Annotated in this window: 56 protein-coding genes and 1 tRNA gene (2 of these 57 cut by a window edge); 30 read left to right on the plus strand and 27 right to left on the minus strand. The window is 39.4% G+C overall.

Features of this window, described 5'->3' with window-relative positions:
- Both petA and mnmG read right to left on the minus strand, forming a co-directional pair.
- Window positions 1-166: the beginning of a ubiquinol-cytochrome c reductase iron-sulfur subunit gene (petA, locus tag CVT15_RS07870; protein ID WP_021091707.1), read on the minus strand. Its footprint begins 338 nt before the window's first position; 166 of the gene's 504 nt are visible here — the first part of the coding sequence; its start codon is at window positions 164-166; its stop codon lies beyond the left edge, outside the window.
- A gap of 174 nt (window positions 167-340) precedes the next feature.
- Window positions 341-2206 carry a tRNA uridine-5-carboxymethylaminomethyl(34) synthesis enzyme MnmG gene (gene mnmG / locus CVT15_RS07875; RefSeq protein ID WP_103576613.1) on the minus strand — a complete coding sequence of 622 codons (1866 nt, stop codon included), beginning with the start codon at window positions 2204-2206 and terminating at the stop codon, window positions 341-343.
- A gap of 168 nt (window positions 2207-2374) precedes the next feature.
- Here mnmG and CVT15_RS07880 point away from each other — a divergent pair, with 168 nt between their 5' ends.
- The 5 genes from CVT15_RS07880 (at window position 2375) to CVT15_RS07905 (ending at window position 9127) form a co-directional block, all read left to right on the plus strand.
- The gene (locus tag CVT15_RS07880) at window positions 2375-5827 is read left to right on the plus strand and encodes an acyl-[ACP]--phospholipid O-acyltransferase (RefSeq protein WP_107898026.1); all 3453 of its coding nucleotides are present in this window, start codon (window positions 2375-2377) and stop codon (window positions 5825-5827) included.
- Between the two features lie 356 nt (window positions 5828-6183).
- Window positions 6184-6936, plus strand: a complete 753-nt coding sequence (locus CVT15_RS07890) for an amino acid ABC transporter substrate-binding protein (RefSeq protein ID WP_103576606.1) — start codon at window positions 6184-6186, stop codon at window positions 6934-6936.
- Window positions 6937-6945: 9 nt separating this feature from the next.
- Entirely contained in the window at window positions 6946-7698 is a 753-nt protein-coding gene (locus CVT15_RS07895; protein ID WP_103576605.1) for an amino acid ABC transporter substrate-binding protein, read from the plus strand.
- 23 nt (window positions 7699-7721) lie between these two features.
- A complete protein-coding gene (locus CVT15_RS07900; RefSeq protein ID WP_021089366.1) occupies window positions 7722-8390 on the plus strand; it encodes an amino acid ABC transporter permease in 669 nt (222 codons plus the stop codon).
- Window positions 8390-9127: an amino acid ABC transporter ATP-binding protein gene (locus CVT15_RS07905; protein WP_107898025.1), complete on the plus strand. Its 738-nt coding sequence runs from the start codon at window positions 8390-8392 to the stop codon at window positions 9125-9127. The genes CVT15_RS07900 and CVT15_RS07905 overlap by 1 nt, the downstream gene beginning before the upstream one ends.
- Before the next feature lie 33 nt (window positions 9128-9160).
- Here the strand turns inward: CVT15_RS07905 and fldA are convergent, their stop codons facing one another.
- From fldA to CVT15_RS07925, 4 genes are all read right to left on the minus strand, one after another.
- Entirely contained in the window at window positions 9161-9652 is a 492-nt protein-coding gene (fldA, locus tag CVT15_RS07910) for a flavodoxin FldA (RefSeq protein ID WP_103576603.1), read from the minus strand.
- Between the two features lie 11 nt (window positions 9653-9663).
- Window positions 9664-10377 carry a UDP-N-acetylmuramate--alanine ligase gene (locus CVT15_RS07915; RefSeq protein ID WP_103576602.1) on the minus strand — a complete coding sequence of 238 codons (714 nt, stop codon included), beginning with the start codon at window positions 10375-10377 and terminating at the stop codon, window positions 9664-9666.
- A 3-nt stretch (window positions 10378-10380) separates the two neighbouring features.
- A complete protein-coding gene (locus CVT15_RS07920; protein ID WP_002939277.1) occupies window positions 10381-10692 on the minus strand; it encodes a DUF2325 domain-containing protein in 312 nt (103 codons plus the stop codon).
- A gap of 132 nt (window positions 10693-10824) precedes the next feature.
- Window positions 10825-11988: a sugar transporter gene (locus CVT15_RS07925; protein WP_103576601.1), complete on the minus strand. Its 1164-nt coding sequence runs from the start codon at window positions 11986-11988 to the stop codon at window positions 10825-10827.
- A gap of 169 nt (window positions 11989-12157) precedes the next feature.
- Here CVT15_RS07925 and nifJ point away from each other — a divergent pair, with 169 nt between their 5' ends.
- The 6 genes from nifJ (at window position 12158) to CVT15_RS07955 (ending at window position 20644) form a co-directional block, all read left to right on the plus strand.
- Window positions 12158-15745 carry a pyruvate:ferredoxin (flavodoxin) oxidoreductase gene (nifJ, locus tag CVT15_RS07930; RefSeq protein WP_103576600.1) on the plus strand — a complete coding sequence of 1196 codons (3588 nt, stop codon included), beginning with the start codon at window positions 12158-12160 and terminating at the stop codon, window positions 15743-15745.
- A gap of 134 nt (window positions 15746-15879) precedes the next feature.
- Entirely contained in the window at window positions 15880-16386 is a 507-nt protein-coding gene (locus tag CVT15_RS07935) for a DNA-deoxyinosine glycosylase (protein WP_103576599.1), read from the plus strand.
- Window positions 16387-16483: 97 nt separating this feature from the next.
- On the plus strand, window positions 16484-17329 hold the full coding sequence (locus CVT15_RS07940; protein ID WP_103576598.1) for a hypothetical protein: 846 nt from the start codon (window positions 16484-16486) through the stop codon (window positions 17327-17329).
- A 60-nt stretch (window positions 17330-17389) separates the two neighbouring features.
- Entirely contained in the window at window positions 17390-17899 is a 510-nt protein-coding gene (locus CVT15_RS07945; RefSeq protein ID WP_107898024.1) for a hypothetical protein, read from the plus strand.
- 41 nt (window positions 17900-17940) lie between these two features.
- Window positions 17941-19101, plus strand: coding sequence for a toxin-antitoxin system YwqK family antitoxin (locus tag CVT15_RS07950; RefSeq protein ID WP_103576264.1), 1161 nt, complete (start codon window positions 17941-17943; stop codon window positions 19099-19101).
- Between the two features lie 832 nt (window positions 19102-19933).
- A complete protein-coding gene (locus CVT15_RS07955) occupies window positions 19934-20644 on the plus strand; it encodes an aspartate/glutamate racemase family protein (RefSeq protein ID WP_103576266.1) in 711 nt (236 codons plus the stop codon).
- Between the two features lie 58 nt (window positions 20645-20702).
- Here the strand turns inward: CVT15_RS07955 and CVT15_RS07960 are convergent, their stop codons facing one another.
- Window positions 20703-21062 carry an HAD family hydrolase gene (locus CVT15_RS07960; protein WP_343219214.1) on the minus strand — a complete coding sequence of 120 codons (360 nt, stop codon included), beginning with the start codon at window positions 21060-21062 and terminating at the stop codon, window positions 20703-20705.
- A gap of 282 nt (window positions 21063-21344) precedes the next feature.
- Here CVT15_RS07960 and CVT15_RS07965 point away from each other — a divergent pair, with 282 nt between their 5' ends.
- Window positions 21345-22202, plus strand: coding sequence for a M3 family metallopeptidase (locus CVT15_RS07965; protein WP_107898022.1), 858 nt, complete (start codon window positions 21345-21347; stop codon window positions 22200-22202).
- A 9-nt stretch (window positions 22203-22211) separates the two neighbouring features.
- Here CVT15_RS07965 and CVT15_RS07970 read toward each other — a convergent pair whose 3' ends face one another.
- The 9 genes from CVT15_RS07970 to CVT15_RS08010 form a co-directional block, all read right to left on the minus strand.
- On the minus strand, window positions 22212-22634 hold the full coding sequence (locus CVT15_RS07970; protein WP_107898021.1) for a Sua5 YciO YrdC YwlC family protein: 423 nt from the start codon (window positions 22632-22634) through the stop codon (window positions 22212-22214).
- Complete coding sequence (locus tag CVT15_RS07975) at window positions 22631-23518, minus strand: DMT family transporter (RefSeq protein WP_103576269.1); 888 nt, start codon at window positions 23516-23518, stop codon at window positions 22631-22633. Before CVT15_RS07975 ends, CVT15_RS07970 begins: the two co-directional genes overlap by 4 nt.
- Window positions 23519-23523: 5 nt before the next feature.
- Window positions 23524-24201: a DUF799 domain-containing protein gene (locus tag CVT15_RS07980; protein ID WP_103576270.1), complete on the minus strand. Its 678-nt coding sequence runs from the start codon at window positions 24199-24201 to the stop codon at window positions 23524-23526.
- Window positions 24191-24595, minus strand: coding sequence for a DUF4810 domain-containing protein (locus CVT15_RS07985; protein ID WP_103576271.1), 405 nt, complete (start codon window positions 24593-24595; stop codon window positions 24191-24193). The genes CVT15_RS07980 and CVT15_RS07985 overlap by 11 nt, the downstream gene beginning before the upstream one ends.
- Window positions 24580-25248, minus strand: coding sequence for a CsgG/HfaB family protein (locus CVT15_RS07990; RefSeq protein ID WP_103576272.1), 669 nt, complete (start codon window positions 25246-25248; stop codon window positions 24580-24582). The genes CVT15_RS07985 and CVT15_RS07990 overlap by 16 nt, the downstream gene beginning before the upstream one ends.
- 47 nt (window positions 25249-25295) lie before the next feature.
- Window positions 25296-26654, minus strand: coding sequence for an MATE family efflux transporter (locus CVT15_RS07995; protein WP_103576273.1), 1359 nt, complete (start codon window positions 26652-26654; stop codon window positions 25296-25298).
- A 77-nt stretch (window positions 26655-26731) separates the two neighbouring features.
- Window positions 26732-28063, minus strand: a complete 1332-nt coding sequence (locus CVT15_RS08000) for an acetyl-CoA carboxylase biotin carboxylase subunit (protein ID WP_087586064.1) — start codon at window positions 28061-28063, stop codon at window positions 26732-26734.
- A complete protein-coding gene (gene accB / locus CVT15_RS08005; RefSeq protein WP_103576274.1) occupies window positions 28063-28509 on the minus strand; it encodes an acetyl-CoA carboxylase biotin carboxyl carrier protein in 447 nt (148 codons plus the stop codon). Before accB ends, CVT15_RS08000 begins: the two co-directional genes overlap by 1 nt.
- A gap of 110 nt (window positions 28510-28619) precedes the next feature.
- Complete coding sequence (locus tag CVT15_RS08010) at window positions 28620-29462, minus strand: DUF3737 family protein (RefSeq protein WP_103576275.1); 843 nt, start codon at window positions 29460-29462, stop codon at window positions 28620-28622.
- 124 nt (window positions 29463-29586) lie between these two features.
- Between CVT15_RS08010 and dcd the strand changes: the two genes are divergently transcribed.
- From dcd to CVT15_RS08050, 8 genes are all read left to right on the plus strand, one after another.
- The gene (gene dcd / locus CVT15_RS08015; protein ID WP_087586061.1) at window positions 29587-30147 is read left to right on the plus strand and encodes a dCTP deaminase; all 561 of its coding nucleotides are present in this window, start codon (window positions 29587-29589) and stop codon (window positions 30145-30147) included.
- A gap of 216 nt (window positions 30148-30363) precedes the next feature.
- On the plus strand, window positions 30364-31359 hold the full coding sequence (gene pseB / locus CVT15_RS08020; RefSeq protein WP_103576276.1) for a UDP-N-acetylglucosamine 4,6-dehydratase (inverting): 996 nt from the start codon (window positions 30364-30366) through the stop codon (window positions 31357-31359).
- Window positions 31356-32468 (plus strand): UDP-4-amino-4,6-dideoxy-N-acetyl-beta-L-altrosamine transaminase, encoded by a 1113-nt coding sequence (pseC, locus tag CVT15_RS08025; protein WP_103576277.1) that lies wholly within the window; start codon window positions 31356-31358, stop codon window positions 32466-32468. Before pseB ends, pseC begins: the two co-directional genes overlap by 4 nt.
- Before the next feature lie 3 nt (window positions 32469-32471).
- A complete protein-coding gene (gene pseF, locus CVT15_RS08030; RefSeq protein WP_103576278.1) occupies window positions 32472-33152 on the plus strand; it encodes a pseudaminic acid cytidylyltransferase in 681 nt (226 codons plus the stop codon).
- Entirely contained in the window at window positions 33153-34025 is an 873-nt protein-coding gene (gene pseG / locus CVT15_RS08035) for a UDP-2,4-diacetamido-2,4,6-trideoxy-beta-L-altropyranose hydrolase (RefSeq protein WP_103576279.1), read from the plus strand.
- Window positions 34010-34468 carry a UDP-4-amino-4,6-dideoxy-N-acetyl-beta-L-altrosamine N-acetyltransferase gene (gene pseH, locus CVT15_RS08040; protein WP_103576280.1) on the plus strand — a complete coding sequence of 153 codons (459 nt, stop codon included), beginning with the start codon at window positions 34010-34012 and terminating at the stop codon, window positions 34466-34468. Before pseG ends, pseH begins: the two co-directional genes overlap by 16 nt.
- Before the next feature lie 3 nt (window positions 34469-34471).
- Entirely contained in the window at window positions 34472-35503 is a 1032-nt protein-coding gene (gene pseI, locus CVT15_RS08045) for a pseudaminic acid synthase (RefSeq protein ID WP_103576281.1), read from the plus strand.
- The gene (locus CVT15_RS08050) at window positions 35500-37521 is read left to right on the plus strand and encodes a motility associated factor glycosyltransferase family protein (protein ID WP_107898020.1); all 2022 of its coding nucleotides are present in this window, start codon (window positions 35500-35502) and stop codon (window positions 37519-37521) included. The genes pseI and CVT15_RS08050 overlap by 4 nt, the downstream gene beginning before the upstream one ends.
- Before the next feature lie 315 nt (window positions 37522-37836).
- Here the strand turns inward: CVT15_RS08050 and CVT15_RS08055 are convergent, their stop codons facing one another.
- A complete protein-coding gene (locus CVT15_RS08055; RefSeq protein ID WP_087586057.1) occupies window positions 37837-39342 on the minus strand; it encodes a flagellin B in 1506 nt (501 codons plus the stop codon).
- Window positions 39343-39529: 187 nt separating this feature from the next.
- On the opposite strand from CVT15_RS08055, the gene topA reads away from it, so the two are divergent.
- The 3 genes from topA (at window position 39530) to crcB (ending at window position 42972) form a co-directional block, all read left to right on the plus strand.
- The gene (topA, locus tag CVT15_RS08060) at window positions 39530-41647 is read left to right on the plus strand and encodes a type I DNA topoisomerase (RefSeq protein ID WP_196088119.1); all 2118 of its coding nucleotides are present in this window, start codon (window positions 39530-39532) and stop codon (window positions 41645-41647) included.
- A gap of 132 nt (window positions 41648-41779) precedes the next feature.
- Window positions 41780-42619, plus strand: coding sequence for a biotin synthase (locus CVT15_RS08065; RefSeq protein WP_103577497.1), 840 nt, complete (start codon window positions 41780-41782; stop codon window positions 42617-42619).
- The gene (gene crcB, locus CVT15_RS08070; RefSeq protein ID WP_103577498.1) at window positions 42619-42972 is read left to right on the plus strand and encodes a fluoride efflux transporter CrcB; all 354 of its coding nucleotides are present in this window, start codon (window positions 42619-42621) and stop codon (window positions 42970-42972) included. The genes CVT15_RS08065 and crcB overlap by 1 nt, the downstream gene beginning before the upstream one ends.
- A gap of 405 nt (window positions 42973-43377) precedes the next feature.
- Here the strand turns inward: crcB and CVT15_RS08075 are convergent, their stop codons facing one another.
- On the minus strand, window positions 43378-43860 hold the full coding sequence (locus CVT15_RS08075; protein ID WP_103577499.1) for a hypothetical protein: 483 nt from the start codon (window positions 43858-43860) through the stop codon (window positions 43378-43380).
- A 117-nt stretch (window positions 43861-43977) separates the two neighbouring features.
- Between CVT15_RS08075 and CVT15_RS08080 the strand changes: the two genes are divergently transcribed.
- Genes CVT15_RS08080 through CVT15_RS08090 form a run of 3 tightly spaced genes read left to right on the plus strand, consistent with a single transcriptional unit; the run spans window position 43978 to window position 47224 of the window.
- Window positions 43978-45141, plus strand: a complete 1164-nt coding sequence (locus tag CVT15_RS08080) for a cation:proton antiporter (protein ID WP_103577500.1) — start codon at window positions 43978-43980, stop codon at window positions 45139-45141.
- A gap of 2 nt (window positions 45142-45143) precedes the next feature.
- Complete coding sequence (locus tag CVT15_RS08085; RefSeq protein ID WP_084109619.1) at window positions 45144-46421, plus strand: citrate synthase; 1278 nt, start codon at window positions 45144-45146, stop codon at window positions 46419-46421.
- Window positions 46418-47224 carry a 3'(2'),5'-bisphosphate nucleotidase CysQ family protein gene (locus CVT15_RS08090; protein WP_103577501.1) on the plus strand — a complete coding sequence of 269 codons (807 nt, stop codon included), beginning with the start codon at window positions 46418-46420 and terminating at the stop codon, window positions 47222-47224. The genes CVT15_RS08085 and CVT15_RS08090 overlap by 4 nt, the downstream gene beginning before the upstream one ends.
- A 4-nt stretch (window positions 47225-47228) precedes the next feature.
- On the opposite strand, the gene CVT15_RS08095 is transcribed toward CVT15_RS08090, so the two are convergent.
- The 7 genes from CVT15_RS08095 to CVT15_RS08125 are packed head-to-tail and all read right to left on the minus strand — an operon-like array spanning window position 47229 to window position 52798.
- Window positions 47229-48785, minus strand: coding sequence for a class I SAM-dependent methyltransferase (locus tag CVT15_RS08095; protein ID WP_103577502.1), 1557 nt, complete (start codon window positions 48783-48785; stop codon window positions 47229-47231).
- A gap of 8 nt (window positions 48786-48793) precedes the next feature.
- A complete protein-coding gene (locus tag CVT15_RS08100; protein WP_103577503.1) occupies window positions 48794-49291 on the minus strand; it encodes a redoxin family protein in 498 nt (165 codons plus the stop codon).
- Between the two features lie 48 nt (window positions 49292-49339).
- On the minus strand, window positions 49340-50017 hold the full coding sequence (gene modB / locus CVT15_RS08105; RefSeq protein ID WP_103577504.1) for a molybdate ABC transporter permease subunit: 678 nt from the start codon (window positions 50015-50017) through the stop codon (window positions 49340-49342).
- Entirely contained in the window at window positions 50014-50871 is an 858-nt protein-coding gene (locus tag CVT15_RS08110; RefSeq protein WP_103577505.1) for a sulfate/molybdate ABC transporter ATP-binding protein, read from the minus strand. The genes modB and CVT15_RS08110 overlap by 4 nt, the downstream gene beginning before the upstream one ends.
- Window positions 50868-51263, minus strand: a complete 396-nt coding sequence (locus tag CVT15_RS08115; RefSeq protein WP_103577506.1) for a TOBE domain-containing protein — start codon at window positions 51261-51263, stop codon at window positions 50868-50870. The genes CVT15_RS08110 and CVT15_RS08115 overlap by 4 nt, the downstream gene beginning before the upstream one ends.
- The gene (gene modA, locus CVT15_RS08120; RefSeq protein ID WP_103577507.1) at window positions 51260-52015 is read right to left on the minus strand and encodes a molybdate ABC transporter substrate-binding protein; all 756 of its coding nucleotides are present in this window, start codon (window positions 52013-52015) and stop codon (window positions 51260-51262) included. Before modA ends, CVT15_RS08115 begins: the two co-directional genes overlap by 4 nt.
- Window positions 52016-52798, minus strand: coding sequence for a TOBE domain-containing protein (locus tag CVT15_RS08125; RefSeq protein ID WP_107898018.1), 783 nt, complete (start codon window positions 52796-52798; stop codon window positions 52016-52018).
- Window positions 52799-52963: 165 nt separating this feature from the next.
- Here CVT15_RS08125 and CVT15_RS08130 point away from each other — a divergent pair, with 165 nt between their 5' ends.
- Genes CVT15_RS08130 through CVT15_RS08140 form a run of 3 tightly spaced genes read left to right on the plus strand, consistent with a single transcriptional unit; the run spans window position 52964 to window position 56723 of the window.
- Entirely contained in the window at window positions 52964-53674 is a 711-nt protein-coding gene (locus CVT15_RS08130) for an MlaA family lipoprotein (RefSeq protein WP_107898017.1), read from the plus strand.
- A 2-nt stretch (window positions 53675-53676) separates the two neighbouring features.
- Complete coding sequence (locus CVT15_RS08135) at window positions 53677-54279, plus strand: ABC transporter substrate-binding protein (protein ID WP_103577435.1); 603 nt, start codon at window positions 53677-53679, stop codon at window positions 54277-54279.
- Window positions 54279-56723 (plus strand): efflux RND transporter permease subunit, encoded by a 2445-nt coding sequence (locus CVT15_RS08140; protein ID WP_103577434.1) that lies wholly within the window; start codon window positions 54279-54281, stop codon window positions 56721-56723. Before CVT15_RS08135 ends, CVT15_RS08140 begins: the two co-directional genes overlap by 1 nt.
- Window positions 56724-56730: 7 nt before the next feature.
- Here the strand turns inward: CVT15_RS08140 and CVT15_RS08145 are convergent, their stop codons facing one another.
- Entirely contained in the window at window positions 56731-57306 is a 576-nt protein-coding gene (locus CVT15_RS08145; protein WP_180998561.1) for a BON domain-containing protein, read from the minus strand.
- Window positions 57307-57381: 75 nt separating this feature from the next.
- Here CVT15_RS08145 and CVT15_RS08150 point away from each other — a divergent pair.
- Window positions 57382-57479: transfer RNA gene (locus CVT15_RS08150), tRNA-Sec, on the plus strand.
- A gap of 29 nt (window positions 57480-57508) precedes the next feature.
- On the opposite strand, the gene CVT15_RS08155 is transcribed toward CVT15_RS08150, so the two are convergent.
- Window positions 57509-57671 carry the end of a site-specific integrase gene (locus CVT15_RS08155; protein WP_107898016.1) on the minus strand. It continues 1073 nt past the right edge of the window, so the window shows 163 of its 1236 coding nt (coding positions 1074-1236); its start codon lies beyond the right edge, outside the window — the gene reads right to left on this strand; the stop codon is at window positions 57509-57511.

Below are 57671 nucleotides of genomic sequence, written 5' to 3' on the forward strand. Positions count from 1 at the left end.
CATCTTTGATCGGACTTAGATCAACTGTTGTGAAACCAGCAGCTTTTACACTTGGAAGCGGATCCCAAGTCTTTTTAACAGCCACTAGTGACATAGCGCCGCCGACAGCTGCCACAGCACCAAACGCAAGGCCGATAAAGCTACGTCTTTCTTGCTTTACTGACATTAAATTCCTTTCTATAAATAAATTCTTAACGATTATACTCTCAAAAAATTAAAAAAGTATAATTTCTAAATATAATCTGCAAAAATAATGTTAATTTTAGCTTAAACGTAAATCTTGATTTTAAGATAAAAATTTTAAGCTTTATGACTTTTTGAACTAAATCTGAAATCAAAATCAGCCAAGCCTTTTCTCATTCATCTTTATATAAATATGTAAGATATCAATCGCAGCTGGCGTGATACCTGAGATTTCACTCGCAGCAAAGAGCGTAGGCGGTGCAAATTTCTCAAGCTTTTCGACCACTTCATTACTAAGGCCACTAACACTTCTAAAGTCAAAATTTTCAGGAATTTTTACATCCATCATATCTTTCATTTTTTCTATTTGATTTTTTTGCTCATTTATGTAGTGCTGATACTTGCACTCGGTTAAAATTTGATCCACACTCGCATCATCTAAATTTGCAAATTTCTGATCAAGCTTTCTTAGTTTCTCAGCCGTAAAGCTCTTACGTGCGACAATCTTTTGAAGGCTCACATTTTGACTAATCGGCTCTTCATCAAGGCTAGCTAAAAGCTCTAAATTTTGCTTGCTCGGCGTAATTTGAGTATTGTTAAGGTAAGCAAGCCCATCTTTTAAATTTTGCCTGATAGCTTCAATTTCATTAAAAGTCTCGTCATCAATAAGTCCAATCTCATGGCCATATCCACCAAGCCTTAAAATGGCATTTTCCTCACGCAAAAGCAAGCGATACTCCGCCCTACTCGTAAACATCCTATATGGCTCTTTTGTCCCTTTTGTCACAAGGTCATCTATCAAAACGCCGATATACGCCTCATCACGGCGCAAGATGAGCGGTTCTTTGTTATCAAGAGAAAGCGCAGCATTTATACCGGCCATTAACCCCTGAGCACCGGCCTCCTCGTATCCAGTCGTGCCGTTTATCTGCCCAGCCAAGTATAGCCCTTTTACCTTTTTAGTCTCTAGGCTATGTTTTAGCTGTGTTGGCTCGACGTAGTCGTACTCGATAGCGTATCCATGCCTTACGATTTTTGCGTTTTCAAAGCCTTTTACAGAGCGTAGCATCTGCACTTGCACCTCATAAGGCAAGCTAGTCGAAAAGCCGTTTATATAGTACTCTGTAGCTTCAAGTGTTTGAGGCTCGATGAAAAGATGGTGTCTGTCGCGGTCGCCAAAGCGGTTTATCTTATCCTCGATACTTGGGCAATATCTTGGCCCAATGCCCTCAATCTGTCCTGTAAAAAGTGGCGCTTTGTCGAAATTTGAGCGAATTATTTCATGCGTGGTTTCGTTTGTATAGGCGATGTAGCATGGCAGCTGCGTTGGTGAGAAATTTTTAGTTCTAAAGCTAAATGCAACTGGCTTTGCGTCGCCATCTTGCTTCTCTAAAATTTCAAAATTTATCGTTTTCGCGTCGATCCTTGGGCATGTCCCAGTCTTTAGCCTGCCTAAATTTAGCCCAAGCTCTCTTAGACTGCCGCTAAGATCTTTTGCACTTAGCTCGCCCACGCGGCCAGCTTCTAGTTTATTAAATCCAACGTGAATTAGCCCGTTTAAAAATGTACCAGTGGTGATTATCACCTTTTTTGCATTATAGATGTTATTTAGATGGGTTTTAACGCCGGTTACCTCACCATTTTCGCTTAAAATTTCAGTGGCGATCTCTTGAGAAATTTCTAAATTTGGAGTGTTTAAAAGCAAATTTCTCATATAAACGCGGTATCTATCCATATCTATCTGAGCACGGCTACCACGCACTGCTGGGCCTTTACTCTCATTTAGCACACGAAACTGGATACCAACAGCATCAGTTGTAAGTCCCATTTGGCCACCAAGCGCGTCGATCTCTTTTACAAGATGCCCTTTTGCAAGGCCTCCGATGGCTGGATTACAGCTTGCAGCGCCTATTTGCTCGGCTAAGATCGTGATCAGTAAAGTTTGTTTGCCCATTCTAGCAGCCGCAAGACTTGCCTCAATGCCAGCATGTCCGCCGCCAACGACGATTATTTCATAGTTCATGATAAAATTTTCCTATTTTTTGATTGCGTGATTTTATCCAAAAGCATATAAAATTTAAATTTTTTAAAAATTTTTATTGTCAAATTTAATATAGAGTTTTTTATTAATAATATTTTAAATATTTTGCTGTTAGATTTACAAAATTTTTAAAATCACAAAGGTCCTTCTATGATGAGTTTATTAAAAGTTGCTGGCTTTTTGCCCTACCTTGCGATCGCATTTTTAAATGCAAGTGTCGATCTAGCACACAAAATAACCATACAAAATGTTCTTTTAAAAACATACGATGGCGACATACTTTTTATCCTAACAGCCGTCATAAACGCAATGATCTTGCTTCCATTTATATTTTTATTTTCGCCCTCAAGCTTTATAAACGACAAATTCGCAAAAATAAAGGTCATAAGAATTTGTGCTTTTTTTGGCGTTATTATCAGCGTCGCGGTGCTTTTTAGCTATCTTGCAGGTGCTTTTGGCGTAGCCTTTGCTTTAACGCTCATACTAGCCGCTCAAAGTGCTATATACTCACCAGCAAAATACGGCATCATCAAAGCCCTGGTCGGTCCTGAGCGCCTTGGCACAGCAAATGGCATCATCCAAGCGCTCACCATCGTTGCGATACTTTTTAGCTCATTTTTATTTTCATTTATATTTGAAAATTTATACATCCAAGGCGAAAACTCAGAAGAGATCTTAAAAAGCGTCTATCCTATTGGCATCTTTTTAGTCGTATTTAGCGCACTTGAAGCATATTTTGCTTATAAATTACCTTGCATCGATGAAAAAGATGAAACAAACGAAAATTTTAATATTAAAAAATATATTCGCCTTAGCTATTTAAGAGAAAATTTAAAAGAAGTAAGGTCAGATAAAAATATCTGGCTAAGTATCGCTGGCCTTAGCATATTTTGGGGAATTTCCCAGATCATAATCGCAGCTTTCCCAGCTCATTACAAAGCCGTTTTTAACGACGACAGCTCGCTAGCGGTGCAAGCAATTCTAGCAGCAAGCGCCATAGGTATAGCATTTGGCTCATACGTGGCTGGCTCTATGTCAAAGCTACATATCGAGCTTGGTATCGTGCCGATGGGTGCTATTGGTATATTTTTCTCGCTTTTATTTTTCGCATTTGGCTCAAGCATCGGCGTAGTGAGCCTTAGCTCATTTGCGTTTGGCTTTTTTGGTGGAATTTTTATAGTGCCACTAAATGCGATGATCCAGTACTTTGCCCCGCAAAAGACCACCGGCAAGATAATGGCGGCAAACAACTTCTTACAAAACGTCTCAATGCTGCTATTTTTAGCTATTGGCATAGGTTTAGTATATTTTAAAATTTCAACCACTGGGCTCTTTGTCTTTACAGCGCTTGTTTGCTTGATCGGTAGTTTTTACGCCATTTTGCAGCTTCCACATCTTTTTACAAGGCTACTTTTGTTGCCATTTTTAAAGACAAAGTACCGCTTTTTTGTAGAGGGCCTGCAAAATTTACCACAAAGTGGCGGTGCGCTACTTCTTGGCAACCACATCAGCTGGATCGACTGGCTCGTGCTTCAAGCTGCAAGCCCAAGGGGCATAAGATTTGTCATGTATAGAACGATCTATAACAAATGGTATCTAAAGCAAATTTTTAAATTTTTCAAAGTGATCCCAATAGGCGCAGGAGCTAGCAAAGAGTCGATCGAGCTTGTGCGTGAGTGCTTAAAAAATGGCGAAGTGGTCGCACTTTTCCCAGAAGGGCACATCAGCTACAACGGTCAGATAAATGAGTTTCAAAAGGGCTTTGAGCTTATCATCAGAGATCTAGAAGAAATTTGCATTGTGCCATTTTATCTTCGTGGCCTTTGGGGATCTAGCTTTTCAAGGGCTAGTAAATTTTACAAAGACCTCACTTCTAAAAACGGCAGACGCGACATCATCGTCGCCTTTGGCAAGCCGATAACCACATTTATAAACGCTGCAAAGATGAAGCAAAAGGTGCTTGAGCTTAGCTTTTCATCGTGGGAGAGCTTTATCTCAAGGCAAAAACCACTAACGAGCGAATGGCTAAATAACGCAAAAGAGGATAAATTTAAAGAGTGCGTGAGCGACAGCACTGGACTAAATTTAAGCAACTTGAAATTTATAACAGCTGTTTTAGTCTTTATCAAAATTTTCAAACGCGAGCTAAAAGATGAGAAAAATATAGGCATTTTATTACCTAGCTCAAGCATCGCAGCGATAGTAAATATGGCGCTTCTAGCCATGGGCAAAGTGAGCGTAAATTTAAACTACACACTTAATGAAACCTCGCTAAATCACGCCCTAAAAAAGGCAAATATAAACACAGTCATAACATCTAGCAAATTTCTTGAAAAGCTCGCACTTAAAGGCTTTGATCTAAAAGATGCGATGAGTGACAAGGCTAAATTTGCCGAAGATCTATCAGCTAGCGTCTCAAAAAAAGAGAAATTTTTAGCGCTTTTAACGGCATTTTTTGCTCCAGCTTGGCTTATTAAGCTTTGCTATTTTAGGCCAGTGAGCTTAGAAGATACGGCTACTATTTTATTTAGTAGCGGCAGCGAAGGCGAGCCAAAAGGTATCGAGCTAAGCCATAAAAATTTACTTGCAAACATCAAGCAAATAAGCGAACTTCTAAATTTCAAAAAAGATGACGTGATCTTAAACTCACTCCCAGTATTTCACTCATTTGGCCTAACAGTCACCACGCTCATGCCACTTTGCGAGGGAGTAAAAATGGTAAGCGTGCCTGACCCAACAGACGGAGCGACTATCGGCAAAATGGCGGCAAGACACAGCGCTAGCATCATCTTTGGCACCTCGACCTTCTTTAGGCTCTACACCAGAAACAAAAAGCTTCATCCGCTGATGTTTCAAAGTGCCAGAATGGTCGTAGCTGGGGCTGAAAAGCTAAAACCTGAGATAAAAGATGAGTTTAGACTCAAATTTGGCATAGAAATTTATGAAGGATATGGCGCGACCGAAACGGCACCAGTAGCTGCTGTAAATATGCCAAATATCCTAGAAAAAGAGAGCCTAAAAGAGCTTACATTTAATAGACCTGGAAGCGTTGGCATGCCTCTGCCTGGCACTATCATAAAAATAATCGACCCTGAGACTCTTGAAGAGCTAGAAACTGGTGAGGACGGACTCATAGTGATCGGCGGATCGCAGGTGATGAAGGGCTATCTAAACGACGAAGCTAAAACAAGCGAGGTAATCACGCACATTGATGGCGTAAGATACTATAAAACTGGCGACAAAGGCCACATAGATGAAAACGGCTTTGTATTTATCGTCGATAGGTATTCAAGATTTGCCAAGATAGGCGGCGAGATGATAAGCCTTGGAAGTGTCGAAGAAGAGCTTGCAAAGGTGCTTGGAAACGACGTCGTCTTTAGCAGCGCAAACGTACCAGATAGCAAAAAGGGTGAGGCGATCGCGCTTTTAGTAAAAAGTGGCACAGAGCCTGAGAATATCGAGCAAATTTTAAAAGAGAGCAGCCTAGCTCCTATAATGATGCCAAGCTATATATTCATCGTTGATGATATCCCAACGCTTGCAAGCGGCAAGGTTGATTTTAAGGGCGTAAAAGCTCTAGCGGTCTCACTTTTAGCGGAGTGAGGCACCGCCCTCTTTCTTTGTAACAAAATACTACCCAGGTTGCAGTTGCGACTGATATTTGCATAAATCTTAAAAATTTTTTGCAAAGAGTTTTATATAAAAATTTCTATTGCTTTTTAAATTTGGTGCAATTCGTGCGATTGTTTGCTAAATTCTGCCTTTACAAAATTTTACTGGCAGATCATAAAAGATGATGCTATACAAATAGTGAACAAATGGGCTATAACGTAGAAAAAGGTAACAAAGTGCTGCTAATTAAGATAAATTTTGCCCTAAATGAGCTTAGCAAGGAAGGAGCTTTAAGCGAAATTTCGCTTAAATACTTCGGCAAAGATATTTCTAAATAAGGAGAATTAATGAATTTTAAGCCCATTTTTGGCTTGATCGCAGGTGCTTTTTTAGCTTTAAATTTAAATGCTTCAACTATTAAAAAAGGCGAACTTACCGTCGCAACTGAAGGCACTTACTCACCTTACTCATTTTACGATGAAAAGGGCGAGCTAGTAGGATATGACGTAGATATTGCAAGAGCCGTAGCGCAAAAGCTAAATTTAAAAGTTGAGTTTCTAACAGCTCCTTGGGATGCGATGCTTGCGGCTTTTGATGCTGGTAAGGCCGATGTTGTATTTAATCAAGTAAGTATAAACGAAGATAGAAAGAAAAAGTATGGTATGAGCGTACCTTACACTATGCCATATCCGGTAATTGTCGTGCATAAAGATAATAACGACATCAAAAGTTTTGCTGATCTAAAAGGCAAAAAGAGCGTGCACTCTGCGACTAGCAACTGGGCAGCGATAGCCGAGAAAAACGGTGCAACAGTGGTTGTGGCTGATGGCTTTAGCAAAGGCGTGGAGCTTATCATTTCAAAAAGAGCTGATGATACAATAAACGATAACGTTACATTTTTTGACTACATCAAACAACGCCCAAATGCGCCGCTAAAAATCGCATACACAAGCAACGAGCCGATGCCAACAGCTGCAATCGTTAAAAAAGGCAACACTGAACTATTAGAGGCGATAAACAAAGCACTTGACGAGCTAAAAGCCGAGGGCAAGATAAGTGAAATTTCGATGAAATATTTTGGAAAAGATATTTCAAAATAAAGGATTAAAATGAAATTTACAAATTTATTAAAAGTAGTAGCCGTGCTTGCAATGGCTCTAAATTTGCAAGCAAAAACTATAAAAGATGGCGTGCTAACAGTAGCAACAGAAGGCACTTACGCGCCTTTTACATTTTATAATGACAAAAATGAGTTAGTGGGATACGACGTAGATATCGCAAGAGCAGTAGCGCAAAAGCTAAATTTAAAAGTTGAGTTTCTAACAGCTCCATGGGACGCGATGCTAGCAGCATTTGACGCTGGTAAAGCAGACGTTGTGTTTAACCAAGTAAGTATAACTGATGAGAGAAAGAAAAAATATGCTTTTTCAGTGCCTTATACTGTGACATTTGGCGCTATCATCACTAGAAAAGATAATAACGATATAAAAAGTTTTGCTGATCTAAAAGGCAAAAAAGATGCCGACTCAGCGACTAGCAACTGGGCGAAAGTCGCTGTAAAATACGGTGCTGAACACGTCGTAACAGATAGTTTTGCTAAAAGTATGGAGCTTCTTATATCAAGACGTGTAGATGCTGTTGTAAGAGACAACATCGTATTTTACGACTTCATAAAAGAGCGCCCAAACGCACCTGTGAAGATAGCTGCCTCGCTTGATGAGAAAGACTACACAGCAGCAGCTGTTAAAAAAGACAACGCCGAACTTGCAGAGCAAATTTCAAATGCACTAAACGAACTTTCAAAAGAGGGCAAACTAGAAGCCATCTCAAAAAGCTACTTTGGCAAAGACGTCTCAAAATAAATTTATAAACCAACAAGGCAAAAATGGAAAATTTAGATAGAGTGATCGAGCTTGTTTCAAGCTCGACACTACCAATGATCATTGCACTTTTAAAAGTGACGATCCCTCTTACTTTGCTCTCGTTTTCGCTAGGGCTTGTCATCGCCATTATCACAGCAGTAGCGAGGCTTTCAAATATAAAAATTTTAAAATTTATATTTGCCACCTATGTTTGGATATTTCGCGGCACGCCACTTCTTGTGCAGCTTTTTATCGTATTTTACGGGCTTCCTAGCATCGGTGTCACACTTGATACTTGGAGTGCGGCGACTATCGCATTTAGTCTAAACGTGGGCGCTTATGCGTCTGAGTCCGTAAGGGCTGCCATTCTTTCTGTGCCAAAAGGTCAGTGGGAGGCTGCAACATCGCTTGGCATGACGCACTATCAAATTTTAAAGCGTATCATCGCGCCTCAAGCAGTAAGGATATCGCTACCACCGCTTTCAAACACATTTATAGGCCTTGTTAAAGACACTTCACTAGCAGCTTCTATAACGATGGTTGATATGTTTATGGTCGCTCAAAGGATCGCAGCAAGAACCTTTGAGCCACTCATCCTCTACATCCTAGCAGCACTTATCTACCTGGTGGTTTGCACACTCTTAACCTATCTTCAATCAAGGCTTGAAAAAGCTGTCTCGAGGTATGTCTAATGGCTATAAATTTTAAAAATATAAGCAAATCTTACGGCGATCATTTGGTGCTAGATAACATAAGCACAAGCTTCAAAGAGGGGCAAACGACCGTGATCGTTGGCTCATCTGGTTGTGGCAAATCAACACTTCTTAGATGTATAAATTTACTTGAGATCCCACAAAGTGGCATTTTAGAGGTAGATGACAGAGCTGTAAATTTTAAAGAGAAGCTTAGCTCAAAAGAGCTTTTAGAAATTCGTAAAAAAACAGGCATGGTTTTTCAAAGCTTCAACCTCTTCCCGCACCTAACAGCGCTTCAAAATGTCACCGAAGCTCCGATCTATGTTCAAAAAAAGGATAAAAACGAAGCAATAAAAGAGGCAAAAGAGCTTTTAGCTAAAGTGGGGCTTAGCCACAAAGAAGATACCTATCCAAACAGGCTCTCAGGCGGACAAGCACAGCGTGTAGCCATCGCTAGAGCCCTGGCTGTAAATCCATACTTTTTACTACTTGATGAGCCTACAAGTGCGCTTGATCCAGAGCTTGAGGCTGAAGTTTTAAAAGTCATCTTATCTCTTGCAAAAGAGAAAAAGTCTATGATCATTGTCACTCATAATATGAATTTTGCTAGAAAGATAGCTGATAGAATTTTGTTTTTAGATAAAGGCGTGATCGCATTTGATGGCTTGGTAGATGAGTTTTTTAATAGCCAAAACGAAAGAATAAAAAGCTTCATCTCGGCTATGGATATATGAAAATTTTAGCTAGAAAATCTAGCTAAAACTACATTAAGCAAAGTGAGGTTTTATCTGCTCGATCCAAGCTGAAATTCTACCCTCAGTTTTGTCACTTTGATTGTCAGCGTCAAGCGCTAAACCTACAAATTTTCCATTTCTTGCAGCATCAGAGCCATCAAATGTATATCCATCGGTACCAACCTCACCAACTACTTTTGCACCAGCTTTTACGACCTCATCATAAAGCTTTGCCATGCCGTTACAGTATTCATCTGAGTAGCTCTCGCTATCGCCCATACCAAAAACAGCGACCGTCTTATCGCTTAAATTTAGCGCTTTAAAATCAAACGCATCCCAGTCATCTTGAAGATCACCACTACCCCAGGTCGATGTACCAAGGATTAGCTTATCAAAGCTATTTAGCTTCGCTGCATCTACGTCAGCAACATTTAAAAGCTCATTTTCAAGGCCTAGACCCTCACTTATAAGTTTTGCTGCATCTTCGGTATTTCCCATGCTGCTTCCATAAACTATACCTATCATTTTTATCCTTTTTAAAAAATTTTACTAATAATCGTATAAGGCACAAGCTTGATCAAACCTCTCGCATAACAGTGCCTAACCTCAACGTGTCGCCTAAATTCCTCATTTCTAGGAAAAACGATATAAACCATCTCACACTCGTGACCAAGCACACCGACAGCTCTATCTATATCGTCGTTTAAATTTCTCATATCATCAAAGCTCACTTTTTTAAAGCTTGGCATGACACTGAGTAAATTTTTACCATCTTTTTTGACCGAAATGACACCGCCATTTAGCACGACCTCTTTGTCTTGATGGCGGAGGCGTATTTTATCATAAACAAATTGACAAAACATCTGTGCCGCATCGATACAAAACTCAAATTTTCCACTTGCATAAAGCATTTTTATCATCTTTGCAGCCGCCATTTTCGGCTCTTTTGCTATAAATTTTATCTTTGAAAAGTTGCCTTTTAAATAAGCATTTATGATGATATTTGATGGAATACAAAAGCGATCTGCTGGCTTAAAATTTAGACATTTTCCGCGAAGTAGGAAATTTATCCTAGCTTCAAAAATTTCTTTGAAATTTAGAAATTTAGCGTAAGAAAGTGGTATTTTTAGCTCACTTTCTACGCCAGAATTATAAAGTGCAATAAAAATTTTTGTACGCGAAAGCCTATCAAGCTTTGCAAAAATATTTGGAGTTATTTCGCCAATATCTGATAAAAGCCCGAATCTCATTGATTATTCTTTGCATCCAAATTCCTTATCTAGCCCAAAGACCTTGCAGTACTCGCAAAATACGCAACTAACGCTTCTTTTTGCACAAACAATTGGAATATTTCTCTTTTTTGCTTGAGTTTTAATAGTCTTCATAGTGTTGTGGTTTAAAAAGCTAGTTAGCATCACCACACACTCGGTATCTTGAGGGATCGGCTTGCGATTTACGCGGTTTTCATTTCTAGCATCCCAGTGTTCTATCTTCTCGGCTCCCAAATCATGTAAAACTGCCTTGATAGGCGTTATCTCATCTGCACCGATAACTAAAACTGACATAATAAGCTCCTAAAATTTATTCATTTTCTGATAATGATTATAAGGAAGCTTAACTAAAATTTTTCTTAGTTATGATATTTATTATCACTTATATGTAGAAATTTGTAACGTTTTACTTAGATATTTAAACATCTAAACTCTTTTAATCTTAGATACCGCAAACAAAAATATGATAAGTCCGCTTGCGGCAAAAAAACTACCGACATTGCCGATATTTTGCTCGCCTAAATGAACTATCGTCTGACGCCCTATTAGCGCCCCTGCTCCGATGCCTATGTTATAAATAGCCGAAAATATCGCCATTGCAGCATCAGTAGCGTTTGAGGCAAGATTTAGCACTTTTATTTGAAAACTCATATTTACACCAGCTATGCCAAGCCCCCAAACAAAGGCCAAAACTAGCATTAAAACTTCATTTTTAGCAATAAAATTTAACAAAAGCAAGCAACATAAAATAAGCATTATAGAAATTGCAGAAAATGCATTTGGAATGAGCTTATAAAATTTAGAGAAAAGCAGGCTTGCGACTACACCAGCGACACCAAATATAAGCAAGAATATTGTGATAAATTTTCCATCAAAGCCACTGATATCTTTCGCAAATGGCTCAATGTAGCTATAGGTGCTAAAATGCGCACTTATGATAATTGCCGTTAGTAAAAATACGACCATCAAAAGGCCATTTCTTGCGAGCTCTGGCAAGCTTTTAAGTGAGCCTGAGTTTTTGCTTGGCAAAAGTGGCAAAATTTTATATAGCCAAACTCCAACACCAACAGCAAAAATTCCGATCAGTCCAAAGGTCACACGCCAGCCAAGTGCGTCACCTAAAATTCTTCCAAGTGGCAGACCAAGTATCATCGCTAGCGATGTACCAAGAGCTAGTAATCCAAGAGCTTGCGAGCTTTTATTTATCGGAGCTAGCCTAACAGCAAGTGAAGCAGTGATAGCCCAAAAAATGGCATGGGCAATAGCTATCATCAACCGAGCAATAATTAAAATTTTAAAATTCCAAGCAAAGACGCAAAGCGTATGAGCTACAACAAATACGATAAAAACCTTTAAAAGAAGAGATCTTCGTTCTAAATTTGCAGTTAAAAGCATAAGTGGCAAAGAGAGTATAGTGACGCTCCACGCATAAATCGTGATGATAAGGCCGGTATCGGCCGTGCTCATGTCAAAATCTTTCGCAATATCACTTAAAAGTGGCACTGGGACAAACTCAGTAGTGTTAAATATAAAAGCACAAAAAGCAAGAGCTATAACCCTTAAATAGGCTACCCTATGAACACTTATCAAATTTTATCCTTAATTTTTTTCATTACGGTAATGGAATTTTGCTTAAAGTTAGTAATTCAAAAGACAAAATTCTCAGAATTTATTAATGACATAGATTAATAGTAGATTTTGGAAACTAGCTCTATAATAAAAGATTTTTAAAAATCGTAAGAAAATTTAAGGCGGAAAAATGGCTAAAATAATGAAAACTATGGACGGAAACGAGGCTGCGGCGCACGCGGCTTACGCATTTACGGAGGTTGCGGGCATCTACCCGATTACCCCTAGCTCGCCGATGGCAGACTACACCGATATGTGGGCGGCTCAGGGCAAGAAAAATCTATTCGGTATGCCCGTTAAAGTCGTCGAAATGCAAAGCGAGGGCGGGGCTGCGGGCACCGTGCACGGCTCGCTGCAAGTAGGCGCTCTGACTACCACATACACGGCTTCGCAAGGCCTTTTGCTAAAAATCCCCAATATGTACAAAATCGCAGGCCAGCTACTGCCCGGCGTCATCCACGTGAGCGCGCGCTCTATCGCGGCCCAGGCGCTTTCTATCTTTGGCGATCATCAGGACATCTACGCCTGTCGCCAGACGGGATTTGCTATGCTGGCAAGCGGCTCCGTGCAGGAGGTCATGGATATCGCGGGCGTCGCGCATCTAGCGGCGATCAAGGGTCGCGTGCCGTTTTTGCACTTTTTCGACGGATTTCGCACGAGCCACGAGATACAAAAGATCGAGGTGCTTGACTACGCGCACTTTGATAGGCTTCTTGACCGCGAGGCTCTGCAAAAATTTAGAGACGAGGCGCTAAGCCCCGAAAACCCGAAAACTCGCGGTACGGCGCAAAACGACGACATCTATTTCCAGACGCGCGAGCTAGCTAACCGCTACTACGACGCGGTGCCTGATATCGTGGCCGAGTATCTAAAAGAAATTTCAAAAATCACGGGACGCGATTATAAACCGTTTAATTATTACGGCGATCCGCACGCTACGCGCGTCGTGGTCGCGATGGGCTCGGTCACGCAAACTCTAGAAGAGGTGGTTGATCACCTGCGCGCAAAGGGCGAAAAAGTGGGCGTGCTAAAGGTGCATCTATACCGTCCGTTTAGCCTAAAATACCTCTTTGACGTGATGCCTGAAACGGTAGAAAAGATCGCCGTGCTAGACCGCACGAAAGAGCCAGGAAGCCTCGGTGAGCCGCTATATCTGGACGTCAAGGCTGCGTTTTACGGACGCAAAAATCAGCCCGTTATCGTAGGTGGCCGCTACGGACTAAGCTCAAAAGACGTCGATCCTGCGCAAATGCTAGCCGTCTTTGAAAATTTAAATTTGAGTGAGCCTAAAAACGGCTTTACCGTCGGTATCGAGGATGACGTGACCTTCACCTCGCTAAAAGTCGGCGAGAAAATTTCGCTAAGCGACGCAAGCGTGAAAGAGTGCTTATTTTACGGTCTTGGCGCGGACGGTACCGTTGGGGCGAATAAAAACTCCATCAAAATTATCGGCGATAAAACCGATCTTTACGCGCAGGCGTATTTTGCCTACGACAGCAAAAAATCAGGCGGCTATACGCGATCGCACCTGCGTTTCGGTAAAAACCCGATCCGCTCGACCTATCTCGTCTCAAATCCGCACTTCGTCGCCTGCTCGGTCGCGGCATATCTTGAAATTTACGACGTCATAGACGGCATCCGCGAGGGCGGGACGTTCCTACTAAACTCGATCTGGGACGCCGAGCAGACGGTTGCTAAACTGCCGAATAAAGTAAAGAAAATTTTAGCCACTAAAAAGGTAAATTTCTACATCATCAACGCCACCAAGCTAGCTCGCGAGATCGGACTAAAAAACCGCACGAACACCATCATGCAGTCGGCGTTTTTCAAACTCGCAGACATCATCCCGTTTGCCGACGCGCAAAAATACATGAAAGAGTACGCGCACAAAGCCTATGCTAAAAAGGGCGAAGCGATCGTAGAGATGAACTACAAGGCTATAGATATGGGCGCGGACGGGCTGGTTAAGGTCGCGGTCGATCCTAGCTGGGCAAATTTGACGGATAACGCCGCTAACGAGGAAAAATACGTAGGCGATGAATTTATAGAAAAAATCGTTAAACCTATCAATGCCGCCAGGGGCGACAGCCTGCCTGTTTCGGCGTTTGTCGGGTACGAGGACGGACACTTTAAATCAGGCACCACAGCCTACGAAAAACGCGGCATCGGCGTGATGGTGCCAAAGTGGATCGAGGAAAACTGTATCCAGTGTAACCAATGCGCCTTCGTCTGCCCGCACGCGGTCATCAGACCGTTTCTAATCGATGAAAACGAGCTTGCCGCCGCTCCTCAAACCGTGCAAGATCACGTCCTAGACGCCAAAGGCAAAGAGGTAAAAGGTCTAAAATATAAAATCCAGGTTAGTCCGCTAGACTGCACCGGCTGCGAACTATGCGCTCAAAACTGCCCGAGCAAGGAAAAATCGCTCGTCATGGTACCGCTAGCCGAGGAGATGGACAAAAACGAGCAGGAAAATGCGGATTATCTATTTAAAAAGGTTACCTACAAAGACGACCTGATGAGCAAAGAAAGCGTCAAGGGCGTGGGCTTTGCGCAGCCGCTGTTTGAGTTTCACGGCGCATGCCCGGGTTGCGGCGAGACGCCTTATATAGGGCTTGTTACGAGACTGTTTGGCGACCGTATGATAGTGGCAAACGCGACTGGTTGCAGCTCGATCTACGGCGGTAGCGCGCCTTCGACGCCTTATACGACGAACAAAGAGGGCAAAGGCGTAGCGTGGGCGAACTCGCTGTTTGAGGACAACGCGGAGTTTGGCATGGGTATGAACGTCGCGGTCGAGACGCTGCGCCACCGTATCGAGGACGTGATGCTACGCACTAAAGACGCCGCGCCAAACGCCTTAGCCGCACTATACTCCGACTGGATCGCGCATAAAAACGACGGCGAGAAAACGACGCAAATCGCTAAAATTTTAACGCCGATTTTGGAGCAAAATTTAAGCGTAGAGGGCGTAAAAGAAATTTTAGAGCTAAAAAGATATCTCGTCAAAAAATCTCAGTGGATCATCGGCGGCGACGGCTGGGCGTACGATATCGGCTTTGGCGGGCTTGATCACGTGCTAGCTAGCGGAGAGAACGTAAACGTGCTCGTGCTCGACACCGAGGTCTACTCAAACACCGGCGGCCAGAGCTCAAAATCAAGCCGCGCGGGCTCTATAGCGCAGTTTACCGCTAGCGGCAAGCCGATGCAGAAAAAAGATCTAGGCTACATCGCGATGACCTACGGAAATATCTTCGTCGCGCAGATCAACTCAAACGCAAGCCAAGCAAACACGATAAAAGCCATCGCCGCAGCCGAGGCCTACGACGGTCCGAGCCTCGTGATCGCGTATTCGCCGTGTATCGCGCACGGTATAAAAGGCGGTATGGCACTCTCGGGCGATCAGGGCGAGCTAGCGACCAAATGCGGCTACTGGCCTACCTACGTCTACGATCCGCGCCTAATCAAAGAGGGCAAAAACCCGCTAAAAATGACCTCAAAAGAGCCCGACTGGTCGCTTTACGAGGAGTTTTTGCTAAACGAGGTTCGTTACAACTCGCTTAAGAAAACCAACCCTGAGCATGCGGACGAGCTGATGGCTAAAAACAAGGCCGACGCGCAAAGACGCTACCGCCAGCTAAAACGCCTAAGTTTGGCTGACTTTAGCGATGAGGTCGAGTCTAGCGTGAAAGCCCAGGCTAACGAAAGCGCCGAGTAGGGTGCAAATTTCTCTCGTCCAAATTTGACGGGCGAGGGAAAATATCTGTAAATTTACCCGCTCGTTTGGGCGGTTAAATTTGCTTTCAAATTTGAAAATTTTAAATTTAACGCGGCAAATTTAAAAGGCGCAAAATGAGCCAAACCCATCCTTTTAAACCGATTTTTGATAAAAACTCTAAAATTTTAATCCTCGGATCCTTCCCTTCCGTCGTTTCTCGTAAATTTGGCTTTTACTACGCAAATCCGCAAAATCGCTTTTGGCGGGTGCTTGCCAGGATTTTAAACGCTTCGGTGCCTACAAGCACGGACGAAAAGATAAATTTTCTGCTTGCCAGCCGCATCGCCATCTACGACGCTGCGACATCGTGCGAGATAAAGGGCTCGAGTGATGCTAAAATGACTGCCGTCGTGCCTGCAAATTTAGAGCCGATCTTTAGTGGCGCGCGCATCGTGCAAGTATTTTCAAACGGCGGTAAGGCGCACGAAATTTGCGAAAAACACCTAAAAACTCAAATTTTAAACGCAACTGGCAAACCGCCCGTCAAACTACCGTCCACAAGCCCAGCTAACACAAATTTTAGCTTTGAAAGGCTCGTGCAAGAGTGGACGGTCATAGCAGAAGTATTAAAAATGACTTAATTTTAGCAAATTTATTAAGTTTGTATAGTCCCAAAAGAGATGTATAATTAAAATGGCGCTAAAATTTTAAGTTTAACTATTATCACAAGGAAAATAAATGTCAAAAATCAGTAATTCTTTAAATAGTTTCGAGCAGTTAAAAGAAGCGGTTAATACATTAGATATTAAATCTATATCAGAAAACGAAACACAGGAATTTGCCAGAAATAAAGAAGCACTAATTTATATAGAGAATTACATAAATTTATTGGATGAAAATCTGCTTCCAAATAATTTTTTTAGAGAATTTCAATACTGTTTTACTGATTGGAATAGAAGTATAAGTCATCTAACCGATATTGTGGATAATGCTTTAATAATATTAGCCAGATATTCAACTATATACATTCCAAAAAATCAGGCAGAACCAATCATTATGGAGATGATTGCGGGATACAATGATGCCATAAAGACATCATTGGATGATTTAAAATTGGATGAGATAAAAAACAAAACGGCAGATGTTGAAAATTCTATACAAAAATTCAATATTGCTAACGATAAGTTTATCGAGGATAAAGAAAAAATTTATGGATACTTTAATGAGATAGAAAATTTTAGAACCAATTTGGTAGTTAAACAAGAAAATAAAGATATATCCATACGGCAAGAAATAGAAAATGCAAGAAATAAGATAACCCAGGATCTGGAAGCAACTAAAGAAAAAATTATCGAAAATTCGCAAAAATTAGAAGAAATAGGAAAATTTCATATAAAGATTTTCGGTGAACTAAATGATAATGTTCGCAGTGGAGGCTTGGAACAAAAACTTGAAAATATGTTTGAAAATTTAGATGAATATGAAAATACCATGAAACAACGCTTCTATGAATACGATAAAATCATTAAAGATTTAAACGAAAAAGCTACAAATGCAAGCTTATCATCTTCATATAAACAATAAGGAGATGCAATTAGCAAAACTATTAGAAGGTGGGATATTGGGTTTATTTTAAGCATAATTGTGATAGCCGCTGTTGCCACATGGACTTTTACTGGAGTAAATGAAATTTTAAATAAGGACATTGGTGCAGTAATTACAGAGCTAGCCAAAATAAAAAGTGAAGCAAATCAAACTTATAATGTATCGATAATGCCTAGTGATAAAATTTACATTATGATTTTTGGATTTTTTTCAAAAATAACTATGGCTCTACCTTTTATTTGGCTTGCCATCTTTTGCTCAAATAGACGCAAAGAAGCCATGAGACTAGAACAAGAATATGCTCATAAGGTTGCAGTTGCGAGCTCCTATGCTAGCTATAAAGAGCAAATATCTAATCTAAATGAAACTAATCCGGAATTACTAAAAGAATTAATGGCTTCTACAATTAATATTATTTCTAAAAACCCAAGTGATTTTTTAGATAAATCAAAAAGCTCCGATAAGTTAATTGATTATGATGATATTGTGGCTACAATAAAGAAGCTAAGAGAAGCATTGAGTGGTTTAATAAAAACTGATTCAAAGTAGATTACTCAATATTAAAGCAGTAAATTATAAGGATTAACGCTATGGTTTTTTTAAATACCAAAATCCTAAAATTTCTATTTTTGCTTCCGCTTCTAGCGATAGGTGCGCAAGCGCTGGAGCCAAAAGTCGTAATGAAGCCTGAAGCGAGCCTAAAAAACGGGCTTTACTACGTAAAAGGCAAGCCCTACGACGGCACGCTAAAGATGCTTCGCTACAGCGTCGAGGACCTATATGACGTAAATGCGATGGGCATGGTCTATCCGAGGCTAAAACCTCTGCCGCCCACACTTATACGCGAGATAGACGTGCAGGGCGGCACGGCGGTGCGATATCGAGACTATTTTGACGACAGAGACAAGCCCTCAAACGAATACCCCCTAAAAAACGGCGTCCGCGAGGGCACGGCGAAGCACTACCATGCAGATAGCGGCGCACTGATGGGCGAGAGCGAATACAAAAACGGTGTCCGCGACGGGCGTTACCGCCGCTACTACTTCGACGAGGGCGGCACGTTAAAGCAGGAGGGCACCTACAAGGCGGACAAGCGAGAGGGCATTTTCACGGACTATTACTCCAGCGGCGAGGTTAGCGCACGCAGCCCATACGTCGGCGGACTGCGAAACGGCGAGGACTTCGACTACTACAAAAGCGGCAAAATCCGCGGCGTGCGAACCTACAAAGAGGGCAAGCGAGAGGGCGCGGAGACGTGGTACTACGAAAGCGGCGCCGTGGAGGAGACGGGTGAATACAAAAATGACCGCAAAAACGGCGTTTGGAAGCGATTTTACGAAAACGGCAAAACGCGCGTGGTGGAAAATTACAAAGACGGCGAAAAGGACGGCGCCGCGCGCGAATACTACCCAAGCGGCAAGCTACGAGGCGAATACGAGTACAAAGACGGCCGCCAAACTGGCGCTGGGCTGGACTACTACGAGAGCGGAGCGCCGGCGGCGAAAGTAATGTTTAAAAACGGGCGCTATCACGGGCTATATGAGGAGTATCACGAAAACGGCAAGCTAAAAGCCAGAGTGATGTTTGAGGACGGGCTGGAAACCGGCGAGGCGCGCCACTACTATGCAAACGGCAAATTAGAGGCCGAGGGGGAGTTTGAGCGCGGCAGACTCATCCGCGCTAAAAAATACGACGAATCGGGTAAGCTAATCAGCGACAAGTTTGATAAAAACGGACTGCCGAGGGAGTAAATTCAGCTAAATTCGTGGGACTAATTCGAGCCTTTTAAATTTGGCTTTGAGGCCATGATTTTTGGTATTTATACCGCTCTTTGGCGGGAAATCCGGCGCGCAAAGCTCAAAAAGCGGCGAAGCGATAAAAAGCCGAGCAAAATCCGCGCGAAATTTTATAAATTTACCGCGCGAACGGCGCTTAAATTTCACGGCGCGAGATTAAAGCGCTAAAACGTAAAGCGGCGATGTCTGCGCGGCAAGAGGCGGGATCTAGGCGAAATTTTACGGCAAAACGCGGGTTTTGGCATTTGCGGGCGTAAAACGGAGACGGTTTTAGTATTAAGCTCGCATTTAAAAGACGCCGAAGCGACTCTGACAAAGTGCGCCAAAAACGTAGGCGCGAAACTTGCGGAAGCGAACGGGTAAAATTTGCAGGCGATTTGCCTTGCAAAAAGATAAAGCTTTGCCAAACCGAAAAAGGCCGTAAATTTAATCTGCCCGCGCGAAGTAATCAAAATGCCGCTTTAAGTCGGTAAAATTTACACGCCAAAAAGAAATTTTACTCGTAAATTCGGATCGCAAGCGCCGAATTTAAACTCTCTTCATTTAAGCTATCTTCCGAGCTGAGCGTTTAAATTCTCTTTGTAAATTCGGCCTCATCGGTTCGTTAAATTTGGCGCGTCTACTGCGTTAAATTTGCCCTTTTTCGGCGCAGGCTAAAAATTTACGCGCCTAATTTTAGCTCGTTATTTTAGGCAATTACCGTCAAATTTAACGCGGCAGGCGAAATTTAAATTTAGAGCAAATTTAATTTAAAACCGTAAAATCGCCAAAATTTAAGGAGAAAAAAATGAAAAAAATCGGCCTAATCGGCGGGATGAGTTTTGAGTCTACGGTAACGTATTACGAGCAAATAAATCGCAAAATAAACGAGCGTCTAGGCGGGCTAAGCAGCGCGGAGATACTGCTAAGCAGCGTAAATTTCGAGGAGATCGAGGCCTGCCAGCGCGAAAACAGATGGGAGGACGCGGGCGAAATTTTGGCGCGGCACGCGAGGATTTTACAAGGCGGCGGGGCTGATTTTATCTTCATCTGCACGAATACGATGCACAGGTGCTTTGACGCCGTGCAAAGCGCCGTTAGCGCGCCTGTGACGCATATCGCGGACGCCACGCTAAAAGCGCTAAAAAATGCAGGCGTCGCCAAGGTAGGGCTGCTCGGCACGGTTTATACGATGACGCAGGATTTTTACAAAAGTCGGCTAACAGAGGGCGGCGCGGAGGTGCTTTTGCCAAGTGCGGGCGATATGGCGGAAGTAAATCGCGTCATCTTTGAGGAGCTTTGCTACGGCAAAATCGCGCCTAGCTCAAAGGCGAATTTCTTGCGTATCATCGAGGATTTTAGGTCGCGCGGCGCGCAAGGAGCGATACTTGGCTGCACCGAGATAGGCATGCTGATATCGCAGGCAGATACGGATATGCGGCTTTTTGATACGACGCAGATACACATTGACGCGGCGGTAGAGGCGGCGTTGTCTATGCTTAATCAAAACGGTCGCTAGACGAAGGAAATGACTTAGCCGAGCGGTAAGCAAGGTTGTTTAATAAAATCCACTAATTTTAGTTGCTTGCTAAAAATTTTACCGCTTCATAAGCGTTTTGAAAGATTAAATCCGAATGCTCTTTTAGACTTTGCGCATCCGCGTATCCGCAAGTTAGGCCGATACCTTTGATGCCGGCGTTCTTTGCCGCCATTAGATCCATCTGCGTATCGCCTATCATAAATGCGTTTCGCTTATCTTTTCCAAGTTTTGCGAGAGCTAAATTTACGGGCTCCGCGTTAGGTTTTGGATTTAGCACGTCGTCGCGGCCTACCACCACTTTTATAAAATTTAAGACCCCTAAATTTTCAAGCAAGATCTCCGAAAATTTTGACGTTTTCGTAGCAACTACGCCTACGTCGGCAATACTAGACGCCAAACCTAAGGCGTCTTTTGCGAACGGCAAACTCGAAGCCGAGGGGGAGTTTGAGTGGGGCAGGCTCGTGCGTGCCAAAAAATACGACGAAGCGGGTAAGCTAATCAGCGATAATTCGGGTAAAAATGGACTTCCGAGGGAATAAATATTAAAATAAGTTGCTACTGACATCATTTGAATATTTACCAAACCAAATATTTGCATCTTTTATATTTTGAATATTTTAATTAGCTTTAAATCACACTACAATAGTCGCACTTAATATTAAAATTTTATATTTATCTTTTGCATCTTAGTCATAAAAGCAGCAATCTCATTTATAAAATCATCAAAAAAGCATTAAAACCACTGGGCGAAGATAGTTTTATAAAGCTTATGATAGACAAACACTGGATAGAAAGCGATGTACGAGAAAATAAAGCTGGCGGAGCATTTTTTGTGAGTTTGCCAAAATTTAAGCAACCAAGAATTTTTACCACCTACATGAATACTCTTTCACACTTAATCCAGCAAGCTCATGAGCTGGGACATGCTTGGCACTACTACTTGATACGTGATCTTCCGGTTTTAAGTGCAAACTTTCCAATGAGCTTAGCCGAGAGTGCGAGTACATTTAATGAAACTCTTTTACGAAATGAACTAAAAAAAGATGACTCACTTAGGGTAGAAATTTTATGGCAGGAGCTAAAAAGCGCTGCAAATTTTTTACTACATATAAGCGTTAGATACGAGTTTGAGACTGGTTTTATAAAGCTGCGACAAAAAGGTCAAGTCAGCAAAAAAGATGCAAATGATCTTTTAAAACAAGCTTGGGATAAATTTTATAAAGACAGCACGAGCAATGTTGAAGAATTTTTGCCATATTTTAAGCCACATTTTTATAAAACAGATAACTACATTTACAACTATCCTTATAGTGTCGGTTATCTGCTATCACAATTTTTTCTAAGTGAATTTAAAAAAGATGAAGCAAAATTTTACAAAATTTATAAACAATTTTTAATAGAGTGTGGCACAAAAAGCGTGGAAGAGCTAATGAAAAAACACTTTAAAAAAGATACGACAAAGTGCGAATTTTGGCTAATTGGCATAGATGAAGCGCTAAAAAATTTAGATGAGTTTAAAAAGGTAGTGACTGTATAAATTTACTAGTTATCTTAAACGTTTTATTTTTTTTCGAGAAATTTTATAAATTTTTGATGGAGTATCTTCAAAAAAATGATCGTCTACTATTTCATCAGCCACGCTCATAGCCCAAGCTTCATTAAAATTTTGTCCATTTTTATTTGCACTACTTGAATAAAGCCAGTCAAATTTAGCTAAAAATTTTTCGTGCTCGCACTCTTTTACGACTCTAATAGCCTTTAAATTTGGATACAAAAATGTGGCTTTTCTTGAATGGCGTATAAAATTTTTATACTTTTTTGGCACTCTAACAAGCTCATTTAAAACGCTAAATTTCGCTGTCGTGATAAGGCAAGGTTTATTCTCATCACGCATTTTGGCCTTATTTATCTCTTTATAATCTTTACTCAAAAAGCCAGCTGTCGTATCGGTTTGTGCTAGAAATATCATAATTTTTCTCTTTTTGATAGTAAAAATATACAAGAGATTATTAGAGCAAATCCTAAAAAATCCCAAAATACAAATTTTGTTCCAAGCCAAAAATAGCCAAAAAATGCTGCACTTAGTGGTTCTATGCAGGCTAATAAACTAGCTTTTGCTGCGCCTATTAGCTTAACACCTATCATATAAAAGCTAAATGCAAAAATGGTGCCAAGCATAATAACAGCAATAAATGCCAGCCATTGATTTATACCATTAAGCCCAGCAAAATCCCAAACTCTCATATAGCAAGCAAGCACTACCCCGCCCATAACCATGCCCCAGCCAAGCGTGAGAGTGACTGAATATTTCGTATTTAGCCTTGCTGGAGCTAGGTTATAAACGCAGACGCAAACGGCGCTAACTAAGCACCAAAATAGCGCTTTTGGCGAAATGACAAGAGATGAAATTTGCGCATGTGTGCTCAGGAAGAATACGCCAAGCATTGCTAAAAACAGAGCTAAAATTTCAAGTGGTCTTGGTGCTCGCTTCTCTTTTAGGCAGATGACGGCTAGGATGAGAACTGGCGCGGTGTATTGAATAACAGTCGCTACTGCGGCATTTGAAAGCTCAATGGAGTAAAAGTAGGCATACTGCGTCATCATAAGCCCAAGCAGGGCATAGACTAAAAACTCACCAAGAAGCTTTATATCTTTAATCGGAGCAAAAACGGTACTTGGTTCTTTAAAAGCATAAAAAATTACAATAACAATGCCAGCTAGCATCAGTCTATATGGCACCAAAAAATCAGAATTTATACCAAGTGAAAATAGATATTGCCCACAAACCCCACTAAATCCCCAAAGGATACCGCCAACTAAAGTAAGGAGTATCCCAAGACGATGAGTATTCATTAAATTTATCTATCTTTATGAAGCTGTGCATCTTTGCCGTAATACGGCGAATATGGTCCATAAAGTATGCAGTTATGGCAATCTCTTGAAAATAAATAAGCATCTGCCATCACTGCTAGATCGTATGATCTATCTGAGATGGTATTTGCCACCTGTGAGATGACAGCTGAGACTAACATACCAAGTAGGCTACTTTGGCCGCTGCTGCTATCTTCTGCTGCCATAGCGCTGCCTTGCCAAAGAGTAGCGCCGCTTTTTATATCAATAAGCTTTGCTTCAAGGACAACCTTTGTTGAGCTTGAGATGACTGCATAGCTCGTACCATAGTCTTTTATATTTATGTAAAGCACACTATCAGCATGGAAAATTTTATCAAGCTTATTTAGTGGCACGGCTGCGATCTCACTTGGCTCGGTTATACCATTTAGCTTAAAGGTATCATTTACAAGAGCCACTGGAAATACGTAGTATCCTGCCTCACTTAGTGGCGCGACTGCATTTGCCAAAACTGCTGCTGGACCTGAAATTTCTGTGCTATCGTTTGTTGGCATAAGCACTAAGATAGAGTGAGGTCTTTTTTGTAAAAATTCTGAGTAGTCGTATGGCTCAGGCTCTTTTATAGAGCAGCCCGTAAAAAATACTACCAAAAATGCAAAGGCTATAAATTTAAGGCTATTTTTCATTATTTGCCCCCTCTTTTTGCTCTACTTTTTTTGGAGTTAAATTTTTAGAGCCTTTGATAAAATTTATATACTCCCTTGACTCTGGGAAATTCTCTACTTCTTTGTCAAAATTTGCATTTGCAGCGCCTAGATTTCCGTTGTTTAAGTATAAAAGTCCAAGGTGTGCATATACGCCAGGAGCGATCTTATAGCCCTTTTGTGTTGATATCTGCACCAGATTTTCTAAGCGTGAAATTTGCTCGTTTGTATCACCCACTTCATTTAGATAGCTATATAGCGAGCTACTATATGATCCGTCCCAATAATAAAGTGATCTTGGGCCGTTTGAATGGCCGCAACCTGCTAAAAATAGTGCAAAAAGCGCAAGGCTGGTAAGTTTTATTTTACTTGCCATGCTCCACTTTCTATGCCATTTACTAGATTATTTACCGCTTCAATAATAGCTAGACTTAAAACCTTGCCATTTAGCGTAGAGTCGTATCCTGCTGTGCCACCAAAACCGATGATCTCTCTGTTTGAAAGGGTGTATTCGCCAGCACCGCTAACCGAATAGACAACCTCAGCTGTTTTGGTATCAACGATATTTAAATTTACCTTTGAATAGGCAGTTTGTTGCTTGCCTTTGCCAAGTATGCCAAATAGCTGATGATCACCCGTAGTTTTTCGTCCAAACTCGGTCACATCACCAGTTATCACGTATCTTGCGCCTTTTAGATTTTGAGCGGTTTTACTTAGCTCGCTCTCTTGTTTGATCACTTTCATATTTGATCTATCAAGCACCAAAAATCTACCGCTTTGCTGTAAATTTGAGATCAAAATACTTTGAGCTTGATTACCAAGCCTATCCTCGCCATCAGCAAATACACCATTTTGGTAAGCTGATTGATTATTAAATCGGCCTATCGAAACTGAAATTTTTTGACCATTGTAAACTGTGCCGTAGCTTGCTACTTTTGGAGTCTCAACAACCCTTGAACTCTCACTCGCACATCCAGCAAAAAGAGCTGCCGTAAGCAAAACTGCACCAAATTTAAATACATTTTTCATTTTTTATCCTTTGCGACAAAATCGCTTGTATATTACTAAATTTCTTTTTAAATAGCTTTAAATTTCATCCATGTGCCTTTTAGGTATCTAATCGTAAAAAGCACCGCCTTTACGGCCCAGTCAGCAAACATTGCAAACCAAGTACCTATCATGCCAAGATCAAATGTAAGTGCAAAAATATAGGCCAAGATGACTCTACAAGCAAACATACAAACTAAATTTACAATCATTGGATATTTAGCGTCCCCTGCTGCTCGAAAAACGGTTGGATATGTGTAGGCAAGTGGCCAGATAAGGCACATCGCGATACCGTGATACCAGACAATCTGCCTTGTTAAATTTATGGCTTCTTCTGAGAGATTATAAACCCTAAGCAGTGGCTCAAGAAGTAGTAAAATCACAGCTGTACTAAAAAGCTGCACGATATAGATACTTATCATCGACTTTCTTACGTAAAATTTAGCCTGAGCAAAGTTGTTTGCGCCGATGCATCTAGACACTACGACGCTTAGGCCTGTGCCTATCGCCATGCCAGGGAGTACTTGAAACATCACGATCGTCCCGCCCACGGCATTTGCAGCGATACTTGCTGTGCCAAAGAGCGAAACAAGGCTCAAAACGATGATGCGACCCACATAAAACATCGAATTTTCAAAGCCATAAGGCACACCGATATTTAAAATTTTCTTGATGATCTCGTAGTCAAATTTATAGATAAAGCTCTTTCTTATGTGAAGTTTTAGCCTTATATCAAGAAGTAAATAGACTATAACAAAGCAAGCAAGCATCTTGGCTATAAGCGTACTGATGGCAATACCTAAAATACCAGTATGAAATGTATAAATACTAATGGCAGTTAGAAGTACATTTAATAAATTTGCAGCCGCCATAATATACATAGGAAGCTTAGCGTTTGACATCGTGCGAAAGATCGCCGCAGCTGCTGCATAGACAGCCAAAAATGGCGCGGAAATGGCCGAGAAAACAAGATATTGGCTAGCATCATGCCTTACTTGCTCGCCAATATCGCCAAAGACATAATCTAGGATAATATCTTTTAAAACTATGATGACCGCTGTGATAAAAAGGGCAAAGATAAAACTAAACCATACGAGCTGATTTGCTGTGATTTTGGCGTTGCCACTTTGTTTATTACCAAGATACTGGCTAGCAACCACTGAGCCGCCAGTAGCGATAGCTGTAAAAATGCTAATAAATAGCGCCATGACAAATTCCACAAGACTAATCGCACTTACAGCGCTTTCACTAACACTTGCTGCCATTAGCGAGTTTGCAAGCCCTAGACTATACTCTAAAAACTGCTCAACCGCAATAGGGAAAAATAGCTTCGCAAGATCGGCATTTGAGAAAAATTTTGTATTTTGATCTTTGATTTTGTTTACCATGCTTCCCCTAAGATAAACTTAAAAAATTTTAATATTTAAGCCAAGATCTGCTTTTTGCAAATCCTGACTTAAAAATTTTAGTGTCTTGAAAGATAATTTGTATCGTAGTTATTGCTTAAAAAGTCTTTATTTTCCATCATGGCGATGTGAAAATCTTTTGTTGTTTTTATGCCATTTATTATGAGTTGATCAAGAGCTACTTTCATCTTATGGATCGCCCTATTTCTATCAGTATCCCAAACCACGAGTTTGCCGATCATGCTGTCGTAATACGGCGGTATAGAGTAGTCTTGATAGATATGACTATCCATTCTTACATTGCGGCCACCTGGGCAGACATATTTTGTAATCTTTCCAGGACACGGCGTAAATGTATTTGGATCTTCAGCTGTTATCCTGCACTCGATCGCATGGCCTTTTAGCTCGATGCTCTCTTGTGCTGGTAATGCCTCGCCTTCAGCCACTTTTATCATAAGCTCGATGATATCAAGTCCGCTTACCATTTCGCTCACTGTGTGCTCAACTTGAAGTCTTGTATTCATCTCAATGAAGTAAAAGTCTAAATTTTTATCAACCAAAAACTCAAACGTACCAGCTCCCTCGTAGCCGATAGCTTTTGCCGCTTTTATGGCAGTTTCATGTAGCCTCTCTCTTGTTTTTTCATCAAGCAAGATAGCTGGACTCTCTTCGATCAGCTTTTGGTGGCGACGCTGCATAGAGCAGTCGCGCTCTCCTATATGAAGCACGTTACCGTGGCTATCGCCGATGATTTGAACCTCGATGTGGCGTGGGTTTAGGATATATTTTTCCATATACATTGTGCCATCACCAAATGCACTCATCGCTTCACTTTCAGCTGACCAAAAAGCCTTTTCTAAATCTTCTTCGCGTTCAACTACACGCATACCGCGTCCGCCACCGCCTGCTGCAGCTTTTAGTATGACTGGATAGCCTATTTTTTTAGCTAGCTCTTTTGCTACTTTTGTGTCAGCCACAGCGCCGTCTGAGCCAGGGATGACTGGCACGCCAGCTCTTTGCATGACCTGTTTTGCCTTGCTCTTGTCGCTCATCAAAGCCATCGCAGCGACACTTGGTCCTATAAATTTGATCTTGTGGTGTGAGCAAATTTCAACAAAATTTTGATTTTCACTTAAAAAGCCATATCCAGGGAAAATAGCGTCTGCTTCGCTGATCTCAGCGGCACTTATGATAGCTGGGATATTTAGATAGCTGTCGCTTGAGCGTTCTTTACCGATGCAAATGGCTACGTCGGCATATTTTACGTAAAGTGCGTCTTTATCAGCGGTTGAATAGACTACAACGGCTTCTTTACCCATCTCCTTTATCGTTCGCAAAGCACGAAGAGCGATTTCGCCTCGGTTTGCGATTAAAATTCTTTTTAATTCCATTAATTTTTCTCCACGCCAAATAACGGCAATCCAAACTCAACTGGCTGTCCGTCAGAGACTAGCATCTCAGTGATCTGGCAGTCAAACTCAGCCTCGATCTCATTCATGATCTTCATAGCCTCGATGATACCTACTACATCGCCTTTTCTTACTCTTTGGCCTACTTTTACAAATGGGGCAGCGCCTGGGCTTGGAGCAGCATAGAAAGTACCTACCATAGGAGATTTTATGCTATCTTTTGGCGTATTTGATGCTGGTTTTACCTCTGAGCTAACGACTACATTTACAGGTGCTGGAGCTGGCGCTTGTGCTGCTGGCTTAGTAGGCGCGCAATAATCTGAAAATTTTTCAAGCTCTACCTCAAAATCACCACTTTTTATTTTGATATGATTCATCTCCATATCATTAAAAAATTCGATAAGCTCTTTTATATCTTCTTTTTTCATAGAAATTTCTCCTAAATTTTTATATAAGCGTCTAATTGTAGCGAAAATTAGATAAAAAATTTTTTTTATGAAGCAAAAACGAGAACTCAAAGCTACTCTTTTTTGCTAAGTTATTTTTCAGTAATAATTATCTTAATGCCTTTAGTATCAACTAAATTTTCATCGATGATGATCTCATCTATCTTTGCTGCCATTATCACGCCACTTTTTGGATTTTTTATGCTTTTTATCGCTCCGCTTGTGCTCACATCGACACTTGAATATTCAAATGCAAGACTCGTATCTATAAAAATACAATCTTTTACGACCAAATTTTCCACGTAACAAAGTGCTTGCAAGCTCTTTATCATGCAGTTTATAAGCGTCACATTTTTTGAGTTCCAGGCTAGATATTCACCTGAAATTAGGCAATTTTGTGCAACCACGTTTTCGCAGTTCCAAAATGCGTCTTTTGAGATGAGTTTTGAGTTTGCGATGCGGACATTTTTACAACCATCAAAGCAGTAGTTGCCATCAAGATTTAGCCCTTCTATCTCCAAATTTTCACTATTTGCTCCAAAATAATCACCTCTCGCAAATACATTTTTTATCTTTACATCCGTACATCCCCAAAGTGTCTCGCCAGCATCTGAAAAATTTACATTTTCTAGTAAAATTTGTGAGCTTTTTCTAAAGCTTTTTGGGGCGTTTATAACCACGTCTTTGAAGCTTAAATTTGTACTGTACCACATGCCAGCCCTTGCTAGAGGCTCGAGATAGCCGCCATTTAGCGTGATATCTCTTGCGTACCAAAGCGGGTATTTGTAGGCAAAAACACAATCGTTTAGCTTTAAATTTGAGCTATGCTTTAATGGCGATTCACCATTTTCAAAGATACAATTTACAAAGTTTACACCTTTTACACCAAACATCGCGCGCTCGCCGGTGAAAATTTCTCCTTTTCGCTCTTGCATTTTTGCCCCTTTATTAATTTTTGCTGTTAAATTTATACTAATTTCCTTAAATTTTATTGCAAAATGCTATTAAATTTACTTTAAAGACGCAAAGCGTTATAATCGCCCCAAAAAAGGAGCAAAAATGGGTTTAAAATCAGACTCTTGGATAAGGAAAATGTCGGTCGAAAAGAAGATGATCGTGCCATTTACCGAGGAGCAAGTGGGGCGTGGCGTCGTTAGCTACGGAGTCTCTAGCTACGGCTATGATATCCGTGTGGGCGATGAGTTTAAAATTTTCACAAACATCGGCGGAACCGTCGTTGATCCAAAGAATTTTGATGAGAAAAACGTGGTTGATTTTAAAGGCGACGTGTGCATCGTGCCGCCAAATTCTTTTGCTTTGGCACGCACGGTCGAGTACTTTAACATGCCTGACAACGTGCTGGCGATCTGCCTTGGCAAGAGTACATACGCAAGGTGCGGCATCATCGTAAATGTGACACCTTTTGAGCCGGGATTTAAGGGGCATATCACGATAGAAATTTCAAATACGACGCCACTTCCTGCGAAGATCTACGCAAACGAGGGCATTGCACAGGTGCTATTTATCGAGGGTGATGAGCCTTGCGAGGTAACGTATGCTGATAAAAACGGCAAATACCAAGCCCAAGAAGGCATCACGCTGCCTAGAATTTTAAAATAATTTTCATGCCTTTGCAATCTTGCAAAGGCTAAATTTATCGCCCACTTTTTATAAAAACCCTAAACAATAACGAAATTTTGACGAAATAGAAGCTAGAAAGAGCGGAGCTTTGATAAACAAATTTTAAATTTGGCACAGCTTTTGCTTAAAAATTTATAAAAATTAACTCTAATTAGCCATTTATAAATCAAAAATGACTAGCAAAAAAGGCGCAAAATGTTTAACAACAAATCGATATTGATCACCGGCGGAACAGGAAGTTTTGGTAAAAAGTACACCGAAATTTTGTTAAAAAAATATAAGCCAAGAAGGCTAGTTATCTACTCACGCGACGAGCTAAAGCAATACGAAATGGCTCAAGTCTTTAAAGACAAAGCGATGCGTTTTTTTATAGGCGATGTGAGGGACTATAAGCGCTTAAGAACTGCAATGAACGCCATAGACTACGTCATCCACGCAGCTGCGATGAAACACGTACCAATCGCAGAATACAACCCAATGGAGTGCATCAAAACAAACATAGATGGCGCTCAAAACGTCATCGACGCCTCTTTGGAGTGTGGCGTTAGTAAGGTCATCGCACTCTCAACCGACAAAGCGTGCAACCCTGTAAATTTATATGGAGCTACAAAGCTAGCAAGTGACAAGCTTTTTGTTGCTGCAAATAACATTGTTGGAGACAAAAAAACAAGATTTAGCGTCGTAAGATATGGAAACGTCGTTGGTTCACGTGGCTCAGTCGTGCCGCTTTTTAAAAAGCTGATCGCACAAGGAGAAAAAGAGCTTCCTATCACACATGAGAAGATGACTAGATTTTGGATCACACTTGAGCAAGGTGTAAATTTCGTCCTTAAAAACTTTGAGAGAATGAAAGGTGGCGAAATTTTCATACCAAAGATCCCATCAATGACGATGATGGATCTTGCAAAAGCCCTTGCACCAGAGCTTGGCGTAAAGATCATAGGCATTCGTCCAGGTGAAAAGATGCATGAGATGATGATATCAAGAGATGACGCGCATCTTACATACGAATTTGATGATTACTACGTTATTAGTCCTTCTATCCAGTTTTTAACAGCGCAAGACTTCTCGACAAATGCCCTTCATCAAAAGGGCAAACCAGTGAGCGAGGACTTTGAATATAGCTCAAATACAAATAAAATTTGGCTCGATAGAGCAGGCCTTCTTGAGATGATAGGAGATGCTAAATGATCCCTTACAGCCGTCAGCAGATCACAGAAGAAGATATCAAAGTAGTAGCAGATGCGCTAAGAGACGACATCTTAACAGGTGGCCAAAAGGTCAGTAAATTTGAAGAGGAGCTGGCAAAGTATGTTGGCGTAAAGCACGTGATCGCTATGAACTCAGCCACTTCGGCCCTTCACGTAGCCTATCTTAGCATTGGAGTAAAGGACGGTGATGAAGTGATCACGACGCCCATTACCTTTGCGGCCACTGCAAATGCGGCTTTGATGGCAGGAGCGCAGGTCAAATTTTGCGACGTAAAAGCAAATGGCAACATCGATGAAGAGAAAATTCCAACTCTAATCACTCCAAAGACAAAGGTGATAACCGCGGTTGATTACGGTGGCAATCCAGTGGAGCTAGATAAGATCATAAATTTAGCCAAAAAACACGGCATAAAAGTGATAGACGACGCCTCTCACGCCCTTGGTAGCGTGCAAAACGGCGTAAAAGTGGGCGTTAAGGCTGATATTAGCATATTTAGCTTTCATCCAGTAAAGCCTATCACCACGCTTGAAGGCGGCGCACTTGCTACAAACGACGATGAGCTAGCAAGACTAGCAAGGCTATATAGAAGCCACGGCATCACCAAAACAAAGCTTTGGGATAGCGACATGAGCCTGCTTGGATACAACTACAGGATCACAGACGTAGCCTGCGCTTTGGGGCTTAGCCAGCTAAAAAGGCTGGACGGCTTTATCGCTAAAAGAAATGAGATAGCTAAATTTTATGATGAGAAATTTAGTGAGTGTGAATACTTTAAAACTATAAAAATCCCAGCAAATACAACAAGCTCAAGGCACCTATATCCAGTGCTTTTGGATGAGAAATTTTGGGATAAAAAAGAGCAAATTTTTGAAGCACTCTTGGAAAAAGGCGTTGGTGTGCAGGTGCATTATAAGCCAACATATAAATTTAGCTTTTATAAAGCACTACTTGGCGAAATTTCACTGCCAAATGCGGAGAAATTTTATAGCGCCGAGCTTAGCTTGCCGTGCCACCATGGCATGAGCGTGGATGATGCTAAATTTGTTGCAAGCACGTTTTTTGATGTGCTAAAAAGCTTTAGCGAGTAAAAAATGATCTGTATCATCCCAGCAAGAGGCGGCAGCAAGAGAATACCTGGCAAAAACATAAAAGACTTTTTAGGCAAGCCCTTAATCGCATATAGCATTGAGGCTGCGCTAAATTCTAAAGTTTTTAGCGAAGTGATCGTAAGCACCGATGATGAAATGATCGCAAATGTGGCTAGAGAATTTGGAGCTAACGTGCCATTTTTTAGAGATGCGAGCCTAAGCGATGACTACGCGACAAGCACTGACGTGATAAAAGACGCGATAAGGCGTGTAAAATCTAGTTTTAGTGACGTCTGCTGCCTTTATGCCACAGCACCGCTCATAACGGCTGAAATTTTAAAAGATGCCGCAGGAGAGTTTAAAAAGCAGGAGTGTAAATTTTTATTTTCAGCGACTGCATTTGATTTCCCTATACAAAGGGCTATAAAACTTGATGAAAATGCTAGAGTTAGCATGTTTTATCCGCAGTTTGAAAAGACACGCTCGCAAGATCTTGAGCCTACGTTTCATGACGCTGGGGCATTTTATTTTGGCAAAAAAGAGGCTTGGCTGGAGTGCAGTGCTTTGTTTGCGCCACATTCAAAAGCATATTTGCTGCCAAGAAATTTAGTCTGTGACATCGACACGCTAGAGGATTTTGAGTTTGCTAAGAAGCTTTATTTGATAAATAACGGAAAGATTTGATTGAAAGAATTTAAAGGACTCCCCTTGCTAAAAACGCTCGTGCGCGCTGATAGTAGCAGTAAGATAGGGCATGGGCACATCAGGCGAGACCTTTTGCTTGCTAAAAAATTTAGCGACATCTCATTTGCATCTTTGAGGCTGGATGGTGACATTTTTGATGAGATAAACTATCCTAAATTTAGCTTAACAAGCAGCGAGATAGATGAGCTTTGCAATCTTATCAAAAATAATAAATTTGAACTTCTTATCATCGACCACTACGGCTTTAGCTTTGAAGACGAAAGAGCTATAAAAGAAAAAACTGGCGTTAAAATTTTATCATTTGACGACACTTATGAAAAGCACTTTTGTGACTATCTTTTAAACGTAAATTTATATGCGCAAAAGGCAAAATATGAGGGGCTGGTAGAAAAAAGCTGCGAGGTATTTTGTGGAAGTGAGTTTTTGCTGGTTAGAGATGAGTTTTATGAAGAAGCGCAAGTAAAAAGGGAGAAAATTTACGACTACTCTATCATTCTTGGAGGCACTGATATCTCAGGGCTAAGTGCAAAAATTTCAGAAAAACTGCTCTTAAAAGGACTAAAAACAGCCGTCATAACAACTAGCGGAAATAAAAATTTGAGTGCACTAAAAGAACTATCAAACAAGAGCGAAAATTTTAGCCTTTTTGTAGATAGCAAAAACGTAGCAAAGCTGATGAATGAAGCCAAAATGCTCATCATAACAGCAAGCTCGCTTGTAAATGAGGCTTACGTTTTGGGAGCTAAATTTAAAGCCATTTGCGTAGCGGATAATCAAAAAGAGATCTTTGCTTGGCTAAAAGAAAATGGGTATGAAGCTTACTGGGGAGATGAAATTTGTTTGAGCTTATAAATTTTACCTCGCTTAGTGGCGAGCAAAAACTGATGGTCTTAAAGTGGCGAAACGACGAGCGTATAGCCAAATTTATGAAAAACAAAAGCGTTGGCAAAGAGGAGCATTTTGCTTTTTTAGAGAGATTAAAGAGCATTCAAGATAAGATCTATTTTTTAGTAAAAGATGAGGGTGAATTTATCGGAGTGGTGAGCTTCGTTGATATAACGAAAGAGAGTTGCGAATTTGGCGTTTATAAAAACCCAGAGCTAAAAGGAGTGGGTAAAAAGCTGCTTGATCTCATAAAAGACTACGCTTTTTTTACGCTAAAAGTTGGCTCGCTAAAAGCAAAAGCTTATAATAACAACGAAAAAGCGCTTGCACTTTATGAAAATTTTGGCTTTAAGATCTACGCAAAAGATGATGAATTTAGCTATCTTGAGCTTAAAAAAGAAACGGACTAGCGGATGAAAATAGGAAATTTTGATACAGACAAAAAGGTCTTTATAATAGCAGAGCTCTCTGCTAATCACAGCGGTAGCCTAAAAACGGCGGTAGATACGATAAAGGCGGCTAAGCGTGCTGGGGCGGACGCAATAAAGCTTCAGACATATACGCCCGATAGTTTGACTCTAAATTCGCACCTAGACGACTTTGTCATTAAGGGCGGGCTTTGGGATGGAAGAAATTTTTACGAGCTTTATCAAGAGGCGCTAACGCCAAAAGAGTGGCACGCTGAGCTTTTTAAAGTAGCAAAAGAAGAAGGGCTTGTCTGCTTTTCAAGCCCATTTTGCAAGGACGACGCCAACTTCTTAGAGCAGTTTAACCCGCCAGCTTATAAGATCGCAAGCTTTGAGATAACGGATTATGATTTTGTAGAATTTATAGCTAAAAAAGGCAAGCCTATCATCATCTCAACAGGTATAGCCTATGAAGAAGAGATAAGAGACGTGGTGCAAATTTGTAAAAATGCAGACAATAGCGATATCGCCCTTTTAAAATGCACCTCAAGCTACCCAGCACCGCTAAATGGCATGAATTTACAAACAATAGCTGACATGAGAGAGAAATTTGGCGTTGAGGTCGGTTTTTCAGATCATACCTTAGGCGTGACAGCTCCAGTAGTGGCGGTTAGTTTGGGTGCTAGGATAATTGAAAAGCATTTTATACTTGATAAAAGCGTAAAAAGCGTTGATAGCGCATTTAGCCTTGATGAGAGTGAATTTGCTCTTATGACAAAGTGCGTTAGAGAGGCCGAGGAGCTTTTGGGTGTGGTAAACTACGAGCTAGATGAAAAAGCGGTTTTAAACAGGAGATTTTCACGCTCACTTTATGCAAGCGCGGATATAAAAAAAGGTGAAATTTTTAACGAGCAAAATATAATGAGCGTGCGCCCAGGATATGGTCTGCATCCTAAATTTTTAAAAGAACTGATCGGAAGGTCAGCAAAAAGAGATATAAAATTTAGCGAAAGAGTAACAAAAGAGGATTTAATATGAATAGTAAAAACAATAAATTACCTAGTAAAAAGACTAACCTGCCTAAAGATAACGGAGCGAATACTCAAAATCCTATCTTTCAAAAAAACCTTCAAGCACTATTTCAGCAAGATGAAATTCTAGCAGCTAGACTTTGGTCTATTGCTGGCAATGAAGACTATGAAATTTTTATAGGAAAAGATCCCATTGATATAAATTTAATAAACAAGCATACTTTTAAATATATCTATGAAAATCCTGGAGCAGACATTTTAAAGCTGCTTGAAAATATAGAAAGTGACTATAAACGTTATCCGATACTATTTTTTTATGGACTAGGCAATGGCGTACTCTATAAAGCATTAGCAAAAAATGAAACACACCAAAAAATCGTAGTCATAGAGCCAGAGATCGAGATCATATATCTTGTTTTAAATGTCATTGATCTATCAAGCGAACTAGAAAGTGGACAGATAATACTTTTTTATTCAAAATTTGCAACCTATACACATTTTTATTATCTGGTTACAGAAGCGAAACTAAACTCATATGCAAAAACCTATGATAATCTTATGATCCATATGCCTTTTTATGATCAATTTGAAGAGGACTACATAAGAATAAATAAAGAGATTACAAGAGCATTTTCTCAAATAGTAGTTGCTCATGGCAATAGCATAGACGATCTTTTATTAGGCACAAGACAAAATTGTGAAAATTTAGTGCCCATGATTAGCAATCATTGCTACACAAGTCTTGTTAAAAAAAGATATGGTCTTATGGATACAGCTATAATTGTATCAACTGGTCCAAGCCTAGATAAACAGCTTAATACACTTAAGAAATTTGCTCCATATGTTAGCATTATAAGTGTTGATGCCTCTTACCCAATCCTTGCAAGGCATGATATCAAGCCTGATTATGTAATGTCGATTGAAAGAATAGAACCAACTTCTAGTTTTTTTGAAAAAAAACATCCAAATATTGATGACAATATACACTTTATTGTTGCCTCAGTTACACACAAGCAAACTATTAAAAATATCTTGCCAAGAAAACTAGTACTAACTATGAGACCTCAACAAGAGGAGTATATGTTTGGCCTAAAAAGATATGGATATTTGGGCGTAGGACATAGTTGTGCAAACATGGCCTACCAGCTAGCCTATGTCTTAGGACATAAAAATATCGTTTTCATAGGGCAGGATCTAGCATTTGGTAAAGATGGGGCAAGCCATGCAAAAGGTCACGCTTTTGCACAAGCGGATGAAAATATATTTGTTAAAGCTTATGGTGGAGAGGGAGAGGTTAAAACAACATATGTTTGGACTCTATTTAAAAACCAGTTTGAAAATGACATCGCCCAATCAAGTCTAGAGAATATAAAATCATATAACTGTACCGAAGGTGGTGCTAGAATAGAAGGAACTATAGAAAGGCCGTTTTTAGAAGTAATGCATGAGCTTTGCAAAGGCAAAGAGATTAAAAAACTACCTAACATCAAAAAAGATAGTGAAACGACGGTAAATAAAAACCTTTTAAAATCTTATAAAGTCATACTTGCAAAAATAAAAGCTCAAAGTGAAGTCAAACAACAAATAGAAAAAGTCTTTTTAGAAGTAGTGCCTAGTATAGATAAATTGCTTGAGCTCAATAAAGAAAATAAAATAGAAAAAAAGCACTTTAATGAACTTCTTAAAATAACAAAAAAAATCGATAAACTAAAAGATGTAATCGCAAAACGTAATTATCAAAAATATGTAGATAATATATTGCAAATTTCAGTCTACTATCAAGAACTTGAGCTTGCAAAAATTTCTGTAGCACCAAGTGACACAACCATTCAAAAGACTAACAAACTTCTTATGTGGGTAAATATGCACAAATACTGGATGTTCTCTGCAGCTGGCGGTCTAAATGCTGATATTGAAGTTACCAAAAAGGCTTCAAAAGCACTTGTTGCTGAGCTAAAAAAGAGAAAACTAATAACTAAAAACGAGATAGGAAAAGCAAAAGAAAATTTTATACTGAGTATATAAGCTAATTTGTAAGTAGAATTATTTTACTTACAGTCTTTTTATTTGGCTTACTAGTTTTAGTAAGCCTCTGTCACGATTATAAATTTATAACACAACCCATTATTAAACCGCTAGAGCAAAGACAAAATAGATACATTACTATTTATTTTTAGCAGATAAAGCCCCAAAGTTAGACTTTGGGGCGTGGGTTTGCGTATTGTAAAAGCATTAACACTCTTAAAGCTTTGTTACTGCGACAAAGCCTCTATCTAAAACCTTAATGAAACTATTGCAGTAGCTTCATTACGTTTTCGAGGAAACTTCACTCAGCTCCTACTATTGTAGAAGCTTCATTACGTTTTGTTGTACGCTGTTTGCTTGACTCATAGCATAAGCACCTGATTGAGCTAGGATGTTATGTTTTGAGAAGTTAGCAGATTCGCTAGCAAAATCAACATCTCTAATTTGAGATTCTGCTGATTTTACGTTAACTTGAGTTACAGTTATGTTATTAACTGTAGCTTGAAGTTGGTTTTGAACTGAACCAAGGTCTGAACGAACTTGATCAAGTGTTTTTTGAGCAGACTCAGCGATACTCATAACAGCCATCGCACCGCGAAGTGTCATAACACCAGCAGATTGAGCTACTGATAAAGCTCCACTCATTCTTTGGAAGCCCATAGCTGTTGCTAGGGTTTTATCTATTTGTCCTCTTATATCTCTTAGAGATACTGATTGTTGAGCACCACCATTAGCAGAGAATGCTAGCGATAGTTTAGCAACGCCACCAGCATTTAGCTTGATATCTCTACCATCAAGACGAACAAGGTTTAGTCTACCTACGAAACCGGTTAAAGATGTACCTTTAGCAGCTGCACCTTTACCGCCAAGACCTTTTGAGATGTCTTTACCAGAAGCTACAATAGCACGGCCATCACGGCTTGTTAATACCATTTTGCCTGTTTCAGCATCAACAGAAGCTTCAACACCAGTTTGATCTTTTACAGAGTTGATAGCATTTACAAGCGCACCGTTTGCATCATTTGCTTTAACATCTAGGTCGCCAATTTTAACACCGTTGATTGTTAAAGACTGAATTAAACCGCCACCAATAGCAGCACTAGCTTTCCAAGTAACGTCAGCTGTAGCTCTAACTCCAGTTCTATCAGCAACTTTATTGATATTCTCAGCCAAAGAACCAAGTCCTTTACCTATACCTGTTGAGATAGTAGCAGCTGTAACGCCAACATCATTTACACCATCAACGTTTAAGAATTTAAGATTTACTACACCCATAGCTGTAAGTAGTCTTGAACTCTCAAAACGTGTAAGACCTATCTTATCAGATGTAGTCGCACCAATACTTGCTTTAACAGTTTGGTTTGAGTAAGCGCCTATTTGGAATTCTTTATTAGAGAATGTTCCGTTTAGTAGTTGCTGACCATTAAATGAAGTAGTGTTACCGATATTGTCAAGCTCTTCCATTAGACGAACGATATCAGCCTGCAACGCTTGGCGTGATTGAGTTGTTTGGCCGTCTTGAGCTGACTGAGTAGCTTTTGTCTTGATAGTATCAAGAATTTTTAGCTGCTCGTCCATAGCTTTATCGGCAACTTGAATGATACCAATAGCATCATTACCGTTTGCAATAGCTTGACCTAAAGCTGAAGCTTGACTTCTTAAGCTATCTGCAATAGATAGACCTGAAGCATCGTCTGCAGCTGTTTGAATCCTAAGACCTGAGCTAAGTTTGTTAAGTGACTTAGATAGGTCAGTGTTGTTGCTAACTGCGTTAGCGTGTGTGTTAAGTGCGTTTACGTTTGTGTTAATACGAAAACTCATTGTAAATCCTTTTAATTTTTTAGTTACGACTTCTTGTCGCACAAAAACTATATCGTGAAATTTTTTAAAAACTTTATAGGTATAAATGAAAAATTTTTAAAAGATAGATCCTTGGCTTGATTTTTATGCCTTGATACTTTAAAAATTATTTTTGCTACAATTACGCCAAAAAATACAAAGGCTATATATAATGAAAAGCTTAATCATCGTAGAGTCGCCTGCAAAAGCAAAGACTATCAAAAATTTTCTAGATAAAAACTACAACGTCATCGCCTCAAAAGGCCACATCAGAGACCTGCCAAAAACAAGCTTTGGCATCAAGATAGAAGATGATAAATTTACCCCAGAGTATCGTATCAGCAGCGATCACTCCGCCATCGTAAAAGAGATAAAAGAGCTCGCCAAGGGTGCTGATGAAATTTACCTCGCGACCGATGAAGATAGAGAGGGTGAAGCGATCGCGTTTCATATCGCAAATGCCATCGGCAAAGAGCCAACTAGCCTACCTCGTATCGTCTTTCACGAGATCACCAAAAGCGCCATACAAAACGCTCTAAAAAGTCCAAGACGCGTCGATATGAATAGCGTCAATGCCCAGCAAACAAGGCGTTTGCTCGACCGCATAGTTGGCTACAAACTAAGTCCGCTTTTAAATTTAAAGATACAAAAAGGTTTAAGCGCTGGCCGTGTGCAAAGTGCAGCTCTCAAGATAATAGTCGATCGTGAGCGTGAGATACAAGCGTTTAAGCCGGTTGAGTACTACACTATCGACACCATTTTTAAAAAAGATCTAGACGCTGAGCTAGTTAAATTTGAAAATCAAAAGATAGAAAAGCTCACTATCCAAAACCCAGACCGTGCAAAATACATCATTGAAAATTTACAAAATGAGAAATTTAGCGTCCGAGAGATCGAGAGCAAGGATAGAAAGATCCAGCCAAGCCCGCCATTTATGACCTCAACGCTTCAGCAAAGTGCGAGCAACCGCCTTGGCTTTAGCCCTAAAAAGACGATGGTGATCGCACAAAGCCTCTATGAGGGCGTGCAAACAAACGAAGGCTTCATGGGTGCGATCACTTATATGAGAACGGACAGCTTAAATTTAGCCAAAGAGGCCGTTGCAGCCGCTAGAGAGCATATATTGCAAAACTACGGCAAAGAGTATCTGCCAGCCAAAGCGATAAGCTACACGACAAGCTCAAAAGGCGCGCAAGAAGCCCACGAAGCGATCCGCCCTACAAATTTAAACTTCACACCGCAAATTGCTGCTAAATTTCTAGAAAAGGATGCGCTAAAACTCTACACACTCATCTACAATAGATTTTTAGCCTGCCAAATGAGCGCATGTGTGAGCCAAACGCAAAATGTCTATGTCGCAAGCGAAAAAGGCGAGTTTAAGATAAGCGGCAGAAAGGTACTATTTGACGGCTTTTACAAAGTTTATGGCGAGCTTGATAAGGATAAAATTTTGCCAAATTTAAAAAAGGGCGACGAGATGAGCTTGCAAAGCATAAAAAGCACGCAAAATTTCACCGAGCCACCAGCTAGGTACTCAGAAGCTGGCCTTGTTAAGAAGTTAGAGAGCCTAGGTATCGGTCGCCCAAGTACCTATGCACCAACTATCACGCTGCTAACCTCAAGAGACTACGTGAGAGTCGAGAAAAAGCAGCTCATACCAAACGAGATCGCATTTAGCATGATAGGCGTTTTGGAGGAGCACTTTAGCAATATAGTTGATAGCGAATTTACCTCACATCTTGAAGAAAAGCTCGATGAAATCGCACTTGACAAGGCTGATTGGCAAAAGGTGCTAAGTGACTTTTACTATCCATTTATGGAAAAAATTAGCGCTGGCAAAACTGGCATAAAAAGCCTAAAAACAGCCACTCCGATCGGCGAGAAGTGCCCAGAGTGTGGAAGCGAGCTAGTGCTTAGAAAGGGCAGATACGGCGAGTTTATCGCTTGTTCAAATTTCCCAAAATGCAAATACTCAAGAAACATCGCAAAAGATAATGAAAAGAGCGCAGAGACAGGCACTACTGCGGCAGCTAAGCCAAAACGTGAGCTTAAAAAGCTTGATGTGCCATGTCCAAAATGTGGCGGCGAGATCGTCGAGAGATTTAGCAGGCGCGGTAAATTTTATGGATGTGCCAACTATCCAAAATGTGACTTCATCTCAAACTACGAGCCAGTTGAGCAAAAATGCGACGAATGTGGCGGCGATATGATCAAAAAAGAGCTTAAAAAAGGTACATTTATAGAGTGCACAAAATGCAAGAAAAAGACGCTAGTCGCCGAAAACTAAAAAATTTATAGTCAAATTTAAGCCATTTTGGCTTGGATTTGACTTTATTTGCAAAATCCATTTTTGCTTATTTGCTTATCTGCTCAAATTTTAAACCTATCAAAGTTATAATACGCCAAAAAAGGATGAAATATGAAAACAATTATGCTCTGTGCGATATGTTCGGTTACTCAAGGAAATTGCGGTGAGGACTGCGCTTATTGCACGCAAAGTGCCAAGGCTGGCGCTGATATCACGAAATTTAAAGAAAAAAGCGTGCAGCAGGTGGTGGACGAGGCTAAAATGGCTTATAAAAACCACGCTCTTGGCTTTTGTTTGGTCACAAGCGGTGCTAGACTGAATGACAAAAAGACCGACTACATCGTCTCTTTAGCAAAGGCAGTGCATAAAGAAGTGCCAAATTTGATGCTTATCGCATGTAACGGCATGGCAACTTACGAGCAGCTTAGCGAGCTTAAAAAGGCTGGCGTTTTTAGTTACAACCACAACCTTGAAACAAGCCGAGAATTTTTCCCAAAAATTTGTAAAACACACACTTGGGACGAGAGATATCAGACAAATTTAGACGCAAAAAGAGCAGGTCTTATGCTTTGCACTGGTGGAATTTACGGCGTTGGCGAGAGTGAGGCCGATAGAGTAAGCTTTAGAGCTAGTCTAAAAGAGCTTGAGCCATTTTCATCGCCGATAAATTTTTTCATAAAAAATGAATCTCTAACTCTTGATCTACCTCCTCTTAGTGTGGATGAAGCCCTAAAGATCGTACGTGACACCAAAAGCGCTCTTCCAGAAACTAGAGTCATGATAGCTGGTGGCAGGGAGAAAATTTTAGGCGATAGGCAATACGAGATCTTTGAAAATGGCGCCGACGCGATCGTGATAGGCGACTATCTCACTGCAAAAGGTGAGAAAGCTAGCAAGGATATCGAGGAGCTTACAAAGCGCGGTTTTAGCTTCGCAAGTATCTGTCACTAATGCTTGCAAATTTACTTTTCGCAGGGCTTGGAGGCTTTATAGGAGCTGGATGCAGGTTTTTAGCTGGCGAGCTGCTAAAATTTAGCCACTTTCCACTAACCACACTTGGCGTAAATGTGCTTGGTAGCTTCATTATAGGCGTATTATTTTGTCTAAATTTAAGCCAAAGCGCGAGAGTATTTTTGGTCGTTGGCATACTTGGCGGATTTACAACATTTTCAAGCTTTAGCCTTGATAGTGTGAAATTTTTACTAGAAGGCGAGCTGGTAAAAGGCTTTTTAAATATCTTTTTAAACCTTAGCCTTTGCCTGCTTGCAAGCTATCTTGGCATTTTGCTTGGCAAAAATTTGTGAGTTTTTTAAGGTGTGTAGTAAAATAGCTTTGTTTGTACCATTTTACAAATTTTAAAACTTTACTCGCTTACCATAGCAGACTGCTAAATTTGGGCTTCGTTTCGTTTAGCACTAAATTTAGAGCCGTGATATACTCGCTCATAAATTTTAAATTTGATAGGGTTTTAACCGCATTCAGTGCGCCAGCACTATTGCGTGCACTTTGAGCGTGTTAAGGGATTGGGGGATATAAAGGGGGATAAGGGGGCGACTTACGCAATTCAAGCCCATTTGTCCCCCTTTAAGTAAATTTCATCAATCTATGTGCAAATTTTAAATTTCATTCACTCACAAGAATTGGCTAGTAAAATTTGATGAAATTTAACAAAACCGCATGCAGTGCAAAACACCACCACATCCACCTTTCTATCTAGCTTCTACCTTTGGCATCTGAAGCATAAAATTTCTAGCCTCACTTAAAAGTACAGGCTTAAGCCCATCTACCAGAGTTTTTGGATCATAAATTCTCTCATATGAAAGCATTAAGGCTCCATCATTTCTAAGTAAAAAGTGGATTATTTCTATATTTTTACTACTAGTTTCATCTTTTATAAGAGCTAAAATTTGATCATTTTCTTCGCTATAAAGCACCTCTTTAGCCTCTTTTATCTTCTTTTTTAGCTCAGCAAGCATACTTTCACTTTTTATATTTTTGTCAAATTTCACTCTAAAGCTTACAAAATGCTCATCAAAATTTTCATTTTTTAAAAAGTAAAAGCTCTCATCTTTGGCTGTATTTTTCTTATAAAAAATACTTCCATCAAATTTAAAACTTTGAACTAAACTTAGCTCGTCTGTAAAGCCAAAAATTCCAAAAAACATCAAGACAAAAAATAGAAATTTACGCATAAATTTGCACTCCAAATTTTTAAAAATTTGTCGCCATTTTGCCTAAAAATCGCTTAGCTTAATCAAAAAATAACAAAGCTTTTTATACAATCAAACATTTTTAATTTAAGGATCTTTTTGCAGTTACATCAAGCTAGCGAGCTTAGTATTCTTGTCGTTTTGGCATTTATCGTCTTTGCTTCGCCTTATATTTCTAAAATTTTACACATTCCTGTCGCTCCTGCTGAGATAATACTTGGAGCACTGGCTAGCTACATCGGGCTTGTCGGCGAAAATGAGATGTTTAAGCTAATTAGCGAAGTTGGCTTTTTCTTTTTGATGTTTCTAGCTGGCATGGAGATCGACCTTAGAATGCTTATAAACATTGACCGCAAAATTTTACGCCTGGGGCTTATATATCTTGCCCTCATTTACTCGCTAGCAACTGCACTTACGTTTAGTTTTGGTCTTAGTTTGCTCTATATCATCATTATCCCAATAATGGCCGTTGGCATGATATTTACGCTATTTAAAGAGTATGGCAGAGATGTGAAATGGCTAAATTTGAGCATGCTTATTGCAACTATTGGTGAGCTTATAAGCATTACGCTTTTGACATTTATAGCAGCCTATTTGCAGTTTGGAGCTAGTATAAATTTATGGCTAACGATTGGCTATTTGATCTTATTTTTAGCTATCAGCGTACTTAGCTTTAAAATTTTAGATGTGCTTTTTTGGTGGTATCCGGGGCTTAAAGTGATCCTTATGCCACACTACGATAAGGATGAAAAAGATATTAGGCTAAGCATTGCGGTATTTTTTTCGATGATTGCACTTATGTTTTATTTGAATTTAGAAGTTGCCTTTGGCGCGTTTATCGCAGGTATGTTTATAGCTACGTTTTTTGATCACAAAAAAGACTTACCGCACAAGCTTTCAAGCTTTGGATTTGGTTTTTTGGTACCGATATTTTTTATACACATAGGCTCAACTTTCAAGCTCTCAAGCCTAAGCTCAAATGAAGTGATAAAAGATGCTATTTTTATATTTTGTGCGATGCTTGCCACAAGGCTTTTCTCAAGTGTGTTATTTGTAGGAAAATTAGGATTTAAGGGGATATTTTTGTTTTCTCTCTCACAATCCATGCCGCTAACACTTCTAGTAGCAGTTGCTACTATCGCACACAGATCAGGTGAGATAAGTGACTATTCTTACTCATCTTTTATCCTAGCAAGCCTAGCTCAAGCTATAATAGGGACAATAATTATAAAATTTCTAATGCAATCAAGAAGCAAGGAGTAAAAATGTCATCAAATACAGCTACGCTAACTGATAACAGAACTGGCAAGAGTTACGAGTTTCCTATACTAAAAGGCACTATGGGACCTGATGTGATAGACATCTCGACATTTTTTAGTGATACTGGAATGTTTACTTTTGACAGAGGTTATACTTCAACTGCGATGTGTCGCTCGGCGATAACTTACATAGACGGCTTAAAAGGCGAGCTAATGTATAGAGGTTATGATATCGCGTATTTGGCTGAAAATAAGACATTTTTAGACGTGGCATATTTACTCTTAAACAAAGAGCTTCCAACAAATGATCAGTATATAAATTTTAAAACCGAGCTTAAAAAAAGAAGCTTTATACATGAAGGCATGATGAAGCTATTTGATGCATTTCCAGACAAAGCTCACCCTATGGCGATCTTGCAAGCAGCGGTCTCAGCCCTAAGTGCCTTTTACTCAGATCACTTAAATATGGATAAACCTGAAGAGTATCACGAGATGGCTATGCGTATAATCGCTAAAATTCCAACGATCGCGGCCTTTAGCTACCGCTACTCACGCGGACTTCCTATCATCTATCCAAATTTAGATCGTGGCTTTACTGAAAATTTCCTCTACATGATGAGAGGCTATCCATATGAGCATGTCGATCTTAAGCCTATCGAGATAAAAGCACTTGATACGGTCTTTATGCTGCACGCAGATCACGAGCAAAACGCTTCAACGACGACTGTTAGAACCGTTGGCTCAACGCATGCTCACCCATACGCATGTATAAGTGCAGGTATCGGAGCACTTTGGGGCTGGGCTCATGGCGGCGCAAACGAGGGCGTTATCCGTCAGCTTGAAGAGATCGGCTCAGTCGCAAACGTCGATAGATACATCGCTAGAGCGAAGGATAAAAACGATCCATTTAGGCTAATGGGCTTTGGTCACAGAGTCTATAAAAACTTTGACCCTCGCGCAAAAGTGCTTAAGAAGATGAGAGATCAGCTTATGGATGAGATAGGCATTAACTCAGAGCTTATCAAGATCGCAAACCGCATTGAGGAGATCGCGCTAAATGATGACTATTTTGTGAGTAGAAATTTATATCCAAACGTTGATTTTCACTCAGGACTCATCCTAAAGGCGCTTGGCATACCAAATAATATGTTTGCCGTCATCTTTGTCATCGGCAGGACTCCAGGCTGGATCAGCCAGTGGATCGAGCTAAAAGAGCAAGATACAATAAAGATCGTCCGCCCAAGACAGCTTTATGTTGGAGAGACAAACAGAACACCAAAATGAGTGAGCTTCTAAATTTAGCTAAAAAAGCAGCCGTTAATGCTGGAGCGCAAATAATGAAATTTTACTCTGCAGATAATACGGCTCTTAAAGTCTGCCTAAAAGATGACAGCTCGCCACTAACTAGCGCCGATCTAGCTGCAAATGAAGCGATAATAAAAATTCTAAGCAAAAGTGGGATAAAAATTTGCTCTGAAGAGAGCATCCTGAAAGAAAACGACAAAGATGAGTTTTGGCTCGTAGATCCACTTGATGGCACGAAAGAATTTCTAGCTAGAAACGGCGAATTTTGCGTTTGCATAGCGCTTATAAAAAAAACTAGACCGGTGCTTGGCGTGATATTTATCCCAGTTAGTAAAGAGCTTTTTTATGCTGATGAAAATGGCGCTTTTAAAGAAATTTTAGATGACAATGATGAAATCATAAAGAGAGTTGATCTAAACAAAAAAGATAAAAATTTAGACAATCTAATCTTTTCAAGCAGAAGAGGCGATGCCAAAGAGATAGAACTTATAGGACAGAGCTTAAATTTTGAGCAAAGGTGCATCGGCTCAGCCATAAAATTTTGCCGTTTGGTTGAATTTGGCGGAGCTTATTTGAGATTTGCCCCAAGCTACCTTTGGGACAATGCAGCAGGAGAAGCGCTCGTAAATTTTTGTGGCGGAAAAGTATTTGACGCTAATAGTAGCAAAGAGATGAGCTACGAGCTTGCTGATTTAAAAAGTCCATTTTTCATAGCTCTCTCAAAAAACACACTAAATCTAAAAGATAAAATCATACAACTATATAAGCAAAATAAAATTTAAAAACTTAAATTTCTTCTAGCAGATAAAGCAGACTAGCTATTTTTGCTGTGCCTATCACGTAGCTCATTATATTTGCTGCGACCTTGTCTTTTTTAAGCACTTTGCCATTTATGTCAAATATATCTTCGTTGTTCTCTTTGATAAATTTTAAGGTTTTTGCTGCGACATCTTCTAAGCTATTTTTGCCGTCAAGCAATAAAAGTATGTAATAATCGATATTGTTAAGCTTTCTTGAGATACTAAATTTATTAGCAAAAACAACATCGGCATTATTTTTATGATTTAAAAAATATCTTACATAATTTATTAATTTTTGGCTAAGTCTTGAATGCCCAGGCCTATACTCGATATTTTTTTGCTCATCTTTTAAGATCATTGCATCAGACGAATTTGTTAAAATTCTTACAAAGGCGCTATAAACCATGAGCTTATCTTCTGGCAAAATTTCTAAAATCTGAGAAAGGTTTATACTAGCTGGATACATCTTATAAAAGACCTCGCAAAGCCATGATATATCTTGTGGCATAGCGCCATAACTATCTTGCCACTGGTTATCTTTCTTTATAAAATCTGCCACAACGTGAATTTTATTAATATCGCTTGGACCTATTTGTTTATTTGCTATACTCTCATAAGTTTTGCTATGGACTATTAGACTTTGTCTAAAGACTTTGTTGCTAATCATATCCATGAATTGCTCTAGATCGATCCTGTCTTTAAACTTGTTATTTTTGTATTCATCTACTACGGCCGTGCCAACATCTGGGGTAAAAATATCATCAAGCGTATACTCACAAAGATAAGTAAGCTCATTTTTAGCAAGCATGGCATTAAAATCTTTAAAATAAAATGGATCATTTGTGTATTCTAAAAACTCATGAGCTATGTAAAAGTCATCTTTTGAGAGCACATGTTCTGTTACAAAAAGAAGCATCTTAAGAGGTATTTTTCCCTCATAAATTTCTTCATCTCTTGTTAGCAAATATTCTTTATAGACTAAAAGTGCTTCTTTGGCTGCTTTTAACCTATCTTGCATGCTCTCTTTATCTTTTGCGGCAAGTAGCATTATATCTCTTACGATGTCTTTTACTTTCCAGCCAGGATAAACATTATAAGAGATAAATGCCACGCCATTTGTACTTAAATTCTCTCTTACGACTTTTAATATAGCTTCTTTTACAAAGTCAGGTACCCAGCTAAAAACGCCATGAGCAATGATATAGTCAAATTTATCATCACTGTTAAATTCGCAAATATCGCCATGGATAAGCTCTAAATTTGTAAGCCCTATCTCTTTAACGATCTCTTGTCCACGCCTTATCTGCTCACCGCTAAGATCTATGCCAACTACTTTTGCATTTTTGTTATTTGCTGCAAATGGGATCAAATTTCCGCCAAAGCTACATCCTATCTCTAAAACTCTTGCATTTTCGCATGGCGGTGGAGTTATACCAAGAAGTGTAGCACAAGCTTCAAGCCTATATGGCGACGATTGGGCAAAAGCTATTGATTTATAAGTTAGCTCATCATAAGACTTTTCAATTTTGCTATTTTGACTCATTTTAGCTCCTAGTAGTCTTTTTCTTTGAGTTTTTCTAACATATTTTTAGCATCATTTTCTGGATCATCCACTATATATGCACGTCTTACCTTACCATCTTTTATGATGAGCGTTTGTCTAAAGTAAAATTTATGTCCATTTGATGCAGAAAAAACTGGAAGCTCAAGCGCCCTCTCAAGCATAAACTCACTATCATTTAAAAACATGACTCCAGTTGAAGTCTCTTCTTGAAATTTCTTTTGAGCTGCTATATCTTGTGAGCTAATGGCCACTACCATGAAACCAAGATCGTTAAAATCTTTTAAAAATTTCTTGTAGTTTATTGCTTGTTTAGTGCAGCCCTTCATGCCCGCAGTATTTTGTAGTTGCTCGCTTAAAAGGCTAAAGTCCTCGCCTATCTTTGGATAGATGAAAATAACGCAGTCGTGTGTCCTTGCAAAGGCGGAAAAATCAAATTCCTTACCATCTAATGTATTTAAATATATACTTGTAGGCACTTTTATCATACTTCATCCTTTAAAATTTTTTACTATTATATCTTTATAAGCTTTGTCTTAAGCTTTTTTAGAATTTAAAAGATAAACTACAAAAAGGACAAAAAAGCTAATTATTAACATTAAGAGTGCATAGATATGAGCCTTGGTGTAATCAAGCATTTCAACCGCTTCAAATATCGCAATGCTAGCGACCTTGCTCTCTCCAGCTACGCTACCGCCTATCATTAAAACAACGCCAAACTCACCCATGGTGTGAGCAAAGCTAACGACAGTAGCTGTTAATAAATTTGATCTGATGCTTGGCAAAATCACCCTAAAAATAGTTGTGAGTTTGTTTTTACCAAGACTATAACTCGCTTCAAAAAGGCTCTTTTTTAGGCTATTTAGTCCAGCATAAATCGGACCAAACATAAATGGCAATGAATAGATGCAACTTGCCACAACAAGACCCGTGAAATTAAAAACCAACCTAACACCAAAAATTTCTTCGATAAATTTACCAAAGGTGGAATAAGGTGAAAGAAAAATGAGCAGGTAAAAGCCAAGAACACTTGGCGGCAAAACCAAAGGCAGTGAGATTATCGACTCTAAAAATGATTTGCCGAAAAATTTTTTCTGAGACATAAAATAAGCAAGTGCAATGCAGGCAAAAAACAAGATAAAAGTAGTTATAAAAGATAGTTTTAACGAGAGCCAAAACGGCTCGTAATCGATATTTTTTAACTCGTCTATCATGCTTTTTCCAAATTTACACTAAATGCTTTTGTGCTAACTACTACCATATCGCCTACTTTTAGATTCATTGCTTCGCTGCTACTTAGCACCACTTCACAAATTTGGCGGTTTATTAATACATTTGTTACGAAGATCGCATCACGTTTTTTTATCTCTAAAATTTTAGCGTTAAAGGCAAATTTCTGTGATCCTGCACTCTTTAAAAATATCTCACTTGCGCTACCTGATCTTGAAATTTTTCCATTTTCAAGGACAAAGACTTTATTGCAAAGCTTATAAATTTCAGCGATATCATGGCTTACTAAAATAATGCTCATCTTAAACTCATCATGAAGTGCTAGTAAATAGTCTTGAAGTTTCTCACGCATGGCGTTATCAAGCGCACTTAACGGCTCATCAAGTAGTAAAATTTCAGGCTTTCTCATAACCGCACGAGCCAAAGCAACACGTTGCTTTTGACCGCCAGAAAGAGTGCTGATCTTTGCATTTTTTAGGCTTGTTAGGCCACAGATATCAAGAAGTTTATTTGCTAGAGCTAGATCATTTTTTGCAAAGAGTAAATTTTTAAAGACATTCATATTTTCAAAAAGTGCGTAGTCTTGAAATAAAAAGCCGATATTTCGCTTTTGTGGAGCCAAATTTGTCTTTTCATCAAAGAAAATTTTATCTCCAACCTTTATAAAGCCACTTTGTGGTGCTTCAAAACCAGCGATCAAGCGTAAAATAGTGGTCTTTCCGCCACCGCTTGCTCCATAAAGTGCAACAAAATCACCACTTTCAAAGCTAAGGTCGGCCTCAAGTAAAAATTTTCCGCCACCGCCATTTAGCTCTTTTTTACAAGAAATTTCTATCATTTTTGTGTACTTATGTGAATGCTTGTAGATTTTATATAGGCAAATACTTCATCGTTTTTACCTACATTCATGGTTTTTAATGCGTTATTTGAGATAATAGCTTCGAAGTAAATTTCGCCACACTTTAAGCTAACAACACTTAAAATTTCACCAAAATTTATAGCTTCAATCACACACTTTAGCTCGTTTTCAAGCGAGCTATTACTTAGCTTGTCTTTTGACAAGACAACATCGGAGCTTTTAAAACCTAAGTCAATCTCATCATCTAAGGCAAATTTGCTAGCCTCATTCAAGACTAGCATAAATAAATTCGCCTCTAAATTTAGACCCTTTAACTCAAATAGGCTAACGTCATCTTTAGTTAAAATTCCAACGATCTTTGCTCTTATCATTTAGCTGGAACGTTGTAACCAAATTTCTTAAAAATTTCTCTTGATTTATCACCTAAGATAAACTCATAAAATGCTTTTGCATCATCATTTTTTTCAGCATGTTTTAGAAGAACTATGCCTTGATCTATCGGAGTATATAGCTCTTGTGGAACAAAGATGTAATTAACGCCCTCTTTGTATTTTGACATTTTCTCATCAAAAAGTGCGCTAGCTGCGATAAAACCTACATCAGAAGCACTTAATGCTTGAGATAGAGTTTCAGAAATTTTTTGAGCATAGACGATATTTTTTTCTACTTCGTCATAAAGCTTTGCGTTTTTAAGAGCCTCTATACTAGCTTTGCCGTATGGTGCAGTTTGTGGATTTGCGATAGAGATCGCTTTTAAGCCACGAACAACTTCGATACCTTTTTTGAAATCAACATTTCTAATAGAAAAAATAGCAACAGCGCCTTGTGCATAAACTTTTGGAGCAGCTACTGCAAATCCTGTGTCATAAGCTTTTTGAGCAAAGCCCATATCAGCAGCCATGAATATATCAGCTGGAGCTGAGTTTTGGATCTGAGTAACAAGACCGCCGCTTGCGCCAAGAGTTAGGTTGATCTTAGCATCTGGGTGAAGCTTATTAAACTCTTTTATAAGCTCTGGAAATGCGTATGTTGTGTTTGCTGCAGCATATACATTTACTTCAACACCAAATGCGTTTATGGCAAGCAAAGCCGCCACACATAAAAATTTAAAAACTTTTCTCATTTATACTCCTATAATGATTTGAGATGATTTTACTATTGCTAAAAGTGTATCGCCAACACCTATTTTCATCTGGATAGCACTATCTTTTGTAATGATGGCAGTTAAAGTCTGTTCATCACTTAGTTTTAAAGTGATTTCAGCATTTACAGCACCTATCTTTGCTTCGATCACCTCGCCTTTTAATTGATTTTTTGTGCTTATTTTTATATCTAGATCTTTAGCCAAAATGACAGCTGGAGCTTTAAAAATATAAATAACTTTTTGTCCAACTTTTAGGCCTAAATTTTTCTCACTTTCAACCGTGATGTTTGACTCAAGCGTGTAGCCATTACTTAGTTTTGCAACTATTTGAGAATTTACCGCACCGCGGTTTATACTAATAATCTCACATGAGAGCTGATTTCTAGCACTTAAGTTCATATTCATTCTTTGAAGATTTATAATATCTACATCCTCAAAATCTACTTTTTGACAAATTTTTTGCAAAAAATCCTTTTGAGTCTCAAGAATGGCATCATAAATTTTTATCAGTTTATTGGCATATTCGCTTAGTTCAGAGCCACTATTTTTTTTATTTCCATCAGCTCTAATAATAAGCGGCTTGCTGCTTTTGTTATTTATCGTATCAAGGCAGTCCCAAGCATTTTTGTATGATATGCCAACCAATTCTGCTGCTTTTGTGATACTTTTTGTCTCTTTTATGGCCTTTAATAATGTAATATGTTTAGCTAAAACTTGTGTATCTTCGCCTAAGAATAGTTCTAAATTTATATCTGCTTTCAAAATTTTTACCTTTACTATATTAGAGAATAATTTGTGAAGTATATCTAATTATATTAATCCTTAAGCTTAAAGATTTAAGCCAATTTATAAATTTCTCTTAATTTCTTGTAAAGTTTTTAAAAGATAAAATCGAGCTACATTTTATAAATAAAAATAAGGCTTAGTATGAAATTTTTGCTTTCTATCTTTTTTAGTTTGCTTTTAGCCTGTGCTAATACGGACATAAATACGAATAGTGAAAGCGACGAATTTGATGTTGAATTTGAAGCAAGAAAAGATGTTTTTGACCCGCTTAGTGGCTACAATAGAATGATGACACATGCAAATGACTTTATCTATGTAAATATGCTAACTCCGGTGGCAAAAGGCTATGCCTATGTTGTGCCAAAAACAGCTAGAACAATGGTTTCGAATTTCTTTGACAATCTGCTTTTCCCAGTTCGCTTTGTAAATAACTTACTTCAGTTTAAATTTCAAAATGCTGGTGAAGAGACATTAAGATTTTTAGCAAATACAATAATTGGCTTTGGCGGACTAACAGACGGAGCAAAATACTACAATCTCAAGCCTCACGATGAAGATTTTGGACAAACGCTTGGATATTGGGGGCTTGGCAGCGGTTTTCATATCGTTTGGCCACTTATTGGACCATCAAATTTAAGAGATACTGGTGGCATGGTCGGAGATTATTTTGCTGATCCTATTAGCTACATTGATCCTATACTTTTATCAACTGGTATCAAGTCATATAGAGCGTTTAATAGCTTTTCACAAGATCCAACTGCTTATGAAAAACTAAGAAAAGATGCTATTGACCTTTATCCATTTTTACGCGATGCTTACGAGCAAAGACGCGATAAGCTTATCAAGGAGTAAATATGAAAATTTTAAAAATTCTAACTATGATTTTACTTTTTACAACTAGCCTTTTTGCTATTTCAAAAGAGCAGATCAAGCCTGAAGTAGAGATGAAAACAACAAAGGTTATTGAAATTTTAAAAGATACAAATTTAGACAATAATGCAAAGACAAAAGAAATTTTTGCTCTTCTTGATCCATTTTTTGACTATAAACAAATGGCAAAGATTAGCCTTGGCAAACGTTACAACAGCTTAAGTAGCGATGAGCAAGTTAAATTTGACGCAGCATTTGAGCAAAAACTAAAAAGCTCATACATAGATAAACTTTTAGGATACAAAGATCAAGAGATACATATAACTGGCGAGAGCGAACCTCAAAAAAATAGATACTGGCTAACATCTGAGCTGACAAATGATGGCAAGAGCTACGAATTTGTCTATAAATTTTATGACGCTAAAGAGCGTGGCTGGCTCATTTACGATCTTGATATCGTTGGTGTAAGCATCATTCAAACATACAGAAGTCAGTTTGGTGATGTGCTAAATAACGCTGATTTCAATACTCTTTTACAAAAGCTAAACGAAGCTGTTTTGCCTGATCAAAATAAAACCAACCCTTAATGCGACAAATTTTTAAATTTATCATTGCTAAAAACAAGCTTATTATTGCTCTGATTTTGGCTTTAAGCGTAGTTTTTGGCTATCTTAGCACCAAGCTTAGCGTTGATGCATCAGCTGAAACGCTACTGCTTGAGCATGATCCTGACTTAAAAGCTTATAGGGAAATAGCCAAACGCTACGACTCACCCGGATTTTTAGTGGTTGCTTTTACTCCAAAAGATGATCTTTTTTCATCTAAAAATTTAGAACTTATCAAAAATTTAGGCGATGAACTAGCTAAAAACGATATGGTAAATAGCGTCATCTCTATAATAAATATTCCGCTTTTAAATAGTGTAAAAGGCGGGATTACTGGTATCTTAGATCATACTCCAACGCTGCAAGATAAAGACATAAATATTTCAAAAGCAAAGCTTGAGTTTGCAAAAAGTCCCATTTATAGTGGAAATTTGATAAGCAAAGATCTAAAAACCACAGCGATCGCGCTAAATTTAAAGCAAGATGAGAAATTTAACGAGCTTTTAAATGAGCGAAATTTACTTAGCCAAAAAGAGTCAAACGGCACTATCACGCAGGCGGAGAAGCTTAAATTTCAAGCGCTTGTGGCTGAGTTTAAAGCCTACCGAGATGAGCTTAGAAAAAGTGATCACGAAAACCTTGAGGCCATAAAAGCAACCATAGCTAAATTTAACGCAAATGATGAGCTATTCTTAGGCGGCGCAAATATGATCGCTGATGATATGATAGGCTTTATAAAGAGCGATCTTTTAGTCTATGGCTTAAGCGTACTTGCTCTTCTTAGCTTTAGTTTGTGGCTATTTTTCAGACAGGTTAGATGGATAGTTTTGCCGATGTTTATATGTGCCGTAAGTGCCATTTTTACGACCGGAATTTTTGGTATATTTGACTGGGAAGTGACGGTCATTAGCTCAAACTACATCGCACTTCAGCTCATCATTACCATTTCAACTGTGATTCATCTTGTCGTTAGCTACCGAGAATTTTACGCAAAGCATCCAAAATATAGCCAAAATCAGCTAATTTATCTAACGCTTCGTGATAAATTCTCTCCATCTTTTTGGGCGATATTTACCACGGTTATTGGCTTTAGTTCGCTTATGAGTGCTGACATAAAGCCAGTTATCATGCTTGGCATTATGATGAGCACTGGCATTAGCGTTTCGCTTGTGCTTGCGTTTTTGCTATTTGGCGCGATAAATGTAAATTTAAATAAGTTAGCTCCTATTAGAACCTTTGAAAATAGCTTTAAATTTACAAAATACTGCGCAAATTTAGCTCTAAACTCAAGAAAGATCATCTACGTAGTTTGCGCTCTAGTTGTCTGTTTTGGCATTTATGGTATCAGCAAGATAAAGGTTGAAAATAGCTTCATTGGCTACTTTAAAGAAAGTACAGAAATTCGCCAAGGAATGCAAGTCATTGATACCAAGCTTGGCGGCACGATACCAGTTGATGTGATAGTGAAATTTAAAGAGCAAAAACAAGATAAAAATACTGAGCAAGATGAGTTTGAAAATGAGTTTGAAAGCAACGCTAAGGATGCGAAATACTGGTTTAATAGCTATCACACAAGGGTTGCTGAGAAAATTCACGACTATTTAAAAGAGCAAAAATTTGTCGGACATGTAAGCTCACTAGCAACCCTTATAAAAGCCATAAAAGAGCTAAATAACGGCGCGAGTGATGATTTTTTATTAGCTGCGATGTATGAGAAATTGCCACAAAATTATAAAAATATCTTATTAAGTCCTTATGTAAGCGTTGAAGATGATGAGCTTAGATTTAGTATAAGGATCGTCGATAGTGACTCTGAGCTTAGACGAAATTTATTTCTAAAAGAGCTTAGAGAAGGGCTAGCACAGCTTACTAAAAATGACAATGTAAGCATAGAAGTTGTCGGCATGATGGTGCTTTATAACAATATGCTTCAAAATTTACTTAGCTCGCAAGTTGATACTTTTGGACTAACTGTCGCTATACTTTTTGTCATATTTTGCTTTATCTTTAGGAGCATAAAGCTAGCAACCATTGCGATAGTTTCAAATTTAATCCCGCTTTGCACACTCTTTGGTGTGATGGGATTTTTTGGCATTCCGCTTGATGTGATGAGTATCACGATCGCAGCCATTAGCATTGGTATTGGCGTTGATGATATCATCCATTACATCCACCGCTTTAAAGAAGAAATGCTTACAAAAAGTGTTTTTGAGAGCATTAAAGTCGCGCACGCAAGCATCGGATATGCGATGTATTACACATCATTCACTATTTTTCTTGGCTTTAGTGTGATGATAACTAGCAATTTTATTCCAACTATCTATTTTGGCTTACTAACCGATCTTGTTATGGTTTTTATGCTTCTTGGCGCACTAATCATCTTACCAAGCCTCATTGCAAGCTTTGTAAAAAAGAGCGATATTTAAGCTAAATTTATTTGATAACTTTGATGAACGAGTAGACATCGGCCACGCCGTCAATGTGCTTAGCATACCAAATAGCATGTTTTTCTTGCTCAATGCTATCAACTACGCCGCTAAATACAACATCACAGCCAACTATGCTAACTCGCACATTTGTACCCTCAACTATACTATCTTTAAAAAGATTTTGCTTTAAGTTTGTGAGAATTTTTAGACTATCGCATGGATATTCTGGCTTCTTGATACGAAGATAGGTATAAATTTTTCGCACACCATCTGTGCTTTTGGCTAGTTCTACTAGCTTATCTTCAAGCTCTTTACTATCAACAAGTCCTATCAGATAGGCATCTCCGTAAAAGACCTCAATCTCGATATCAATATTGCTAAGCCCTTTTGAAAATAAAATTTTGCTTTGCAATTTGCTTTGTATAAATTTATCTCTTGTGATCGAGTAAATACCACGTTTATCGCGTGAAATAGAGTACGCATCATATACATTTAGCGGTGCAGTTGCTGGGGAAAGAACCGAAGAACAAGAGCAAAAAAATAGAGCCAAAAATGCAAAAATGCTAAATTTTGAAATCAGAAATCCTTTTGTAATTTCAAAAAGTTTATAGAAAATGGGCTAAAATTTATCTAAATCTGCTAGAATAACGCACACGGAGGATAAAGTAATCTGGTGATGCTCACGGGCTTCAAACCCGATGACTGGGCGGTTGACCGTCTGGTGGGGAGTTCGATTCTCTCATCCTCTCGCCACTCTTGCCCTAACTTTTACCACCTTTTAACTAAACGCCAACCCCCACGCCATCGCGTATATCATCAACATTGAGATGAACGTAGTGCAAGCTACTCTTAATATCCTTATGACCCATAAAAGCCATTAATTTATGAGCATTAAATCCCTTCAAACTCACTAACCTAGAAGCCACTGTATGGCGTAATACGTAT

Source organism: Campylobacter concisus, assembly GCF_003048595.2.
GTDB lineage: Bacteria > Campylobacterota > Campylobacteria > Campylobacterales > Campylobacteraceae > Campylobacter_A > Campylobacter_A concisus_L.

What these genes read in the sequence shown, in the direction of transcription:
- mnmG (WP_103576613.1), bottom strand. Translation starts at nt 2,206, where the DNA reads ATGAACTATGAAATAATCGTCGTTGGCGGCGGACATGCTGGCATTGAG.
- CVT15_RS07880 (WP_107898026.1), top strand. Translation starts at nt 2,375, where the DNA reads ATGATGAGTTTATTAAAAGTTGCTGGCTTTTTGCCCTACCTTGCGATC.
- CVT15_RS07890 (WP_103576606.1), top strand. Translation starts at nt 6,184, where the DNA reads ATGAATTTTAAGCCCATTTTTGGCTTGATCGCAGGTGCTTTTTTAGCT.
- CVT15_RS07895 (WP_103576605.1), top strand. Translation starts at nt 6,946, where the DNA reads ATGAAATTTACAAATTTATTAAAAGTAGTAGCCGTGCTTGCAATGGCT.
- CVT15_RS07900 (WP_021089366.1), top strand. Translation starts at nt 7,722, where the DNA reads ATGGAAAATTTAGATAGAGTGATCGAGCTTGTTTCAAGCTCGACACTA.
- CVT15_RS07905 (WP_107898025.1), top strand. Translation starts at nt 8,390, where the DNA reads ATGGCTATAAATTTTAAAAATATAAGCAAATCTTACGGCGATCATTTG.
- fldA (WP_103576603.1), bottom strand. Translation starts at nt 9,652, where the DNA reads ATGATAGGTATAGTTTATGGAAGCAGCATGGGAAATACCGAAGATGCA.
- CVT15_RS07915 (WP_103576602.1), bottom strand. Translation starts at nt 10,377, where the DNA reads ATGAGATTCGGGCTTTTATCAGATATTGGCGAAATAACTCCAAATATT.
- CVT15_RS07920 (WP_002939277.1), bottom strand. Translation starts at nt 10,692, where the DNA reads ATGTCAGTTTTAGTTATCGGTGCAGATGAGATAACGCCTATCAAGGCA.
- nifJ (WP_103576600.1), top strand. Translation starts at nt 12,158, where the DNA reads ATGGCTAAAATAATGAAAACTATGGACGGAAACGAGGCTGCGGCGCAC.
- CVT15_RS07935 (WP_103576599.1), top strand. Translation starts at nt 15,880, where the DNA reads ATGAGCCAAACCCATCCTTTTAAACCGATTTTTGATAAAAACTCTAAA.
- CVT15_RS07940 (WP_103576598.1), top strand. Translation starts at nt 16,484, where the DNA reads ATGTCAAAAATCAGTAATTCTTTAAATAGTTTCGAGCAGTTAAAAGAA.
- CVT15_RS07950 (WP_103576264.1), top strand. Translation starts at nt 17,941, where the DNA reads ATGGTTTTTTTAAATACCAAAATCCTAAAATTTCTATTTTTGCTTCCG.
- CVT15_RS07955 (WP_103576266.1), top strand. Translation starts at nt 19,934, where the DNA reads ATGAAAAAAATCGGCCTAATCGGCGGGATGAGTTTTGAGTCTACGGTA.
- CVT15_RS07970 (WP_107898021.1), bottom strand. Translation starts at nt 22,634, where the DNA reads ATGATATTTCTAGCACAAACCGATACGACAGCTGGCTTTTTGAGTAAA.
- CVT15_RS07975 (WP_103576269.1), bottom strand. Translation starts at nt 23,518, where the DNA reads ATGAATACTCATCGTCTTGGGATACTCCTTACTTTAGTTGGCGGTATC.
- CVT15_RS07980 (WP_103576270.1), bottom strand. Translation starts at nt 24,201, where the DNA reads ATGAAAAATAGCCTTAAATTTATAGCCTTTGCATTTTTGGTAGTATTT.
- CVT15_RS07985 (WP_103576271.1), bottom strand. Translation starts at nt 24,595, where the DNA reads ATGGCAAGTAAAATAAAACTTACCAGCCTTGCGCTTTTTGCACTATTT.
- CVT15_RS07990 (WP_103576272.1), bottom strand. Translation starts at nt 25,248, where the DNA reads ATGAAAAATGTATTTAAATTTGGTGCAGTTTTGCTTACGGCAGCTCTT.
- CVT15_RS07995 (WP_103576273.1), bottom strand. Translation starts at nt 26,654, where the DNA reads ATGGTAAACAAAATCAAAGATCAAAATACAAAATTTTTCTCAAATGCC.
- CVT15_RS08000 (WP_087586064.1), bottom strand. Translation starts at nt 28,063, where the DNA reads ATGGAATTAAAAAGAATTTTAATCGCAAACCGAGGCGAAATCGCTCTT.
- accB (WP_103576274.1), bottom strand. Translation starts at nt 28,509, where the DNA reads ATGAAAAAAGAAGATATAAAAGAGCTTATCGAATTTTTTAATGATATG.
- CVT15_RS08010 (WP_103576275.1), bottom strand. Translation starts at nt 29,462, where the DNA reads ATGCAAGAGCGAAAAGGAGAAATTTTCACCGGCGAGCGCGCGATGTTT.
- dcd (WP_087586061.1), top strand. Translation starts at nt 29,587, where the DNA reads ATGGGTTTAAAATCAGACTCTTGGATAAGGAAAATGTCGGTCGAAAAG.
- pseB (WP_103576276.1), top strand. Translation starts at nt 30,364, where the DNA reads ATGTTTAACAACAAATCGATATTGATCACCGGCGGAACAGGAAGTTTT.
- pseC (WP_103576277.1), top strand. Translation starts at nt 31,356, where the DNA reads ATGATCCCTTACAGCCGTCAGCAGATCACAGAAGAAGATATCAAAGTA.
- pseF (WP_103576278.1), top strand. Translation starts at nt 32,472, where the DNA reads ATGATCTGTATCATCCCAGCAAGAGGCGGCAGCAAGAGAATACCTGGC.
- pseI (WP_103576281.1), top strand. Translation starts at nt 34,472, where the DNA reads ATGAAAATAGGAAATTTTGATACAGACAAAAAGGTCTTTATAATAGCA.
- CVT15_RS08050 (WP_107898020.1), top strand. Translation starts at nt 35,500, where the DNA reads ATGAATAGTAAAAACAATAAATTACCTAGTAAAAAGACTAACCTGCCT.
- CVT15_RS08055 (WP_087586057.1), bottom strand. Translation starts at nt 39,342, where the DNA reads ATGAGTTTTCGTATTAACACAAACGTAAACGCACTTAACACACACGCT.
- CVT15_RS08065 (WP_103577497.1), top strand. Translation starts at nt 41,780, where the DNA reads ATGAAAACAATTATGCTCTGTGCGATATGTTCGGTTACTCAAGGAAAT.
- crcB (WP_103577498.1), top strand. Translation starts at nt 42,619, where the DNA reads ATGCTTGCAAATTTACTTTTCGCAGGGCTTGGAGGCTTTATAGGAGCT.
- CVT15_RS08075 (WP_103577499.1), bottom strand. Translation starts at nt 43,860, where the DNA reads ATGCGTAAATTTCTATTTTTTGTCTTGATGTTTTTTGGAATTTTTGGC.
- CVT15_RS08085 (WP_084109619.1), top strand. Translation starts at nt 45,144, where the DNA reads ATGTCATCAAATACAGCTACGCTAACTGATAACAGAACTGGCAAGAGT.
- CVT15_RS08090 (WP_103577501.1), top strand. Translation starts at nt 46,418, where the DNA reads ATGAGTGAGCTTCTAAATTTAGCTAAAAAAGCAGCCGTTAATGCTGGA.
- CVT15_RS08095 (WP_103577502.1), bottom strand. Translation starts at nt 48,785, where the DNA reads ATGAGTCAAAATAGCAAAATTGAAAAGTCTTATGATGAGCTAACTTAT.
- CVT15_RS08100 (WP_103577503.1), bottom strand. Translation starts at nt 49,291, where the DNA reads ATGATAAAAGTGCCTACAAGTATATATTTAAATACATTAGATGGTAAG.
- modB (WP_103577504.1), bottom strand. Translation starts at nt 50,017, where the DNA reads ATGATAGACGAGTTAAAAAATATCGATTACGAGCCGTTTTGGCTCTCG.
- CVT15_RS08110 (WP_103577505.1), bottom strand. Translation starts at nt 50,871, where the DNA reads ATGATAGAAATTTCTTGTAAAAAAGAGCTAAATGGCGGTGGCGGAAAA.
- CVT15_RS08115 (WP_103577506.1), bottom strand. Translation starts at nt 51,263, where the DNA reads ATGATAAGAGCAAAGATCGTTGGAATTTTAACTAAAGATGACGTTAGC.
- modA (WP_103577507.1), bottom strand. Translation starts at nt 52,015, where the DNA reads ATGAGAAAAGTTTTTAAATTTTTATGTGTGGCGGCTTTGCTTGCCATA.
- CVT15_RS08130 (WP_107898017.1), top strand. Translation starts at nt 52,964, where the DNA reads ATGAAATTTTTGCTTTCTATCTTTTTTAGTTTGCTTTTAGCCTGTGCT.
- CVT15_RS08135 (WP_103577435.1), top strand. Translation starts at nt 53,677, where the DNA reads ATGAAAATTTTAAAAATTCTAACTATGATTTTACTTTTTACAACTAGC.
- CVT15_RS08140 (WP_103577434.1), top strand. Translation starts at nt 54,279, where the DNA reads ATGCGACAAATTTTTAAATTTATCATTGCTAAAAACAAGCTTATTATT.